A 57,671-nucleotide genomic window follows, 5' to 3' on the forward strand; every position below is an offset into this window, starting at 1 on the left:
ATCGTGGTCGTCCGACCGTGGAAGTTGCCGCTCATCACGACGATGTTTGCCTGCTCAGCGGCAACCTCCTTGACGCGGTAGCCCCAGGCGCGAGCGACCTTGATGCCGGTCTCAACCGCTTCAGCGCCCGTGTTCATGGGCAGCACCATGTCTGTGCCGCACAGTTCAGCGAGCGCGTCGGCAAACGGGCCAAGGGCGTCGTTCTCGAACGCGCGGCTCACGAGCGTGACGCGATCGAGCTGCTCGTGCGCGACGGCGGTGAGCTGCGGGTTGCGGTGCCCGAAGTTGACAGCAGAATACGCGGCGAGACAGTCGAGGTACCGCGTCCCCTCACCATCCGTCACCCAGGCGCCCTCCCCCGCTCCGATGATGACCGGCAGCGGGTGGTAGTTGTGGGCGAGGTGTGTCATCAGCGTCGCAGTTCGAGGGTGCAGCACTTGACGCCGCCACCGCCGAGCAGCAGCTCGGAGAGGTCGACGCCAATCGGGTTGTAGCCCCGCTCACGCAGCTGAGCTTCGAAGCCCGTGGCACGCTTGGCGATCACGACGTTGTAGCCGTCCGAGATCGAGTTGAGGCCGAGGATGCGCGAGTCTTCTTCGCTGACGTGGATCGCGTCGGGGTAGCGCTTCTCGAGGATCGCCCGTGATGCGTCGTCGAAGGCGCTCGGCAGGTAGGCGATGTTCGCGTCGTCGTCGCCCGTGAGCGGGTCGAGAACCGAGATCGCGGTGTCGAGGTGGTAGAAGTTCGGATTCACGAGGTTGAGTGAGATCACCTCGCGGTCGAAGACCGTCGCGACCTCGCGGTGACTCTCGGTGCTGGTGCGGAAGCCGGTGCCCGCGAGGACGGTGTCGCCGACAAGCAGCAGGTCACCCTCGCCTTCGTTGATGTTCTTCGGCGTGACGACGTCGAACCCGTTGTCGCCGAACCAGGTCATGAATGCCGGGCCTTCGGGCTGGCGCTCCGGGTACGTGAACTTGGCCCCGTAGGCGACGCCGTCGATGACGAAGCCGCCGTTTGCCGTGTAGACCATGTCGGGCAGACCCTCGAGCGGGTCGATCAGCTCGATCGTGTGGCCGAGCGACAGGTAGGTCTCGTACAGGGTCTGCCACTGCGCGACGGCGCGTGCCGTGTCTGTCGGGTTCGCCGGCTCCATCCACGGGTTGATCCGATACGACACCGTGAAGTGCTCGGGGCGGCACATCAGGTACGTGCGCGGGTTCGGCGTGCGTTCGCCCGCGGATGCTGTCGCGGATCGTGTGCTGGACAGGGACTCAGTGCTGGTCATAGCGTCTCCAGTGAGTTTTTCAGATGCGGCGGACACTGTCCTCTTGGCCCGGCCGCGATACGCTCGGGCACGCCTCCACCTCAAGTCTGACACCGTCGGCACGCGAATGAGCCCGATCGACTGCAGGATTCGTGCGTTCTCGCCAGCAAATACGCAACTTTCGCCGGTTACACTGGCGCTTATGGACAATATTGACCGTGGAATCATCGATATGCTCCGGCAGAATGCGCGTGCCGGATACGGCGATATCGGGCAGGTCGTGGGACTCTCGGCCTCGGCCGTGAAACGCCGTGTCGACCGCCTTGTCGCAGATGGCGTCATCCGCGGATTCACCGTTCAGGTCGACCCCGCCATCGACGGGCGGCGCACCGAGGCATACGTCGAACTCTTCTGCCGCGGCACCGTGGCACCGGACGAGCTCCGGCAGATGATGAGCCATGTTCCCGAGGTCGTCGAGGCGTGCACGGTGTCGGGCAGCGCCGACGCCATGGTGCACATCAGAGCTCGCAGCATCCCGGCCCTTGAGGACGCCCTCGAGCGTGTGCGCGTGGCTCCGAACGTGGACCACACCCGGTCCTCCATCGTGCTCTCGCGCCTCATCGATCGCCCCATTGACTGAGGGTTCTACGCTAGGAACATGAGCGACCACGGCAACAGGAGACAGCGCCAGCTTCGCGCACGCCTGGGCGAGTCGTTGAAAGGGCTTGCCGGTGGAATGGTGCGCAGCATGGGCGTGCCCACGCAAAGAATCGCACTGCCCGGCAGTGACGACGCCATTTCTCAGCGCTACGCGCGCTCGGTGATTGAGCTGTGCCTCCGCGTCGGCGAAACCATGATCGCCACGGGTGCCTCAGCCGCCGACACCGTTGCCCAGGTTCTTCGGCTCAGCTCAAGCTTCGGCATCAGCGGCGTGCACGTCGACATCCATTTCAGCTCGATCACGGTGTCTGTACATCGCGGTCTCGACGAGGACCCGATCACGGTAATGCGCGTGGTCAAGGTGCGCACGACCGACTACACGCGGCTGCGTGACGTGTACCGGCTGATGGACGAGATCACCTCATCGAATGATCCAGTCGATCCCGATGTCGCCCGGCGGCACCTGAGCGAAATCCTTCAGCAGCCGCATCCGTATCGCCGCTGGATGATGTCACTCGGCAAGGCCGTCCTCGCCGCCGGCGTCGTCGTCATGTACGACGCGAGCTTCGTCGTCATCGTCGCCGCCGCCCTGTCCGCGATCCTCGCCGACATCGTCACGCGACGCCTCGATAAGTGGGGAATCTCCGCGTTCTTCGTGCAGATGGCCGCCGCTGTCGTCATCACCTCGATCGCCGCGCTACTGTACTGGGTTCAGAAGCTCGGGTTCGATTTCATGGCCCAAGTGCAGCCCACCGTCATCGTCATCTCCGGAATCATGCTGCTGTTGTCCGGCATCGGACTGACGGCGGCCGCCCGAGACGCGATCGACGGGTATTACATCACCGCGTCGTCACGCGGCCTCGAGGTGATCATGATGACGCTCGGACTCGCCGTCGGCATCTCGCTGACGATCGGCGTCGCCATTCGGCTGGGCATCCCCATCGACGTCGGAACCTCACTCGGCCGCACGGAGAACATGTGGGCTGGCGTTCTCGGCGCGGCACTCATTGGCGTCGGTTTCACCCTCACCTCCTACGTCCGCCTGATTATCGCGCCGGTCATGGCCGTGCTGGCCGGCGCCGTCTTCGCCGTCTACTTCATCATCCAGCCGCTCCTGGAGGGCCCGGGACTCGCCCCCGGCATCGCCGGCATCGCCGCGGGTGTTCTGAGCTACCTCGTCTATCGCTGGATCATGGTGCCAGAAGCCGCACTCACGATGGCGGCGATCATCGGCCTGATCCCCGGCCTGACTGTGTACCGCGGGCTCTACACGCTTATGGATGGTCCGCAGGGCATTGTCGCCGCACTCGGCGAGCTGTTCACAGCGCTTGCCGTCGGCATCGGCCTCGCGGCGGGCACCACAATCGGCGGACAACTCGCCCGTCGCAGCTTCGGCCTCGACCGGGCGGCCGAGATCTCGCTGCGCCGGTCGCGCCGCGTCAAGTAATGGGGATGCTCGGGGCTGTTGCCCGCATGAGAAAGGAGGCAGGATGCCCCCATCCTGCCTCCACACCGTCCGCGGCAACCGCTTGAAACAAGCGGATCCCCAACCACTGCTCGCGGAGGCTTCCCTCAAACGACGATCGGTGCGATGCAGAGCGATGTCGTGTTCGCAAGCGTACCGTGAAACTGACCCCCAAACGAGGGGGAGTAGTCACCATTGCCCACGCGAGACAGGTGGCACGAGTGTTGCGAGCTCGTCGCGCACCCAGACCGCACCCGTTTCTCGCTTCTCGGCTCGTGTCGCAAACCGATACGCGAACACGCGGACGCGGATCGCGCGCGGTGGCGCCCCGCCAAAGGGGTCGTGACGCAGCAGCCGCAGCGTCGCAGCATCCGCATCAAGCAGCGCCCGAATCAGCCTCTCGAACCACAGGGCGCTCCCACCGCCAAGCGCGAGAAACCACATGAGCCAGTCGAGGCGCAGATGGTACGGGGCGAACTGCCGCGGGCGGCGACGGACATCGCCCGGTTTTCCTTTGAACCCGTACGCATGCCAGTCGCTTTCGCCCGGGTTCTCGGCCAGCGTCCCCTCGATCTCGACCTCTCGCCTCAGCTGTGTCACACTACCGAACGCGCCGTAGGCATTGCCGATGCCGAGTCGGTTGAAGCTCGCATTCATGAGCTGATTGCGCGAGAACAGGTTGCGCACCGCGGGGACGCTCAGCCACGCGCCGACGAGGAACGCCAGCGTCGTCAGCGCAAGCCACCAGAGCGGCGATGCGGATGCTGTCACGGCGGCGCCCGCTTCGGCAGAGCGGGAAGCGGCATCCGTTCCCCCGTCTTCCAGCGGAAGCCCGAACCAGCTCCAGCCTGGCCACCCGTGCCCGACGATCCAGCCGAGCACCGAGTCGCTGACGCCGGAGAACGCGACGACGATCGTCAAAACGTTGAGCCAGGCGAAGTTTCCCGTGAGCACGAGCCACAGTTGCGTCGCGATGATCAGCAGTGTGGCGATGCCGGCGATCGGCTGCGGGGCGAACAGCAGCAGCGGCATGCCGAGCTGCACGAGGTGGTTGCCGAGCGTCTCGGCGCGATGCACAGAGCGGGGCAGCAGGTGGGCCTGCCGGCTGAGCGGGCCGGGCATCGGCTGCGTCTCGTGGTGGAAGGTCATGGCCGTGAGGTCACGCCAGCTGCTGTCGCCACGCATCTTGATAAGCCCGGCGCCGAGTTCGATGCGCACGACGAGCCACCAGAAGAACACCATCACCAGAAGCGGCGGTGCGGTCTGGTTCGAGCCGAGGAATGCGGCGATCACACCGCATTCCAGAAGCAGAGATTCCCAGCCGAAGCCGTAGAAGACCTGTCCGATATTCACGATCGAGAGATAGAGCACCCACAGCAGCGCGAAGGCGATGAGCGGCAACCAGGGCGGTCCGAGTTGAGGCAGACCAAGAACGAGGGATGCCGCGACGGCGACGCCGAGCGCGGCGGTGAGGCGCAGCATCCTGTCGCTGTAACGAAAGGGCCGCAGCCGGAAGATGCTCGGCAGACGCCGTCCAGATGAGCGCGCGATCAGCCGGGGCGCGGGGAGAAGTCCGCGTTCACCGAGAAGCGCGGGAAACTGTGCGATCGCCGACACGAAGGCGATGACGAAGACGGCGGCGATGCCGCGCTGGAGCACCTCGCGCGCGATCGTGTAGTCACCGGCATCGAAGAACGCGAGGATGTCTGTGAAGGACACCGACGGTTCCGCCCCGGCAGCGAATGCTGCCGCAGAGATGACCCCGGGTGCTGTCATGACGACCTCCTGTCGCCAGCACACCACCGTGCGCTGCTGTGCCGCAAGTGCCACGTGCCGGAACACCGGGCAGACGCGGGAGCGCCGTACGACTCATCGTGTCCCGTCAGAGTTCGTTCAAGTGACGCAAATGGCTAGAACTTGAGCCATATTTTGACCATCTGCGCCACCTGAACCAGCACCCAGCGGCGTCTGCCGCGCAGGAGGGACAGAGCGAGCGCAGCCGCCCTCCCGGCACAGCTCAGTGATGTGCCGCGCGGCGGCGGGCCACGATCAGAACTGTCGCGCCGATCGCGATTACCGCTGCAGCCATCACCGACAACACCGCGACCATTCCGCCATCGACTCCCGTGTACGGCAACTCGCCCGAGGCGTCATCTGTGCTGGAATCGGTGTCACCCGACGTGTCGGAGCCCACCTGGTCGCCAACGGAGGGCTGCCCCGAACCGGCATCCGTGTCGTCGCCGGGAGCGTCGCTGCCATCGTCCGAGCCGGTGTCATCACCCGGCTCAGGCCCGCCCGCGCCGTCGTCCGACAGTGCGATGCCGTAGAAGCTCGTCGTCCCCGACACCTCGTTGCCCACAGCGAGCATCGGCAACCCGGTCGGCGAAGCATCGGCAGGAACGAACGCAATGCCTTCGGGGCCCAGATCACCGGCAGCCGACAGCACAGCGTCGGGGTCGTCAGCATCCTCAACCGACACCGAGAAGTCGCGGTTGTTCAGGTACGTGACGAACGTGGAACTCGACGGATTCGTCACGTCATAGACGGCAACGCCCCCGACGCGCTCAAACCCGACGAACGCGTAGGTGCTGCCTTCGATCTCGCCAAGTGCGACGCTCTCGGGTTCAGGGCCCTTGTCATCGCTGCGGCCCTCGAGGTCTGACTCGCTGTGGTTCGAGTTGAAGAACGCGGGGTTCGCCTCTGAGGTGATCTGCTCAAAGCTGTCTCCCGAGTCGAAGACCAGCTCGCCCGAGGTCGTCCAGATCGAGAACGACCGCCCTCCGAACGCATAGAGCTCTTCGTAACACGAGCCGTCATCGGCCAGCCCGAGATCGGTCACAACCGTGAGCCTGCCGAGCTCTGCGTCGTCCGTCATGCCGGCGAGCGGGCTCGACGCGCACACAGGAGCGAAGCCATCCTCACCGAGATCCTCCACCCGGGCCCCATCCTCGAAGTCGCCCCACTCGCGCGAATCGCCCTCGTTCGCCGTGACGAGATACGTATCGCCGCCGACGGTGTATGAGCTGATCCCGTCTGGCATGTATACGCCGCGCAGGCCCTCGTACGTCGCGATATTGACGGTCGATGCATCCTCCGGATCACGGTCAGAGGCATCAAGGCCGAATCCCGCAGCGCCGTGGTCTTTGAACCCGAGAAACCAGATGTCGGTGACGGATGCTGTCGCGAGATCCACGACCGCAACGGCGTTCGCCTCCTGCAGTGCCGCATACGCTGTGCCGCCCGAGACGGCGATGTACTCCGGCTCGAGATTGCGCGAGACGGGGAGGTCGCTCTCGGGCGTCGGGCCGAACACGCGCACGTCATCATCGAGCGCCTTCGACCCACCGGACTCGAAGTCGTGGAAGTCTGCCGTGCGCACAGCATCCTGAGTCGGCGCGGTGATGGAGTCGGGAAGCGCAACGATTCCGATCGAGCCCTCGGGGTCGACGGTGAAGTCGTCAGATGGCTCGCCTTCATTCGCCACAACCGCGTAGCTGCCGTCTGCGCTGATCGTGACCATGTCAGGCAGCGCACCGACCCGCACCGATCCGAGAACCGTTGCGGAGGCACCCGTATTCGCGTCGAAGAACAGCAGGCTTCCGGCATCCGTCTTGCGCTCTGCCTCGAGAGCGATGACTCCGAGGCCGTCGTCGCGAATCGCTATCGAGTTGGCGACGCCGGTGCCACTGATGGAGTACTGATAGGTGGGCGCCGTCGGAGCGCTGACATCGACGACGTCGACGACGGCGTTCTGCGCGTTGACGGTGTAGCTGCGGTCGTCGTAGAAGGCGACGATCTCGGCAGCAGACTGGTCGAAGACGCCGGTTTCGTAGCTTCCGAGAACGCTGAGCGAGAGTGCCGCGTCATCGGACGAGAGCGTGATGGGCTGGGTCGCCGGAGCAGCGGAAGCCGGCGCGGTCGTGAACGCGCCGAGAGCGACGGCGGTGACAGCGACGGATGCCGCGGCAGCGGTGAATCGTGACAGGGGAGATGCGTGTGACGAGAACAACAGGGGAACCTTCCAATGAGGGGGCTCTGCCTGTTTACGGGCGCAAGGTGTCGCGTCGGTGAACCACTGGTTGCGAGACGTGGGCGCGATCGGCGCCGCATCATCGGAGCCGCCGGCACGTCACGCTGGCGCGGAGGTCGAAAGTTCACGCATTCGGAGAAGCTGCGTTCCGCTCGACGTGTCGGTCGCCGACACGCCGCATCCTGCAGGGCAACTCCGAATCCTTGCACATCCGGACGGCCCGAATCGTGGGCCACCCCGACGTGCCCATGAGTGCAGACCCCGGTGAATGGCAGCCCACGTGAGCGCAGACCTCTGCATGGCGGCCGCGTGAACGCACCGACTACGAGAGCGAGACGTCGAGCACGACTTTGCCCTGTGGGCGCCCAGTCTCGACGCGGTCGAATGCCGCAGCAGCATCCACGAGCGGAAACACGGTGTCGACGCGCGCGTCATACCCGTGCGCGGCGATGAGCCTCGGCACCTCGGCGAGGATGTCCCACGCGCCATCGGCTCCCCCGCCAGTCGCGCGGGCACCCAGCTGCGGGGCGTCGAAATCCGCGATCGACACGACCTGTGCAGCATCCGACACGAGTGTGATCAGCTCCGGAAGCGACCCGGAGCCGGCCGTGTCGAGCACGGCGTCCACGTGCTCCGTCAGCGCGTGCACGCGGTCGGCGATCCCCGGACCGTACGCGACGGGCTCGGCACCCAGCGACGTCAGGTACTCATGATTGCGCTCGGATGCTGTGCCAATCACTCGTGCCCCACGCGCCCGCGCCAACTGCACAGCCGCCGCACCGGCTCCTCCGGAAGCGCCCTCAATCACGAGCGTCTGTCCCTCGCGCACGGTCAGGAGACGCAGTGCCCGCTCAGCAGTCTCGGTGACGAGCGGCAGCGCCGCCGCGTTCGTCCAGCCGAGCGCCGGCGGCTTCTGCACCACGTGCTTCAGCACAGCGAACTCGGCGTGCGTGCGGAAGCCCCAACCGAGCACTTCATCGCCGACAGCGACATGGTCGACGCCCTCGCCGACCTCATCGACGATTCCTGCGGCGTCGAACCCGGGAGTGACGGGGAACGTCGCGTCGCCCATCTGACCGTTGCGCTTCTTGACGTCGGCGCGGTTGACACCGGCGGCCCGCACGCGAATCCGCACGCGGCCCTCGCGTGCGTGCGGCTCATCCCGCTGACCGACTCGCATCACGGAACTGTCGCCGAACTCGTCGTAACTCACTGCCAGCATCACGTGCCTCCCCTAGACAGTAGACAGACTCTCGAGAGACCTCTGCTTCCCGAAGATCTCACGCCTCTGCTTCGAGGGTACGGGCGCCAGGTAACGCCTGGCCGAAAATCTGCACAGCATCCGATGCGTGCGCACGCGCCGCCACATAACCGTCCGGGCGGACGAGGTAGAACTCGCCGGCCACGAGCGGCGTCCCCGGTGCGGCACTGAACACGTGCACGTCGCACCCGAGGGAACGTTCGATCTCACGCACTACGCCCGGATTGACGCTGCCGTACTCGTGCACCTGCCAGGTCAGCGATCGCAGGGCGGCGAAGTTGCGTCCCGTCCACGGAAGGCGCCGCCCGATCACCGGATCACGCGTGCCATCCGCGCGCTCGCTTCCGGGCATGCGATATCTCACGCGAAGCTGGGCGAGGTAGCCGAAACCGCGGTTTCCCACCCATGTGTGCGGCACGACGCGGGTGACGGCTGGCCCCAGCACACGCGGGCCGATGCGCCGGATGAGCCGCGGCCCGAGGTCGCGCGAGGTCACGAAGCTGAACAGTTGATCCGTCGTGTCGATCAGGTGGTGTGCCACCGGCATCCGCTCTGATTCATAGCGATCGAGGATGCTGTCATCAGCGCCGCGCTTCACCACGTCGGCGAACGCGAATGCGAGGTTGTGGGCGTCTTGCAGGCCCGTGTTCATGCCCTGGGCACCCACGGGAGAGTGCACGTGGGCGGCGTCACCAGCGAGGAAGACGGGGCCGTCACGGAACCGCTCGGCGACACGGTGATGCACCCGATAGGTGGCGAACCAGGTGTGCGAGTCCCACGAGACGCCGAACGCCGCGCTGATCCGATCGCGGATCGCCGCCTCGAGAGCATCCGGGTCATCGTCGTCGCCCTCTGAGACGAGCGTGATCACGCGGGCGTGGCGCTCGCCCTCCATGGGGAAGGTCAGCAGCAGGTCTCTGTCTGCGGGACGGATGTTGATGGCGTCGTTGTCGAGTCCGCGGACGCCGATCGCGTCGATGACGCAGAAGATTTCGTCGTTCGTTGTGCCCTCGAAGGCGATCCCGCGCGCCTCTCGCACGGCTGAAGACGCGCCATCGGCACCCACGAGATAGCGTGCGGTGATCGTGCGCTCAGCACCGGCGTCGTCCGAGACGCGCACCGCAACTCCCCCGTCGATCACGTCGATCCCGGTGACAGTGGTTCCCCACTCGACGTCTCGCCCGCTGGCGTTCAGCGCGTCGACGAGGATGCGCTCATTGCGACTCTGCTCGAGGATGTACAGCTGCGGAAACGCCGTCTGGCCCAGACCGATCGACCCGAACTCGACGGGGTGGAGCATGCTGTGCCCGTACCCCGGGCGTGCGGCCGGCGCCGTACGTGCTTCCGCCATCACCCTGTCGGCAACGCCGAGCTGATCGTAGATCTCGATCGAGCGCGCCTGCAGCCCGACCGCGCGCGATTCTCGCGTGGGCTCGTGCTTGCTGTCCACGATCACGGCGTCGACATCGAGTCGGGCCAGCCATGCCGCGAGCATGAGACCGGTCGGGCCGGCTCCCACCACCACAACGTCGGTGTCCATGGCTCTACCGTACGCGCTCGTGCTGTGGGCAGCATCCGGTGTCTCGTCTGGCGCCCTGCGGTCGTGTTGCGGCCGGCGAGCTCTCTTGTCACACTGGTCACAGCGATGACGGGAGCCTGTGTGAACGAGCCATTCCACGCGATCGATGCGGATGCAGCGGAGCCCCCATTTGAGCAGCTCCGCGTTCAGCTGATCGATGCTGTCCGCAGCGGCAGCGTCGTCGCGGGCGACAAACTGCCGACCGTGCGCGGGCTCGCCACCGATCTCGGCCTCGCCGCGAACACCGTGGCGAAGGCGTACCGGGCACTCGAAGCCGACGGTCTCATCGAGACCCGGGGGCGCAGCGGCTCCTTCGTCTCAGCTCAGGGCGACGCGACCCAGCAGCGTCTGCAGCGCGCCGCGAGCGAGTATGCGGCGCTGGCCCGCGAGCTCAAGATCGAGCCGAGGGCCGCACTCGACTACGCGCGTGCGGCCCTCGGCATCCGCGATTGATCGGGGCTCTCGGGCAAAGAACGTGGTCCCGCCGTACTCGGTAACCCATGTGCGGTTCCGCCGCCCCCGGTTGCCCACTCGCAAAGCCCGGCGACGCCGCCTACTCGCGCGCTCGCAGATCTTTACGCAGGATCTTCCCCGAACTCGACTTCGGAATCGCCTCGACAAACTCGACGCTGCGAATCTTCTTGTACGGCGCCACCCGCTCGGCGACGTATGACATCACGTCGTCCGCCGTCACCTCGCCCTCGGCCGCCGCCACGACGAACGCCTTGGGGATCTCCTGCCCCTCGTCGTCGTGCACGCCGATCACGGCGACGTCCGCGATGCCCGGATGCCCGAGCAGCAGCGCCTCGAGCTCGGCGGGCGGCACCTGGTAGCCGTGATATTTGATGAGCTCCTTCACGCGATCCACGATGGTGAACCAACCGTCCTCGTGGCACGTGGCGACGTCGCCGGTGTGGAAGAAGCCGTCTTCGTCAATCGCTTCGGCCGTGGCGTCCGCGCGGTTCAGGTAGCCCATCATCACCTGCGGCCCTTTGATCCACAGCTCGCCCGCGGCCGTCACGCCATCGTCACCGAACTCCGTGATCTCGGCCCCGCTTTCGGGGTCAACGAGTTTGCACTCCGTATTCGGCAGCAGCACACCGACCGAGCTCAGCGGAATGTCGTCGCGCATATATGGCACCGCATGCGTCACGGGGCTGGTTTCAGTCAGCCCGTAGCCCTGCATCACCCGGGCATGGATGCGCTCGCCCGCCCGCTCTGCTGTCGCACCGTCGAGCGGGGCAGCACCCGAGAACACCGAGTGCACCGTCGAGATGTCGTAGTCGTCGACGACCGGATGCTTCGCCAGCGCGACAGCGATCGGCGGCGCAATGTAGAGATATGTGCACCCGTGGTTCTGGATGTTGGTCAAGAACTCGACGAGGTCGAACCGGGGCATCGTCACGAGGCTCGCGCGTTGGCGCAGGGCGAGGTTGAGCAGCACCGTCATGCCGTAGATGTGGAAGAACGGCAGCACCGCGAGTACGCGGTCGGTGTCGCGCAGGTCGATGTTCACGCGCGACTGCTCGACGTTGGCGACCAGGTTGCGGTGGCTGAGCTCCACGCCCTTCGGCGTCCCCGTCGTTCCCGACGAATACGGCAGCACGGCGAGGTGCGTGGCCGGGTCGATTGTCACCTCGGGCGGCGTGCGCTTCTCGCTCAGCAGCTCGCGCAGGTTCGGATGCCCCTCGGTACCGTCCAGCACGATCACGTGGTCGTCCGGGATGCTGCAGGCCTCAGCGGCCTCTGCGGCGTGCGGGAGCAGCGGGCTGACCGTGACGATCCAGGTGGCACCAGCATCCTCGATCTGCTTCTGAATCTCGGCCGAGGTGTACATGGAGTTGAACGTCGTCACGGCTGCACCAAGCCTCAGGATGCCGTGGAATACCGTGGCGAAGGCCGGGACGTTCGGGCACAGAAGCCCCACGACAGTGTCGCTGCCGACGTCGCGCGCGGCGAGCGCGCCGGCGAACGCATCGATCTGGGCCTTGAGCGCACCGTAGGTGGTTTCGGCCCCGTTCGACGGGTCGATCAGGGCGATGCGGGTGGCATCGGCGTCGCTCAGGTCGTCGAACAGGTAGTCATAGACGCTGAGGTTGGGAATCTCCACGTCGGGGAACGGGCTGTGGAACACGAGAGTTCTCCTTTGAATCGTCGTGAGTGCTCCGGCACGCCGGAGAGGGTTGCCGTCCATCTTGCCACTCCGGGCCGCGGTCTCCACCATGTGCGCTCCGAGGGGCCCGCCTACCTCCTCAAGCGTGTCCCGCTCAGCATTTGCCTTCAGGAGTCTCCCTCGGGCGCATCCCCCTCAGACAATTGCCCTCACGCACTCCCCCGTTCTTGCCCGAGCGTTCACCCGGCCTGCGCTACATAATTGGATCTGCGCTCCAGAAAAAACTGTGGCGCAGATCCGATTATGTAGCGCACAGGGGAACCGCGAGGGCGCGAGCCCGGAAACGGCAACCCTCACGCGATACGTCCCTCGTCAGTCGCGCGTGCGCCCTGGGGGCTCCTCAGCGCGGTTCAGAAGTTCCCGCGAGTGCAGAACGTCGCCGATGAACAGGTCGTAGACGATCACGCCGATGACACCGCCGATCAGCGGCCCCACGATCGGAACCCAGAAGTAGGCGCTGAACGAGCCTTCGACGGTGCCGGGGAGCGCCACGTCACCCCACCCTGCCATCCACGCGAACAGCCGCGGTCCGAAGTCACGCGCCGGGTTGATCGCGTATCCGGCGTTGGCGCCGAAGGATATGCCGATCGCGGCAACCGCGAGGCCGATCAGCAGCGGCCCGAGGCCGGCCTTCACGGCGGCGTTGCGCATGTCGATGATGGCCGCCACGAACATCACGAGGAAGGCGGTGCCGACGATCTGGTCGGCGAGCGGAATCCACATGTTGCCGTCGAAGTACGGCGCGGGGAACGTCGCGAAGATCGAGAACGAGATGTTGCCGTCCGGATCGGTGCGTGCGACCCCCATGGCCTCGTTGAACGCGTTGATCGCGTCGAAGTACAGCAGGTACACGAGCGCGGCACCGACGAATGCGCCCACCACCTGGGCGACGATGTACGGCACAACCTTCTTCCAGGGGAATCGCCGTCTGACGGCGAAGGCGAGCGTCACCGCGGGGTTGATGTGCGCACCGCTGACGCCGCCGGCCACATAGACACCGAACGCCACGGCGAACGCCCATCCCCACCCGATGAGCAGCCAGTCGCCTGCTCCGAGGAAGAAGCTCGTCGGATCTTCCGTTCGACCCGAACCGGGCAGTCCAGCGACCGCCATCGCCACAACTCCATCGCCGAACGCGATCAGTACGAACGTGCCGAGAAACTCCGCGAGCACCTCCCCCCACGTGCCGTTCAGCCGTTTCAGTCCGCTGCCGTGCCGCAACGCACCGCGCAAGGGCGTGATGTCACTCATGATGAGCCTCCTGGGTATCGACATCGATGTCTCTACGTCCGAGGGTCTCGTTTCGAAACGGGGCTCTCTTTCTGCACAGTACGCTCGGCCAACACGCCGTGCAACAGTTTTATTCGCCCGGTCAGCGCTCAGCCGAATACCGCAGTTCGGGCCGCCCGGCCTGCCCGTAGCGCGGGGCGACGCTCGCGCGCCCGATCTCCGTGAGGTACTCGAGGTAGCGCCGTGCGCTCACGCGTGAAAGACCCGTCAGTTCGGCGATCTCGGCCGCGGATGCTGATTCCTCCTGCTCCGTGAGTGCCTGCGCCACGCGGTCGAGCGTCGCCCTGCCGATCCCCTTGGGCAGCGCCGCCTGCGGCATATTGACGCGGCCGCCATGCATGATCGCGTCGATCGCCGATTGGTCGATGGCCGCGCCCGGCTGCGTGTCGAGCTGCCGCCTGGTGCGTGCGAACTCGGCGAGCGCCTCGCGCAGCATCCCGGCACTGAACGGCTTCACCAGGTACCGGAATGCGCCGCCGAGTTTCGCCCGGCGAACGCTGTCGAGATCACGCGCCGCCGTCACGGCAATGACGTCGATGTCTCGCGTGTCAGCGTCCGCGCGCAGCGTGGCCAGCACGTCCAACCCGCCGATGTCCGGCAGGTACAGATCGAGGATGATGAGGTCCGGCTGCAGCACGCGCGCCCGACGCAGAGCCTGCTCGCCCGAATGCGCACGGCCGACAACGGTGAAGGCGTCGAGCGCCTCGATGAATCGCTCGTGGATGGCCGCGACGGCGAAATCATCATCGACGACGAGAACGGCGAACGGCGTCACGACGCCCCACCGCCGATCGGTGCTCGCGCGGCGACATTGAGAAGCACGGCGGTGAACGTCGACCCCGCCCCCTCTTCGGTGACGAGCGTGACGTCTCCGCCATGCCGCCTGGCGATGCGCCGCACGAGCGCGAGGCCGATCCCGCGGCGTCCGTTCGCCGAGGTCTTCGTCGACACCCCCGTCTCGAAGATTCGCTGCGCCAATCGGTCGGGAATGCCGGGGCCGTCGTCGCTCACCGTCACGATGCAGCCGTCATCGTCACGGATGCTGACGGTCACCGACCCGCCCAGCTCGCACGCGTCCAGGGCGTTCTCGATGAGGTTGCCCACCACCGTCAGCACATCATCACGGGCGTCGGGCTCACCCGAGAGATCACTCAATGCGCTCTCGGGGTCAATGTGCAGAGCGATGGCTCGTTCACGGGCACGCGCGTCGAGTGAGATGAGCAGTGCGCTCACTTCGATGTCCGCGATTCCGGGGTGGGCGCTGTCGCCGTTGAGAGCTCCCCCTCCGTTGGTCCGTTCGATGAGCGCGACGGCTTCGTCTGCGTGCCCCAGCTCGATGAGACCGGAGATCACGTGCAGCTGGTTCGAGAACTCATGTGCTTGCGCGCGGAGACCCTCAGCGAGACTCTGCACGCCTTCGAGCTCGCGCAGCATCTCGTGCAGATGCGTGTGGTCACGCAGGATCAGCACGCTTGCCGTCGGGCCGCTCGGTACGGTGACGCGGTCGCTGTGTGCGATCAGCACGCGGTGACCGGCGAGGATCAAACGCTCATCAGCATCCTCCTCTCCAACGAGGTCGAGAACGGCCGACTCGAGGACGTCACGGGCCGGGCGCCCGACGTAGTGCTCGTCGTCAAGATCGAGAAGGCGTCTCGCCTCGTCGTTGATCAAGGCGATGCGCTGCTCGTCGTCGACGGCGACGATGCCCTCGCGAATGCCATGCAGCATCGCGTCTCGCGTCTCGAGCAGTGCGGCAATCTCGTCGGGTTCGAGCGAGTAGATGCGCCGGCGAATCACCCGCGTGGCCCACGCAGCGCCCAGCACCCCAAGACTCGCCGCGATCGCCAGCACGATGACGAGCTGCAGAGTGTCGGCGACGAGCGCCTCATCAAGCATCGACTCGAGCATGCCGACAGACACCGTGCCGATGACCTCATCTCCATCGAAGACCGGCACCTTGACCCGCCACGATTCCCCGAGCGTCCCCGTCTGCGTGCCCACGTACATCTCTCCCGAGAGCGGAACGGAGGGATCCGTTGACACACGCTTGCCGATGCGGTCTTCGTTGGGGTGCGAATACCGGATGCCGTGGGCATCCGTCACGACGACGTAGGTGACGTTCGATGCCTGCCGAATCACTTCGGCGATCGGCTGGATCGTCGCGGCCGGGTCGTCTGTCTCGTAGGCGTCGAGGATCGCCGGCATCTGCGCGATCGACTCGGCCACGTGCACCATGCGGTTCTTGTACGCCTCGCGGAGCTCATTCTCTTGAAACCAGGACGATGCGATGCCGGCGGTGACGACGGTGACGAGCACGATCGACACTTGCAGCACAAGCAGCTGCACTCGAAGCGACATTGGCCGAGTCATGCCAGCAATTGTGCCATCGACGGGAGACAGCTGGGCACCAGCATCCGTGACCACTATGACCACAATGCACTCAATGACCGGATGCTTCCGGCCACTCGCCTCCTCCCCCTATTGTCGCTGCAACCCCTCCCGCACCGAAGAGGGGCCATCACTCAATGAGGAGGATCACATTCCCATGGCACACAGCCGAAATCGACGCCGATGGGGAATCGGCGCCACAGCGATCACCGCCGCAGCCGCACTCGCCCTCACGGGCTGCTCCGCCGAGGCCGGCGGGGGCGGAGGAGACGCGGCAGACGGTCCGTCGAGCGTCGACATCATCGTGCCCGCTGACCCGGGCGGCGGCTGGGATCAGACCGGCCGCACCATGCAGCAAGTGCTGACGAGCGAGAAGATCGTGAATGACGCTCCCGTCACCAACATCGGCGGGGCCGGAGGCACCGTCGGTCTCGCCTCGCTCGCGACGGAGAAGAACCCGTACACGCTGTTCGTGACGGGACTCGTCATGGTGGGCGCTGTCGAGACGAACGAGTCACCGACGCGCATCGAAGACACCACGCCGATCGCCAAGCTCACAGAAGAAGCGCTCGTCGTCGTGGTTCCCGCCGACTCGAAGTACAAGACACTCGAGGACCTCGTCGAAGACGTGGTGAAGAACAAGAAGGATGTGACCATCACGGGCGGGTCTGCCGGTGGTGCCGACCATATTCTGGCGGGACAGCTGCTCGCAGCAGCCGGAGTCGCACCCGAGGACACCAACTCAACGCTGAACTACATCGCGAACTCCGGCGGGGGCGAAGCCGTGACGATGCTGCTTGGAAACAACGTCTCGGCTGGCATCTCGGGTGTTGCCGAGTTCTCTGAGCACATCGAGTCGGGGAGCCTGCGGGCCCTCGCCGTGTCATCGCCCGAGCGCTCGGAGCTGCTGCCCGACACCCCGACCATCACCGAGGCCGGGTATGACGTCGAGCTCACCAACTGGCGCGGGGTCCTCGCTCCCGGCGACATCTCTGACGATGAGCGCCAGGCCCTGATCGACATCGTCACCGAGATGTACGAGACGGACGTGTGGAAGGACGAGCTCAAGAAGAAGGGCTGGGCCGATGCCTTCATGGCGGGAGATGAGTTCGACGACTTCATCGCCTCAGACATCACGTCCGTCACCGAGACCCTCACCAACATCGGATTGATCTAGCATCATGCCCACGCAGCGTGACGGGGCTCCCGCTTCTGAGCGGGAGCCCCTCCCCGACCCACGTGTCACGGACGGCACCTCCGTCACGAGCGACACGACAGATGGCACCGCGTCAGCGAACGAGGCGGAGTCTGCCGCGACGGCATCCCGCCCCGGCAACTTCGTCGGCGAGATCGTCTTCGCCGTGCTGTGCGTGGCCATCGGCATCTTGGCCCTCGTCGTCGCAAGCCAAATTCACGTGCCCCCGACGGCGAACACGGTCGGCCCCCAGGTCTTTCCGTACATCGTCGGCGGCGTGCTGTCGGTCGTCGGGCTGGCGACGCTCATCGCCGTGTTTTTCGGAGCGCGCGGGGAGGCAGAAGACAGCGAGGATGCTGACGCCACCATGGGCACCGACTGGCTCACCGTCGCAAAACTCGTCGTGTTCTTTCTCGCCCACGCGTTCCTCATCGAATACATCGGCTGGCCGTTCGCCGCTGCACTGCTCTTCTTCGGCGCCGCTTGGGCGCTCGGAGCGACGTCGCTCTGGCGGGCTGCTGTCGCCGGCCTCGCGATGGGCCTCGTGATCGAGCTCGCGTTCGGCGTGGGCCTCGGACTTTCGCTCCCGGCCGGTCCGCTTCTGAATTGGATACCGATCTTCAATGGATAGCATCGACCTTCTGCTGAACGGCTTCGCCACCGCACTTCAGCCCCAGTACCTGCTGTACGCCCTGCTCGGCGTTCTCGTCGGAACGGCAGTCGGCGTCCTCCCCGGCATCGGCCCGGCGATGACCGTTGCGCTGCTGCTCCCCCTCACCTACACGCTCGATCCCACGGCGGCGATGATCGCGTTCGCCGGCATCTATTACGGCGGCATGTATGGCGGGTCGACCACGTCGATCCTGCTTAACACCCCCGGCGAATCCGCGTCGATCGTTACAGCGCTCGAGGGCCATAAGATGGCGAAGCTCGGGCGCGGTGCCGCGGCGCTGGCGACGGCCGCCATCGGCTCGTTCATCGCGGGCACCCTTGCGACGATCGCCCTCACGTTCGTGGCACCGTACCTCGCCGATTGGGCCGTCTCACTGCGACCGAACGACTACTTCGCGCTCATGATCGTCGCCTTCGTCACGGTTGGCGCCCTGCTGGGCTCGTCGCCCTTGCGCGGCATCATCTCACTCATGGGCGGCCTGCTTCTCGGCCTCGTCGGCACCGACGTCACGAGCGGGCAGCAGCGCTTCACGTTTGGCACACCGGTTCTGGCGGACGGCGTCTCCGTCGTCATCGTCGCCGTCGCGCTCTTCGCCGTCGGCGAGACGCTGTACGTCGCATCACGACTGCGCCGCGGGCCGATCTCGATCGTTCCGGTGACCTCCGGCTGGCGTACGTGGATGTCGCGCGACGACTGGAAACGGTCGTGGAAGCCGTGGCTGCGCGGCTCGGCCATCGGGTTCCCGATCGGCACCGTGCCCGCGGGTGGCGCCGACGTCGCGACATTCCTCTCGTACGCGGCGGAACGCAAACTCTCAAAGCGCAAGGACCAATTCGGTAAGGGCGCGATCGAGGGAGTCGCCGGCCCGGAAGCCGCGAACAATGCGGCAGCAGCCGGTGTGCTCGTTCCACTTCTCACGCTCGGTCTGCCCACGACGGCGACCGCGGCGATCATGATCTCGGCACTGCAGACGTACGGCATCCGGCCCGGCCCCCTGCTGTTCGACAGCCAGCCGGCGCTCGTCTGGGCTCTCATCGCGAGCCTGTACATCGGCAACCTTGTGCTCGTCGTGCTGAACCTGCCGCTCGTGGGCATGTGGGTGAAGCTGCTGCAGATCCCGCGGCACTACCTCTATGCGGGCATCCTGGTGTTCGCCGCATTCGGCGCGTACGCGAACAAGTTCAACTACCGCGAGGTCATCATTCTGCTGGTGCTCGGCGTCGCCGGTTTCTTCATGCGCCGGTACGGGTACCCCGTCGCGCCGCTCGTGATCGGCATGATCCTGGGGCCGATGGCCGAGGAGCAGCTGCGCAAGTCGCTCATGATCAGCCAGGGCGATCCGACATATCTCGTGACGAGCCCGTTCGCGATTGGCGCGTACGCGTTCCTGCTCCTCGTGATGATCGCGGGCCTGTGGCTGCGTCATCGCCAGTCAAAGCTCGAGGCTCGTCTCGCGGCCGAAGACCTGGCGACCAGGGAGCGCGAGGCAATCTCGGTTGACGCGCAGGTCACCGAGGGGTCACACCGTTCCGGCCCCCAGGAGGAGTGACCAGGCTCGAGTGAGTCAGGACACATTGGGCGGATGCTGCGTCAGCGGCATCCGCCCTTTTCTGCATCCGCGATTAGAGAGCCCCGCGCACGCGATACCGACCGCATGTGAATGCACGATTGCGCACGACATCGATGATCTCGAGGTCGAGGGCTCGAGGCAGAAGCGGAGCGCCCGCGCCAAGTGTGACAGGCGCATACTGCACCCAGACCTCGTCTAGAAGACCCGCATCGGCGAATTGCCCGGCGAGCTCGCCTCCGCCCATGACCCAGAGGTCTTTACCCGGCACGGCAGCCGTCATCTCGGCGTGCACGGGACGAACATCGCCCTGAACAAAGCGCACATCGGCACCCTCTGTCACTGGAAGAGCCCGGTGTGTGAAGACCCACGTCGGCCGCGTGTAGGGCCATCCGTCGCCGTCTTCTTCAGCGTGAATCGACTCGTACGTCGTCGCGCCCATGGCGATGGCGCCCATGCTGTCGATGAACGCGGGGTACGCCATCGGACCCTCGAGATCGATATCTTGTTTCAGCAGCCAGTCAAGTGAGTTCTCGGGAGTCGCGATAAACCCGTCAAGGCTCGATGCCGTGTAGTAGTGGGTAGCCATGTCGCTGATGCTACGCCCAGCGACCAACGCCTGGGCAGTGTCAGTGTTCGGCTACCCGGGTTCCCTGGTGGAATCGCAGACGCGGCACGCCTGAGCTGAGATCCCAGATTGACGAGTGCCGGCTGTAGACGTCGCCTTCCCGCACAATGGCGTATGTCACGAGCACGTTGTGTGGCGCAAGCTCTCTGAACTGCCATTCAGCGGTCTGCGGCGATTCACCGCGCGTTTCGTCAGCGAGCATGGCGAGAACCTCGTCGCGCGTCCACAGCCGACCCGAGCGCCCGATCTCGGCAAAGTCATCGTGCAGCAGCTGATCTACTCGTTCGTTGTCGCTCCGCGTCTCTGGCGAGAGCAGAGCGATCTCAGCATCCTTCACGCGAGCACAGATGCCTAGTGCGACAGTTCCCATGCCTTCACGATAAAACGGGTTTCCCGAGCGAAGCACCCCCAACCGCGCCTTCGCACGTGGTCGATCAGCCGTTTCCGTTGGAGCAGGTCTCGTCTGCCGCCGTCTGGCCCTTCACGCTGTCGGGCAATTCGACGGGCCCGTCCGTCGCTGGCGGTGACGTCGCACCGTCGTCCGGCGGCGTTGACGCGTCACCATCCGCAGGGGGCTCCGTCGAGTCGCCGTCCTTGGGAACAGCACCGTACTCACCTGTGCCTCCCGTGACGGCCAGGCTGCGGTCGGCCTTCACCGCGTCAAGCAGTGTGGTCGCAGCATCCTGAATGGGTATTTCGCCCTCTTGGCCATTCTGCATCCCAGACCCCGTCGGATACTTCACGAAGGTGATGTTCTCGGTCGGCATTCCCTTGAGCGCAAGCGCGATCGACACCATCGTGTTGGGATTGCTCAGCTCGTTGGAGAGCGTCATGTTGTCGGCGGCGACACGAGCCAGATTGTAGAGCTTGACGGGGTTGGACAGCGTCTCACCCGAGAGTACCTTGCGCATGAGGGCCGACATGTAGACCTGTTGGTTGCTGATGCGGCCGAGGTCAGAACCGTCACCGACGCCATAACGCGTGCGCAGAAACTGCAGTGCCGTCTCGCCCTTCAGCGTGACATCGCCAGCAGGCAGGTCGAGATTGGTCTTGGGGTCGACGATGGGCTCGCTGAGGCACACCTCAACGCCACCGATCGCGTTGGCCATCGCCGTGACCCCGTTGAACTGGATCGCGCCGGCGTAATGAACGGTGAGCCCCGTAAGCTCCTCGACCGTCGCCGCCGTGCAGCCGAGGCCGCCGTGCAGGAGCGTCGTGTTGATCTTCTGAATTCCGGCCGGGGCCTGCTCGCCCTCGGGGATTGTGCCGTCTTTCTCCTGCGGGTACGGACACGCGGGAACATCGACGAAAGTGTCGCGCGGGATTGAGATGGCCGTGGCGTTCGAGTGATCTTCGGAGATGTGCACGAGGATCGTCACGTCATTGAGCTGGCCGGTGAGCAGCTTTGGGTCGCCAAAGCCGTCACCCTGACCTTCACGGCTGTCGCTGCCGACGAGCAGCAGGTTGAACCCGCCCTCGATGGCGTTGACATCGGGCAGCGGTTCGCCCGAATGCCCGGGAAGCGACACCCCGCCCTTGTCGAGACGCCCGAAGATATCGGCAACGCCCCACGCGGCAACGCCGACCACGCTCAGAGCCACGACGGTGACGGTTGCGATGCCTACCTTCAGTGCCGTCCGGAGACCGCTGCGGCGCGTCTGACGACCGTGGCGCACCGGCGCACTCGCCGCACGTCGTTCGCTCATGGCAGCATCCTCCCGCAGTTTTCAGGCATGAAGGGGCACACTACCCGCCCGAGTCTGGGAGAGCCACAGCATCCGCTGGGAGCCTCCTGTTCACGATGCCGAGCGCCGACACCACACCACCGACGATGAGCATGAGCGCGGTGGCCACCATTGCGCGCCGGTAGCCGTCGATATCGAGGGTTCCGCCGATGATGAGGGCGGCGCACGCGACGCTCACCAGACCCGCGACTCGCGACACCGCGTTGTTGACGGCGGAGGCGATGCCGGCTCGCGCCGGTTCGATCGCCCCGAGAATGGTGCTTGTCAGCGGCGCGACGGTGATCGTGAGTCCGAGTCCAAAGATCAGCAGACCCGGAAGCAGCTGCAGCCAATAGTCGATCTCGGGCGTGACGGTCAGCATGAGCGCGAATCCGAGCCCCGCGACGATCGGACCGACACCCATGAAGAACCGCGGCCCGAACCTGCTGGCGAGCGCGCCCATCCGCCCGGACAGCGCGAGCATCACGAGCGTCGGGGGCATAAGCGCAACGCCGGCGAGAGTGGCGGTGAAGCCGGCCACCTGCTGCAGGTAGATCACGATGACGAACGTGCCGAAACTCAGCGCCCCGTACACGAACACCGTCGCCACATTGCCGACCCAGAAATTACGCGCACGGAAGAGCGACAGCGGCAGCATCGGCGAGGCAGCGCGCGCCTGCCAGACGATAAAAGCGACGGATGCTGCGATGCCGAGCACGAGCGGAATCGCCACGGTCGGGCTGGCCCAGCCGAATCGCTGCTGCTCGATGAGGGCGAAGACGAGGCCGCCGAGGCCCACCGCGCCGAGCACGGCGCCCAGGACATCGACGTGCGCCCGGCCTTCGGGGCGCGGCTGACGCGGCATCCGCACCATGAGAGCGAGCGTCACGACGATCGGCAGCACGTTGATGCCAAAGATCAGTCGCCAGCTGACGAGGTCGACGAGGCCGCCGCCGAGAAGCGGTCCGATGATCATCGCTGTACCCGTCCAGGCCGTCCAGACTCCGATCGCGCGGCCGCGCTCATCGTCGCCGAACGTCGAGGTGATGATGGCGAGCGAACTCGGCACCAGAAGCGCCGCCGCACTGCCCTGGAGGGCGCGGGCGACGATCAGCAGCGTTGCCGTGGGCGCGACGGCGCAGATCAGCGAGGTGATGCCGAACCAGATGAGCCCTGCCGTGAGAACGCGGCCGCGGCCGAAGGTGTCAGAAAGCGACCCGGCGAGCAGAATGAACGCGCCGAGCGTGAGCATGTACGCATCGACGACCCATTGCTGCACGGCAAGCCCGCCGCCCAGCTCGGTCTCGATGGCCGGCAAGGCAACGTTGACGATCGACCCGTCGAGGAACGACACGAACGAGGCGAGGATCGCCACAACGAGCACGAGTCTCTTGGCACGCGCGTCGGGCGCGACAGCATCCATGTCTGTGATTATCCGCCACGAGAGGCGTCACGTCGATGCCGCCGCGGCCACGTCGCGTTCAGACGTCACTATTGGCACAATCTGCCCGGTTGAAAGCGTCGATTGTGACACCTGAATGAGGACGCCGGGAGGCACCGCACGTCAGATGACGTCGTTACTCCACGGGTCGAGGTTGCCGAAGCGGTGCGCGGTGATGGAGATCGCCTGCTCGTGCAGGAACGGCAGCATCTCAATGCGACCCGACTGCGTCACGGGCCCCGCATAGATGGCGAGGTCAGGGTCGCCGTCCACCGCGACAGCGAGCGCCCGATGCAGAGCGGTGCGGAGCTCAGCATCCGTGGCGACAATCCGCGCTCGGGGCACGCGCGTCGCCGTCCGAGCATCCTCAGGCGGCTCGGCCATCCGCTGCACCCACTCGGCGTCACTCTCGACTGTGACCGTGATGCCGAGACCGTCGAGAACCCGCAGAACGGGAGTCGGAAGCGCCGCCGCCACGCTCACGGTGATCGCCGACTTGGCGCGGACCCCCGCGACGATCACGCGCAGCAGCTCGCCGATTCCAGCATCCGCTGTGGCACGGATCGCGACAGGCACGGGGCGGTAGCGCAGGATGTTGCGCTCCACGTCGAGGCCCGTGGCATCCGTCACTTCGCCGTATTCGTTAGCCCAGGCGACGGCGTCAGAGAGAGCGCTGCGGCGCAGCACATCGAACTGTTCGTACTCCATCGACGGCTGAGCAGCCTCAATGAGCCGCGTGATGCGCGAGTCGAGTCCGCGCAGGTGCAGCGTCGAGCTGGAGCTGCCGCGTGCCGGTCGCCACGACCCGAGGCCGTACAGGTAGCTGGGCCCGCCGGCCTTCGTGCCCGTGCCGACGGTCGAGCGCTTCCAGCCGCCGAACGGCTGACGCTGCACAATGGCTCCCGTGATGCCGCGATTGACGTAAAGATTGCCGGCCTCAACCGAGCCCAGCCATTCGGCGAGGTCGCCTGGATCCTGCGTGTGCAGGCCCGACGTGAGCCCGTACTCGACGGCGTTGACGTAGCGGATCGCATCGTCGAGAGTGCGCGCGTGCATGATCCCGAGCACCGGCCCGAAGAACTCGGTCAGGTGGAAGTAAGAGCCGGCCCTGACGCCCGTGCGGATGCCGGGGGACCACAGCCGCCCCGAGCGGTCGAGACGCTTCGGCTCGACGAGCCAGCGTTCACCGACGCCGAGTTCCGTCAGCGCGTGCAGCAGCTTCCCGTGCGCGGGCTCGATGATCGGCCCCATCTGCGCACTCGGATCGGAGGGGTAACCGACGCGCAGCGACATCGCGGCATCCACGAGCTGGCGGTGGAACCGCTCAGACTTCGCTGCCGAGCCGACGAGGATGACAAGACTGGATGCTGAGCATTTCTGCCCCGCGTGGCCGAATGCGCTCTTCACGACGTCGGCCGCGGCGAGGTCCATGTCGGCACTCGGGGTCACAATGAGCGCGTTCTTGCCGCTCGTCTCCGCGAGAAGCGGCAGTTCGGGTCGCCACGAGCGGAACAGCTTCGCGGTGTCCCACGCCCCCGTGAGAATGACTCGGTCAACAGCATCGTGCGCGATCAGCTGCCGCCCGAGCTCGCCTTCTTCAATCGACACGTAGGCCAGCAGGTCCCGCGGGACGCCGGCCTCCCACAGCGCCTCGACGAGCACGGCTGCCGTGCGCTCGGCCTGCGGGGCGGGCTTGATGATGACCCCCGCGCCGGAGGCCAGGCCCGCGAGCACGCCGCCCGCCGGGATCGCGAGTGGGAAGTTCCAGGGAGGCGTGACCACGATGAGCCGCGACGGTTCGAACACGGCGCCCTGCACGCGGTCCAGCTGCCGAGCCTGCGCCGCGTAATAGTGGGCGAAGTCGATGGCCTCACTCACCTCGGGGTCGCCCTCGGCAATGGTTTTGCCTGTCTCGGAACCCATCACCTCGAGCAGCCGGTCGCGATGGGCAGCGAGCGCGTCGGCGGCACGTTCGATGACGAGGGCACGATCAGCGCCGGGTGTCGCACCCCACGAGGCGCCGGCGCTGCGCACGGTATCGATGATGCGCTCCAGCTCACCAGCATCCGTCACCGTGTGTGCCTGAACCTCGTCGACGCCGAGGCGCGACTCCTCCATGCGGGCGATGATGCCGCGGCCCCAGTCACGGTTGGCGGGCAGCGCCGGATCGGTGTCTGGCGTGTTGTGAAAGCCGGGCATGCCCGCGTCGCTGCGGGTGACGGCCTCGTAGGTCCCCGTGAACACGCGCGTGGTGTCGAAGGGCCCATGCTGCTCGCCGGAGGGCCGACCAAGACTCAGCACCTGCTGCGTCAGGCCCTCGTCGCCCGGCACGCCAGAAGTGTCTGGCGCCTCGTGATCACCATCGGATGCTGTCAGCTGATCAGCATCCTCGGCGTCGGACGCTCGGTCGCTCATCGTCTGGTCGGCGACGGAGCGAGCACCACGCGGCCTGGCCGCATTGTCGTCGCGCAGGTCAGCGGCGAGCGTCCACTCGCTCTGCCGGTTCTGCGTGCGATTCGGCGCGGGCGTGCCCCGATCGACGTCAAGTTCGTCGAGGGACGTGAGAAAGCGCTCTGTTTCCCGCTGAAGCAGCTGTGGGTTTTCGTGCAGCTCGAAGACGGACGCCATGTAGTTCTCTGACGACGCGTTCTCTTCGAGCCGCCGGATGAGATACGAGATGGCAACGTCGAACTCGTGCGGGTTGACGACGGGTGTGTACAGCAGCAGGTTGCCCACGACGCGGCGCACAGCCTGCGCTTGACCCGTGGCCATGCCCAGAAGCATCTCGAACTCGACAGCATCCGTCACGCCTCTGCTCTGCGCAAGCAGCCAGGCGTATGCGACGTCGAAGAGGTTGTGCCCGGCGACTCCGAGCCGCACAGCGCGCGTGTTCTCGGGCGTCATCGACCACTCGAGCACACGCTTGTAGTTCGCGTCGGTGTCTTGCTTCACCGAGTACGGGGCGGTCGGCCACCCGTGCATCTGCGCGTCGACGTTCTCCATTTCAATGTTCGCGCCCTTCACGAGGCGGATCTTGATGGGGGCACCGCCGGCGTCGCACCGGGTGCGCGCCCACGCCGTGAGCTCCTGAATCGCCGCGAGTGCGTCGGGCAGGTACGCCTGCAGCACGATGCCGGCTTCGAGGCCGCGGAACTCGTCGAGCTCGAGAATTCTCGTGAAGACGGCGATCGTGAGGTCGAGGTCGCGGTACTCCTCCATGTCGAGGTTGATGAATTTGCGGCGGCCGAGCCTGCCAGCTTCTGCCGCCACCCGGTAGAGGGGAATGAGCTTCTCGACCACGTGCTCGACGGCCTCGTCGAACGCCCACATCGACAGCTGCGACACGATCGATGACACCTTGATCGACACGTAGTCAACGTCGTCGCGTTCGAGCAGACGCATGGTTCCATCGAAGCGACGCTGTGCCTCTTTTTCGCCCAACACGGCCTCGCCCAGCAGGTTGAGGTTGAGTCGGGAGCCGTCCTGGCGCAGGTGCGCGATTGCCGGCCCGAGCTTCTCTGGGGTGGCGTCGACGACGAGGTGCCCGACCATGTCGCGGAGCACGCGCCGAGCGATCGGTATCACGACAGCGGGAACCACCGGGCCCAGCACACCGCCGCACGCGATGGCAGCGCGCATGTACCAGGGCAGGAACGCCGGGGCGAGCTTTGCGATTCTCTGCAGGCCGTAGCCGGCGACGAACATGTCCTCGGGCCGCATCACCCCGTCAACGAATCCCACGGTGAACGGCAGCCCGTTCGGATCCTTCAGAACACCGGCCAGTCGCTCCGCCGCCGGGTCCGCCGGGTAGTCCGCACTCTCGCGAATCCAGGTATGCGCCAGCTGAACGGCGTCGTGAGCGAGCTCGCGCCGCTGTGTCTGCGTTGATGCCTGTGCCATGCTCCGACACTATTACGTCAATCTGCGCGGCGAGTTTCGAAACCGCCGCGCGCTCAGGTTCTGGCAAGCATCCGGAATCTCTCGCGCCGCCCGGCACACGCGCTGTCCCAACGGGTCAGCGCCCGGGCCACGCACCCGAGCACAGCTGTCTCTGGTGCCGCACGCCCAGAAATCTGTCCTTTACGGATCTGCTGGCCTGCCGCGGCGATCCAACGGACAAGGTCGTACCGCGCGGACAAGGTGTCACCGCACACCTACGCACATTGTCCGCATCTGCCGACATTGTGGCGCAGCAGCCCACGGGGCGCCCTATTCATTACGCAGCGCGGCGCATGTGCGCGTATATTGGGCAGTTCTGCTTAACGATGAGGGGGCGAGGATGCTGGATATGCGGCGCCTTCGCGTGCTGCACGAACTGAAGCTGCGCGGCACGCTCTCTGCCGTGGCCGATGCGCTCGCCTACAGCCCGTCCGCCGTCTCGCAGCAGCTCGCGCAACTAGAGCGCGAGGCCGGAGTTCCTCTCGTGCAGAAAGCGGGCCGTCGCGTCATCCTCACTCCGCAGGGGGAAGTGCTTGCCGCCCATGCCGCCACGCTTCTGGACGGACTCGAGGCCGCTCAGGCTGCGGTGTCCCAGACCCTCCAGTCGGTCACGGGGACCGTCCGCCTCGCGGTCTTCCAGTCGGCGGCGCACGCGATCATCCCGCGCGCGATCACGCTCGTTGCCGCCCAGCATCCGCAGCTGCGCGTCATCACCGTCGAACGCGAGCCCGACGAGGCGCTCTTCGAGGTCGCCGCCCGCGACTTCGACCTGGTGATCGCCGAGCAGTACCCCGGCCACACCCGCGTGCTCCGCACCGATCTTGATCGGGTGCCGCTCGGTCGCGATGCGATTCGCCTCGCCGTGCCACCGGATGCTGCAATCACGTCGATCGCGACAATCACTGACTTCGCAGCATCCGTTCACTCACGCCCCTGGGTGATGGAGCCGCAGGGCACGGCGTCGCGCAGCTGGGCCCTTCAGCTGTGCCGCGAAGCTGGTTTCGAGCCTGACGTGCGGTTCGAGACCGCCGACCTGATGGCACACATTCGGCTGATCCGCAGCGGCAACGCCGTGGGGCTCCTGCCCGACCTTGTGTGGGCGGGAGAGACTCCGTCCGTGGGCCTGCACGAACTGCCCGGGGCGCCGCAGCGTGAGGTGTTCACATCGGCGCGACCGGCGAACGCCTCGCGCCCCGGGGTCGCCGCTGTGCGCACGGCGCTGGCCGATGCCGTCGCTGAGATCGCGCCCGGCTGACGCCTGCGCCGAGCTTCCGACCGTTTTCCTGATGATTTCCTATGATCAAGCTATGCCCACTTCCGTAGACCTGCGTCCTCTTCACGCAGATCCCGACCGCGGTCAGCTCTCTGCTTTCATGGCCGATGTGAAAGCCGGAGCCTTCGGGAAAGACTCCACAAAGCTCCGCGGGCTCGAGAAGGACTGGCCGATCTCGATCTCGCGCGATCAGATCCTCTCGCTTGAGGGCGACTTCGATCGTCACTTCACCCTCTACTGCCCCCGTGAGTACGAGCGCGACGCCCTCTACCTCTTCACGCCGGACCTCATGGCGCTCCTCATCGACAACGTCGCCGTGTACGACGCGGAGATCGTCGACGATTGGCTGTTCTTCTACAGTTCCAAGCCGTTCTCACCTCGCGATGAGGCGCAGTGGAGGCGCATGTTGGGCATCGTCGATGTCGTCGGCGCAAAGGCCTTCTCCCGCGCGGAGCGCTACACCGACAGCCGTACATCCGAGACCGGGCCGCGGCCGAACGTGGCCCCAGCCGGCAAGCGTCTTTCGGCGCGCGGACGCCTCTTACCGACCGTCATCATCGTCGGAGGCACCGTGCTCATCGGCATCCTCATCGGTTTCCTCTGATCGAGAGGCCACGGCATGCGCTCTGATGTGACTTTCGACCCGCTGATGCGGGAGCCCAGCGTCGACGACATCGACGCCTTCCGCCGCCATGCCGAGAACGGGAGGCATGGCGAACTCGCCAGTGCGGCGCATTCAGGGGCCTCCTCGCGCACGATCGCCCTCATCTCGGCCGCGGCCCTGTGCGTCATCGCCATTCCGGTACTGATCATCGGAAACTGGATCACCTGGATCCTGGTCCCGATCGTGTGCGTGGCCATCTCGTCGGCATCCTGCTCCAGCACCGCCCGCCGCGCCACTCCTACTCGGCTTCGTGGCCCGACTGGCAACGCCTGGCGCAATTCGCCGACGCAAACGGCTGGGGCATGAACATTCGTGCCACGAACCTTCCGTACACAGGACGGCTGTTCCGCACGGGCATGCTCCACACCGCGTGCGAGCGGATCTTCTCGAACGGCCCAGGGTTCTTCGACGTCGCGAACCTCGAGTTCCGCACGTGGCGCATCAAGAGCACAAAGCTGAATCACTGGCACTACGTCGCAATCCGGCTGTCAGCACCCCAGCCGCCGATATATCTCACGGTTCACCCGTCACCGGGCGCCTTCGCACTGCCGTTCACGCAGGGATACACGCCGAATCGAAGGATGACGCTGACTCCCGCAGCGTCCTCTCCGTACGTCGCTCTCAGCCTGCCCGGGGGCGAAGCCGATCCGAACAGGCTCTTTACTCCTGAATTGCGTGGACTGCTGGTCGACTGTGACGGCGCCTATGAGGTTGAGGTCGTCGGCGAGTGGATGTTCCTTTTCCGGGAGGGCCGCTATCCGTGCTTCGCGCCCGAATGGTGGGAGCCGATGCTGCGCGTCATCGATCTCGCGGAGACGAACAGCGCCGCGGCGGCATCCTGATTCGGAACGCGCGATCATCAGCGATCGAGATGCCTCACCCGCGCACGCCGTCGACGATGTCGCTCACGGCTGACGCCGCCTTCAACCCGGCGCCGCTGAGCATCACCACCGTCGTCTCGGCAGCACCGATAACGTGCGATGCCAGCAGCCGCGAGTACGCTGCGCCCGCCACAGCGCTTGTGGGCTCGACGAACATGCCCTGCGCGCAGAGAACATCGAGTGCCGCTGCGATCTCGGATTCTGTGACGGCGAGGGTGGTCCCGCCCGTCATCCGCAGTGCGCCGAGCATCTGCCGCAGACGCATCGGACGCGCAATCGCTGTACCCTCGGCGATCGTGGCAGAGACGGGGCGATCGACCGGCACGTCGACTCCCGCGACAAAGCTGGCATCGAGGGGCGAACAGTTCACCGGTTGCGCGGCGTAGAGCCGCGGCATCCTCTCGATCTGGCCGGCCGCCAGAAGCTCGCTGAAACCAAGGAAACACCCCAGCAGACTGCTGCCCGCTCCCACCGGCATCACGACCGCATCGGGCGCGCGGAAGCCCAGGTATTCCCACAGCTCATAGGCCAGCGTTTTGGTTCCCTGCAGAAAGAACGCCTGCCAGTTGTGGCTCGCGTAAAAGCTGCCGTCGGGGCCCGCATTGTCTGCTCGGCTGATGGCAGCGCTCTGCGATTCTGCGCGCGGCCCCGCGATCAGCTCAACCGCCGCTCCATAGGCGCGTACCTGCGCGATCTTCGCCGGCGAGGTCGATGCGGGTGCGAAGATCGTGGCGGCAAGACCTCCTGCCGCTGCGAATCCAGCAACGGATGACCCTCCGTTGCCGGAGCTGTCTTCGAGAACCGAGCGGATGCCGCGATCGCGCAGATACGACAGCATCACGCTCGTTCCCCGATCTTTGAAGCTGCCCGTCGGGTTCAGCCATTCCACTTTGAACAGCGGCGCGCCGCCGCCGGGCCAGGTGCCCTCGAGCAGCGGGGTCAGTCCCTCACCCAGCGTGATGGGATGCGGGATGCTGACGGGCAGCGCCGCCCGATAGCGCCACAGTGAGCGTGACGACGTGTCAATGTCGTCGCGCCCGAGCCCCGCGCCCGGTTCGATCCACAGGGGGCGACCAGCATCCGATCGCCATCGCGGCTCGTGCAGCGGATAGGTGGTGCCATCAACGGGATCAACGTAGCTGCTCACGCCCCCAGAGTATGCGAGGCACACGCCCAGACGAGCACGCGACGGCCAGTGCGGCTACCATGTGGGCATGGCAGATTCATCGTTTGACATCGTCAGCAAGGTCGACAAGATGGAGGCGGAGAACGCCGTCAACCAGGCCCGCAAAGAAGTCGCGCAGCGCTACGACTTCCGAGGCACCGATCCGTCCGTCGAGTGGTCGGGTGAAAGCATCCTTCTGAAGGCGAACACCGAGGAGCGCGTGAAGGCGATCCTCGACGTCGTGCAGTCAAAGTTCATCAAGCGCGGCATCTCACTCAAGAGCCTCGAAAGCGGCGAGCCGTACCCGAGCGGCAAGGAGTACCGCATCGAGATCGGACTCAAGAATGGCATTGCCAGCGACCAGGCGAAGAAGATCTCGAAAATCATCCGCGATGAGGCACCCAAGAGCGTGAAGAGCCAGATTCAGGGCGACGAGCTGCGCGTGCAGTCGAAGAGCCGCGACGACCTGCAGTCAACCATCTCGCTGCTCAAGAACTCCGACCTCGACATCGACCTGCAGTTCGTCAACATGCGCTGATCACTCGGGGATCGGCCGGGCTTCTCGGTGCTGATCCTCGCCCCGATGTCGGACGGGCATGGTGCACTTCGCTCATGACAACGACACCAGTGACTGAAGCCGAGAACTACGTCGCCCACGCTGCTGAAGAGATCACGACACCGCACAGCGGCGAATGTCTGATCTGCTATGTGCAGCGCATGCTTGAAATGGGTTGCACAGGGTTGCGCTGGGCGACCCGATACCGTGACCTCTGCGCTCCGCGCGCCACACGTTTGGAGGCGACGCTGGGTCGGCGTGGCGGATTCTGCGACTGCGAGATTCTCATGAACGCCGTGGAATGCACACTCTACGACGATCCGAGCACTCCTGAAGTTATTTCTCTGCCGGAATGTCGGGGAGTGCAGCGAGGATCGACACAGCCATGCTCGCTCTGGCGCTGGTCATAGACGTCGAGCTGCGGCGGCCGCTCCCTCTTGTCGCGAGCTCGCGAATCGCCGAGACTGAGTACGAGGGCCGCCATGGGCGCGGCCCCGCCAGGGAGGTACATCGTGTCGAAGATCGTCATTCTCACCGGGGATGCTGCCGAGACCCTCGAGGTCTTCTACCCCTATCACCGCCTGCAGGAAGCCGGATTCGAGGTGCACATCGCTGCGCCGGAGAAGAAGAAGCTGCAGTTCGTCGTCCACAATTTCGTCGATGGATTCGACACCTACACAGAGGGACCCGGGCATCATTGGCCCGCCGACATCGCCTTCGCCGATGTTAACCCCGACGATTACGTCGCTGCTGTCGTCCCCGGCGGTCGCGCACCTGAGTACGTCCGCAACAACCCGGATGCCAAGCGCATCGTGCGGCATTTCATGGAGAAGGACGCTCCGGTGGCTGTCACATGCCACGGTCCGTTGATTCTCGCGGCTGCCGGTGTGCTGAATGGGCGCACGACATCGGCTTACCCCGAGCTCGCCATTGACGTTGAGACTGCGGGCGGTGTCTTTGAAGACGGCGGCGCCGTCGTCGATGGAAACCTCGTGAGCGCTCGCGCCTGGCCCGACAACGGCACATGGATGAAGGCGTTCCTCGAGGTGTTGCCCACCCCATAGTCACACTCGGGCAATGGTGCCCGTGCGGAGATACCGGGCCACGCTGGGTATTTCTCCCCACTGCGCGCCCCTGATCTCCGCCATAGGGTGAGGGGATGAGCACCGTCGGCCACGTCGATCTTCGACCGTTGACCCAGGCACGCCCTTCGTCTGCGGCGGTGCGTGTGTTCCGGTCGCATGTGCGCCAGGGCTTGTTTGGGGACGACGCCAAGGCCCCGACGGTCTCCACACTCGGCGTTGTCGTTGCCTCCATCCTCTTTTCCCTGGAGTTCGTGGCGTCCGCAGTGTTCATCGTCGGCGGGATCGTCGGCTCATCCGGAGATTCCCTGGTCCTCGGCATCGGGCTGGCGAGCGGCTTCCTGGTAGGGGTGCCGTTGTACATCACGCATGTGCGAAACACCTCGCGAGTGTGGAAGACCTGGTTCGTGCTCGCGGCATTTGCACGAGCAAACGGTTGGGGAACGCAACCGCACACCTCGGCCCCCAACTACCCCGGGATGCCGTTTCACACGGGGTATCGTCGGCGAGTTTTCGCGCGCGTCTATCGCAATGAGCCGCGATTCTTCGACGTGGCACACCTGGCATATTTCACGAACTACGGCAAAAGCCGAAAAGAACACACATGGACGTATCTGGCGCTGAAGCTTGATCGACGCATTCCACACCTCGTTGTCGACGGCCTGTCGAACAACGGCATTCTGGGCAGCAATCTTCCGGAGGCCGTGGCCCACAATCAGGTTCTGTCGCTTGAGGGCGACTTCGACAAGTACTTCACGCTGTACTGCCCGCGCGGCTATGAGCGTGACGCCCTGACGATCTTCACTCCCGATCTCATGGCGTTGCTCATTGACAATGTCGAGGCATTCGACGTTGAGATCATCGACGACTGGCTCTTCGTCTATTCCTCACGATTACTGCCGCTCGACGACCCGCAGACGTGGATGAGACTGCTCCGCATCGTCGACACCGTCGGCGCGAAGACAGTATCGCAGACGGCACGGTACAGAGACGATCGCCTGGTGCCGGTGAATACTCCGCCCTTGCAGCGCATGGCGTCAACCCACAACTTTGTCGCCCCACCCGGGCAGCGGCTCCGCACCGGCCGCCACTGGAAGCTCACGGTGGCAGTGACTCTCGGATTCACCCTTCTCTTCGCCATTTTCGCCGCCATCGTCGTGAACGGCGGCTGACGCGAGCACACCTCGCTCTTCAGCCGAGCGCGTGCATCACGTGCTTCACACGCGTGTAGTCCTCCAAGCCGTACATCGAGAGGTCCTTGCCATATCCGGACATCTTGAAGCCGCCGTGCGGCATCTCGGCCGTGAGCAGGATGTGCGTGTTCACCCACACACAGCCGAAGTCGAGGTCACGCGTGAGGCGCATCGCCCGCGCATGGTCGGACGTCCACACGCTGGCGGCAAGGCCGTAGTCGACGTCGTTTGCCAGCATGACAGCATCCGCTTCATCGCTGAACGACTGCACGGTGAGCACGGGCCCGAATGTCTCCTGCTGCACACACGCGTCGTCCTGACGGACGCCGGTGACCACGGTCGGTGCGAAGAAGAATCCGCGTTCGCCCACCCGGCGTCCGCCCGTGGCGATGGTCGCGTGCGCGGGAAGGTCGTCAAGCACGGCCTGCACCTTCGCGAAGTGGTTCACGTTGTTGAGCGGTCCGTAGAGCGCGTCAGCATCCGTTCCCGTCTTCGTCGCCTCCGCGGCGCGCACCAGCTCGGCGACGAAATCGTCGTGCACCGACTCATGCACGAGCACGCGGGTCACTGCCGTGCAGTCCTGCCCCGCATTGAAGTAGCCCGACTCGGCGAGCGCGTCGGCAGTCGAAGCAAGGTCGGCGTCTGCGAAGACCACGGCCGGGGCTTTTCCGCCCAGCTCGAGGTGCGAGCGGTGCAGACGCTTCGACGCGGATGCTGCGACCTGCCGCCCCGCGCGCACGGACCCGGTGATTGAGACGAGGCCGGGCACCGGATGCTCCGCCATCAGCTCGCCGGTCGACGCATCACCCAGCACGACGTTGAGCACGCCGTCCGGCAGCACGCCGCGACTCACCTCGGCCATCACGAGGGTGGACTCAGGAGTGGTGTCGCTCGGTTTGAGCACCGTCGTGTTGCCCGCCGCGATCGCCGGGGCGATCTTCCACACCGCCATCATGAACGGGTAGTTCCACGGTGTCACCTGTGCAACGACGCCGATCGGCTCGCGGCGCACATACGACGTGTGGCCCTCGAAGTACTCGCTCGCCGCAGCACCCTCGAGAACGCGCGCCGCACCCGCGAAATAGCGAATCTGGTCGCACCCGGTGATGACCTCTTCAACGCGGATCGTCTCTTTCGGCTGCCCCGTATTGCGATGCTGAGCCTCAACGATGTCGTCAGCGCGGGCCTCGAGCGCGTCGGCGAACGCCAGCAGTGCAGCCTGACGCTCGCCCGGCGTCGTGCGACCCCACGTGGCAGCCGCCGTTCTCGCGGCGTCGAACGCCGCATCAACGTCTGTCTCGATGGACACCGGAGACACGGCCACGCGCTCCTCGGTGATCGGGCTGACGACATCGATCGCCGAGCTGCCCGATGCATCGACGAAACGTCCGCCGATGAAATTCTTCAGAGGCTGCAGGTTCTGCTGCGACATTCTTCGCTCCTTTGCGATTTTCGGATGCCGTGAGGGGCGCAGCTTGTGGCCGCACCCCTCGTGCCGTCAGGCCGGCATCATCGTGTACTTGGTGTTGAGGTATTCATGGATGCCCTCGAGCCCGCCCTCGCGACCGAGACCCGATTGCTTGACGCCGCCGAACGGCGCCGCGGCGTTCGAGATGACACCCGCGTTGAGCCCGACCATGCCAGATTCAAGGCGCTCGATCAGACGGTGGCCGCGCGCGAGATCCTGCGTGAACGCGTATGAGATGAGGCCGTACTCAACGCCGTTCGCCATCGCGATGGCTTCGTCTTCCGTCGCGAACGGCGCGATTGCAAGCACGGGCCCGAAGATCTCTTCTCTCAGGATCTCGGCTTCGCTCGGAACGCCCGAGACGACGGTTGGTTCGTAAAAACTGCCCTCGCCATCGACGCGCGACCCGCCGTGCAGCAGCGAGGCACCGTGCCCGACGGCATCCTGAACCAGCCGATCTGCCTTGTCGACGGCCGCATCGTTGATGAGCGGACCGATCGTCACGCCGTCCTCCGTGCCGCGACCAATGCGCATGGCCTTCACCTTGTCTGTCACGCGTCGTGCGAACTCCTCGGCCACCGACTCGTGCACGATGAAGCGGTTCGCCGCCGTGCACGCCTGACCGATGTTGCGGAACTTCGCGGCGATCGCGCCGTCAACCGCCTTGTCGAGATCGGCATCCTCGAACACGAGGAACGGCGCGTTTCCACCGAGCTCCATCGAGGTGCGCAGAACATTCGTCGCCGACTTCGCGATGAGATCCTGCCCGACAGGTGTCGACCCGGTGAAGCTGAGCTTGCGCAGCCGTTGGTCGGCGATGATCGCGTCAGAGACCTCACCCGTGCGCTTCGTCGTCACGACGTTGACGACGCCCTTGGGCAGCCCGGCTTCTTCGAGCAGCTTCGCGAAATACAGGGTAGTGAGCGGCGTCAGTGAGGCCGGCTTGACGACGACGGTGCACCCCGCGGCCAGGGCGGGCGCAATCTTGCGTGTCGCCATCGCGAGCGGGAAGTTCCACGGCGTGATCAAAAAGCACGGACCCACCGGATGCTGCGACACGATCGTGCGCCCCGTGCCCTCCGGGTTCGTTCCGTAGCGGCCCGAAATGCGCACAGCCTCCTCGCTGAACCAACGCAGGAACTCCCCACCGTAGGTGACCTCGCCGTTGGACTCGGCGAGCGGTTTACCCATTTCAAGCGTCATGAGCAGGGCGAACTCGTCGCGGCGCTCCTGCATCAGGTCGAACGCATCGCGCAGGATGGTCGAGCGCGTGCGAGCGGGAGTCGCCGCCCACTCGGCCTGGGCTGCAACGGCGGCGTCAAGCGCAGCCGTCCCATCCGCGACTGAGGCGTTGGCGATCTCGACGAGAGTCGCACCCGACGAGGGGTCGGTAACGGCGAATGTCGAGTCGGCGTCACGCCACTCGCCGCCGATGAACAGTCCTGTGGGTACCTTCGCGAGCAGGTCGCTTTCTGAAATCATGGGAATTCTCCTTCTTGTCTGATTGTCGCGCGCGCGGCTGAGCCGGCGCGCAGAGTCGGTGGGCGCGGGTCTTACCGCGCGGGTTGCGGCGCGTCGCGCAGTGCCGTCGCCACGATGTCGATCCCCTCGACGAGCAGTTCCAGCGGGATGGTCAGCGGTGGCAGAAAACGGATCACATTTCCATACGTACCGCAGGTGAGCACGACCACGCCCTGGGTGCGGGCGGATGCGGCAAGGCGTGAGGCGAGGTCCGCGTCGGGCTCGCCTGACTCAGGGTGCACGAGTTCGACGGCGATCATGGCGCCACGTCCGCGCACCTCGCCGATGCGCGAATCGGATGCTGCCAGCTCGCCGAAACGTCGTGTGATGATCTCGCCGATGCGTTCGGCCGCTTCGCACAGCCCGTCGTTCTCGAACGCGTCGATGGCGGCGAGGGCTGCCGCACACGCGACGGGGTTGCCGCCGTAGGTGCCGCCGAGACCGCCGCTGTGCACAGCATCCATGATCTCGGCTCGACCCGTGACAGCCGAGAGCGGCATGCCGCCGGCGATGCCCTTCGCTGTGGTGATGAGGTCGGGGACGACGCCCTCGTGCTCACAGGCAAACATGCGGCCAGTTCGAGCGAAGCCGGTCTGGACCTCGTCGGCAATGAAGACGGCGCCATTCTCCTGTGCCCAGTCGGCGAGCGCGGGCAAGAACCCGGGTTCCGGAACGATGAAGCCGCCCTCGCCGAGGATCGGTTCGATGACGATGGCCGCCAGCTGATCGGTGCCAATCTGCGCCTCCATCCGGCTGATCGCGGCGCGAGCAGCATCCGGTCCGCTCTGCCCTCCGTCGCGCAAAGGATACGAGACGGGTGCGCGGTAGATCTCGGAGGCGAACGGGCCGAAGCCCTTCTTGTACGGCATCGACTTCGCCGTGAGCGCCATCGTGAGGTTCGTGCGCCCGTGATACGCGTGGTCAAAGGCGACGACGGCCTGCCGGCCGGTGTGGGCCCGCGCGATCTTCACGGCGTTCTCCACGGCCTCCGCACCCGAATTGAACAGGGCGCTTCGTTTGGCGTGCTCGCCCGGGGTCAGCCGATTCAGCGCTTCGGCGACCGCAACGTAACCCTCATAGGGAGTCACCATGAAGCAGGTGTGCGTCGAGAGCGCCGCCTGCTCGGCGATGGCCTGCGCGACACGGGGATGCGCGTTACCCACGCCCGTCACCGCGATGCCCGAGCCGAGATCGATGAGCGAGTTGCCGTCGACGTCGACGACGACTCCACCCCCTGCCGCTGCTGCGAACACCGGCATTGTCGTGCTGACCCCCGACGCGACGGCATTCGTCGTGCGCTGCATCAGGTCGATTGAGATCGGGCCAGGGATGCTGGTGACCAGACGCCGTTCCTGCGGGAGCGTGGGTCCACCGGTCACGTGTGCGTGCAAGGCTGCTGCATGCTGCCCCTCTGCGGACCCGCTGTGCTCGGCAATGGTCATGTCGTTCCCCGTTGTTCGCATCTGTGACGCCTCGTTGGCAGCATCTCGTGGTGATTGCGGTGCTTACCAAAAGACCCGCCCTGTTCTCTCATCGTAGGAACCGCCAGTGTCACGGCGGTGTGCCAGTTTGGAGCGTTTAGCGGTAAATACCCGACACAGTGGCACATCGGGATGATTTCGGTCTACGCTGGCTTCACCATGGCCATCACCGTTCATCGCCTTCTGGCGCGCACCGATCTCGGGCTGCGCCTCCTATCGCGGTTGCCCGAGCCGACAGCATCCGAGCTCCATCCCCTCGACCAGCCCCTCACCTGGGTGGCGAGCACCGACCTCGAGGATCCCACACCGTTTCTCACCGCGGGCAACATCGTGCTCACGACCGGACGACAGTTCGCCGATGATCCGGGCGAGGAGGCTGCACGCTACGTGCAGAGGCTCGCGCGTTTCGGAATCCGCGCGATCGGGTTCGGCACGGACGTGATCAGGGGCGTCCCGGCGGAACTCATCGCCGCGTGCGAGCGCGAACGGATGCCGCTGATCGACGTGCCGTACAGCACACCGTTCATCGCCGTCGTGCGCTACATCGCCGACCTCGTCACTGCTCAGGAGCAGGGGCGCAGCGCGTGGGCGGCCGACGCACAGCGCACGATTTCGCTCGCGGCTCTGCGCGACGACGGACTGCGCGCAAGCATCGGGGAACTGGCCCGACTCTTGGAACGCCCCGTCGCGCTGTTCGACGCACGCGGTGACCTCCTGCACGCAACCTCGCGCCCGCTGCACGTCAGCACCGACGCTCGCCGGCTTCTCGACCGGGGCATCCCGGCAGCCATTACGACGGACGAGGGCGTGATGCTGCAGACGATCGGGCGCGGCAGCCAGCTGCGCGGCGTCCTCGCCATTCCCGGCCCTCTCGATCACCCCGCCCAGGGCGTTGTTTCGGGTGTCGTCGCTCTCGCCGCCATGGCGCTCGAGCAGCGCCGTTCCCTCGCCGAAGCATCGCTTGCACTGCGCACCGGCGCGTGGCAGTGCCTGCGAGTCGGCAACGTTGACCTCGCACGACGGCTTGCCGACGGAGCGCTCCCCTCAGATCGCGTCATCGTCGGTATTCTCACGCGGGTTCAGAGCCCGGAGTCCGACTTCCGGCATAACCTCGACGTCGGCCCAACGCCGCAGCCCCATTCGCTCGACGACATACTCGCCGACCCGATGCTCGACGGACTCTTCACCGCATGGGACGACACCCGCATTGCTCTCGTACTTCCCAGCACCGGGCCGGGCGCACTCGCAACCCCCGGCGCTCCTGAGGCACATGCGTTCGCCGAGCACAACGGCATCCGCCTGGGGTTATCGTCAGCCACGGCACTGACCGAGATGCGGCAGGGAGTCATCGAGGCCGAGCTGGCGCTCGCCCGCGCGCCGCGCCAGGTCGGGGTTACTCGTTTCGACGAGGTCACGGATGCCGGCTTCGACGCCGTTCTCGACAACGACGCCACCCGCGCGCTCGCGCAGGCGATGCTGCGCCCCGTCACCGAGTATGACGCCACACACGGCACCGCACTCGTGCCTGCCCTACGCGCGTGGCTCGAGCACAACGGCGCCTGGCACCCCGCAGCATCACGCCTCGGCATCCACCGGCACACCCTGCGCAAACAGATCCAGAAAGTCGAGCAGCTGACCGGTCGTGACCTTTCACAAGCGCGGGCACGCGCAGAACTCACGTTGGCGTCTGACAGCATCCATTTAAGAAACTGATAGGTTTCTTATCTGCGACTTTTGCTCTATATTAGATACCGCTTGGTTTCTAATAGAGGAGCGACATGACCGCAGAATCCACCACCGCACCCCCGACGGAGCGCCTTCCCCGCACCGCTGTCCGCACGCTCGCCGCCGTGATCGTCGGCGGCGCTGCGGCAATTCTCGACTCGACGATCGTGACGATTGCGCTTGATCAGCTCAGCGCCGACCTCCACTCGACACCCGCGACAATTCAGTGGGTCGTCACCGCGTATCTTCTGGCCCTGGCCGCGGCGATTCCACTGAGCGGGTGGGCACAGAGCACGTTCGGAGGCAAGCGCTCGTGGATGGCGACGCTCACGATCTTCGTCGTCTTCTCGGCCGCGTGCGCGTTCGCCTGGAACGACACGAGCCTCATCGCCTTCCGCGCCCTCCAAGGGTTCGGGGCCGGCATGATCTTCCCACTCATGCAGACTCTCGCGGTGCAGGCAATCGGATCGACGAGCAAGAAGCTCATGGCCACAACGGTTGCGGCGATCAGCGTCCCGCTCGCGCTCGGCCCGGTCATCGGACCCGTGCTCGGCGGCATCCTCTTGAACAGCGCGGGCTGGCGCTGGCTCTTCCTCATCAACGTTCCCCTCGTCGCCGTCGGACTCGTCATGGCGTGGCGCATGATCGCGCCGGACACGCCACGTCGGACTGAGACGGCGCGCATCGACGTCATTGGTCTTGCCCTGCTCATTCCCGCGCTCGTCGGCATCGTGCTCGGGCTGTCGAACGTCGCGTCCGCAGGCGGCTTCACCCACGCCGATGTTGTCGTACCACTCGCCTGCGGCATTGTTCTCGCCGCGGCGTTCATCATCTGGGCCCTGCGCCGAGGTCATGACGCCGCCGTCGACATTTCCCTCGTGAAGCTGCGCTCACTCGCTGCATCGTCGGGAGCCCTCTTCACCGCGGGAGCAACGCTGTACGCGGGAATGTTCCTGCTCCCTCTGTATTGGCAGCAAGTGCGCGGCGACAGCGTTTTGACTGCTGCTCTGGTCCTCGTACCTCAGGGCATCGGCGCACTGCTCGCCCGCATTGTGGCCGGGAAGCTCGCTGCCCGCTTCGGCGCCCGCTCACTCACGATCGGCGCGTTTCTGATCACGGCTGTGGCGACCGTTCCGTTCGCTTTCGCCGGACCGGGAACGTCCGGCTGGTGGCTCGGGGGCGCCCTCTTCGTGCGCGGGCTCGGGGTGGGCGCGGTGATCATGGCGCCGATGATGGTCGCATACTCGGATGTGGCACACGATGAAATGCCGCACGCAACAATGCTCACCCGCATCACCCAGCAGATCGGCGCCTCGCTCGGTGTTGCCATCGTCGCCGTCGTACTTCAGACTTCCGCCGCCGCTGACGTGGTCGGCGGATTCCAGATCTCGTTCTGGTGGCTCATCGGCATCACCGTCGTCGCGCTCGTTCCCGCTCTCGCGTTTCGTCGTGAGAGCCTTGATCAACAGGGTTCCGCGACGAAAGGATAGACAGGTGGATGCCGCTAAGACACGCAGACGCGGGGCAGAACTCGAAGCTGCGATTCTGACGGCGGCATGGGACCAGCTCGTCACCGAGGGGTACGCGCGGTTCACCTTCGACGCGATCGCGGATCGTGCTCAGACCAGCAAGCCCGTGCTCTACCGGCGGTGGAGCAATCGCGAAGAGCTGCTGCGTGCAACCGTTCGGCACCGCGGAGCTGCAGCGTCGCCCCAGGTTCCCGACACGGGCAATGTGCGCGACGATCTCATTCAGGCTCTGCGCCGCGCCTCCGGAGCCGAGAACTCCGTGGCCGCGATGCTCACCGCTCTCGTCTCCAGTCACTTCGATGATGTCGGGTTGACGCCGGCCGAGCTGCGCGCCGAGCTGCTCGGCTCACGCAGCTCGTCGATCGAGACGATTCTTGAGCGCGCTGTCGACCGGGGCGAAGTGGATGCTGACATGCTGACGCCTCGCGTCGTCGACCTTCCGTTCACGCTCTTCCGCCATGAGTACGTCATGACGTTCGCTCCGCCCACGGACGCGGCCATCGTCGAGTTCGTCGACGAGATCGTCCTTCCGCTCATCCGGCGCGCATAAGAACGCGCTGCCCACGCAACGCGAGAACCACGAGCACCGAGAGCGCGAGAACCGCTGCGCCATCGAGTGCGTAGATCAGGGAATTGATGAATACGCCGGGGAAGAAAAACTCAAGTTCGCCCTGAACAGCATCCCGGATGAACTCGAAAATCACGATCGCGACATAACCCAGCGCTCCGCCGACGAGCGTCAGAATCAGCACGTCGGAAAGTGCATGAATCCGCGTCACGGGACGAAGTAAAACGATTGCGACAAAAGCTGCGGCGGCGAACATCACACCACGCGTCGCCGGAAGCCAAATGTCTGCGAACACGGTTCCGAAATCTCCACGCGCCAGAACCGGAAGCAGCCACACGACGACCGCTTCCACCAGCGTTGCCGCGACGACCAGCGCCACAAGTATCAACGTGCTCCTCGTAGGAACACCCTCAGACAGCTCACGCGCCTGGTAACGAGCGCGCACAGCGAAGGCGCCGAGTGCCAGCACGAGCGTAAACACGATGGATGTCGAGATCAGGCTGCCGATGTTCAGCCTGAACTCCTCGCCGCCAAGCGACGCGAAGATCTCTGAGATCAACTCGAAGGCGGCAGAGACAACGAAGCCGATACCTCCGGCGACGAGAACCGGCGCGAGACCCTCTGTGAATGGACGAGTGTGCGGAACCGGCTTCAGAAAGGCGAGAGAGACGAATGCCGCAAGCGCGAACAGCAGCATCGGTACGAGTGGAGCGGCGATCATGCCCAGGTTCATACCAAGCGATAACGAGAAGCTCGTGGCTGTGGCGGCCGACAGTGCCGCCGCCGTGAGCATCGTCTCGACGACGGACAGCGCGACCACGCTTCCGCTGGAAATGAGGGCGGTCACGACAGCAGAGGGCGGCGATGGTTGCGACCACAGGTTTTGGTGAGTCATGCGCTCGCGTCTTTCATCTGCCGTGACACCCTCCAGAGACACCCACGACCACCGTTGCCTCCGCCTACCCGATTGTTGTCGACAGTGAGGGGTATCGACTCGTCAAATCCCTGCGGCCCGCCCCACCCGGTTCGAACGGAAATCGTCATGTTCCGGGCGACGATTCGTGTGGCGGAGACGGCGGTGCTGGTGGTGCTGGCGGCTCATTCTGCGCCGGCGGAGACGGCGGTTGTTGATACTGGCCCGGAGGAAACTGGCCGGGCCGGGCCGGATACTGTGGCTGTGTAATTGGGCCAGCGGTGGGGTGTGCAGGGGTGTGATTCTGCGCGCCTGGTTGCTGTAGCCGCTGTTCCTGGGGCACCTGAGGACGCATGAGCGCCCGCTGCCCGCGCCACGCCAACAGCACAAGGATCGCGAGCGCAATAATGGCAAGCAAGTCGATGGCCCGCACAACACTCTCGAAGAAGGTGAAGGGGAAGTAAAAGTCGAGCCCGCTTTGAATCGTCGCCTCGACGATTCCGAAGATGATGTCCAGGACGAGTCCCAGGACCGTAGCAATGGATGCACTGATAACGACATCTGCGATGGTTCGGATTCGCGACAGCGGACGGATGAACGCGAGTATCACGAAAACGGCGGCTGCAAAAACCCCTCCACGGAGGAAGCTCAGACCGACCCACGTGAGAATCTGGACGAAATTGATCCCTCCGAGTGACATCAGAAGACTGACGATGACGGATTCAGCAAGCACGACACCCGCGATGATCAGTGCGCTGAAAATGGTGCTGCTACTGACGGTCGCCCCGACGCCAAGCTCGTGCGCGTGAAAACGCGCCCGCGAGAAGAGCGCACCGCAGCCCACGACGAGCGTGTACACGAACGCCGTGATCACGACGCCTCTGATGTTCAGGGGGAACTGGCCACCGTCCAGCGACTGAATGGTCGCAAATATAACCTGAAACACGAGAAGCACGCCAAATCCGATCCCACAGACAATCAGAAGCGGCACGGCTACCGCCGCCACGGGCCTGTTCAGCGGAATCGGCTTCAGGAAAGCGAGCACAACAAATGCAACGACGGCGAACAAGACGCCAGGGACGAACGTAGACAGCAACGGCCAGAGTGCCGGGCCGAATGCGATCGAGAGCTTGATAACCCCGAGAATCGTGTCAACGAAAGCGAACGCGAGCAGAAGACCCGAGGCGATCAGCGCCGTGCCGATTGTGCCCTGTGGTCCTGCGCCCATCTGCGGTTGAGACTGACCATTCCACTGCGGCTGGAGAGGGTATCCCTGGGGCTCCGCCTGGGGCCAGCGCGGTTGTGAGAATTGGTCAGGGTGGTGAGAAGACGCTTGTCCTGGCTCCCCCTGCTGCGGATTCGTCATGCCGGTCAGGTTAACGCCTCTGTTGCGCAACACCTATGGGCAGAAGTCACCATCGCCGCCCGTACCCGGCGAGCCAACGCCTCAACTCAGAGCGCACACGTTCACGAACTGGTGCCGCCGACAGCGTCACATCGTGCATGGCCCCGTCGATCCGCACGAGCGTGACGTTCTGACCGAGCCGCGGAACCCGCTGTGCAACCTCATCCACGTTGAGCACGATGTCCGTCGTGCGCATCTCTTCAGACCAGGTGCGCGAGATCGTCGATTTCGATGACAGCAGCACCAGCACGGGAATATCGATGGTGAGGCCCGTGGCCACCCGGCGTTGGGCTGTGAAGACCGCCGCGAGCCAAGCGGTGTGCGTCGCGAATCCGCGTTCTGGACGCCACCGAGGGTCGATGTGCCACTCCCCTTCGAATTGGTCAGAGATCGTGCGGGTATAGAAGCCGAAGTCCACCTGTGGCAGTGAGCGGAGCGGAGTGATGCGCGCGCCGATCTCGAGCAGCGGAGTCAGCGCCTCCCGCCCCAGACCGCCGATCTGAAATTCAAGCCATGGACTGTTGAGCACAAGCGCGTGTGCCCGGCCCGGATGGCGGTTGACCCACAGGCTCATGGTGAGTCCGCCCGTCGAGTGAGCCATGATGAACAACCGCCGGTTCGTCGGTCTGCCTTCGCCGTGCCCCATTGCCGTGAGCGCGGCCTCGATGTCTTCGTCGTAGGTGTCGAGATCACTGATATAGCCGGGAGTTTGATGCTCGCGCAGGCTTCGACCGTACTTGCGCAGATCGAGCGCGTGAAACCGAGCACCCGTACTTTCCCAGGCCTCCGCCAGATGACGCTGGAAGAAGTAGTCGACCCAGCCATGGACGTAGAGAACATCGACATCCGAGAGGGGGCGGGCGGATGCTGTCAGGCTCTGCCAGCGCGAGCGCCGCGTGCGCACAAGCGTCGCAACGACCTCTCCCTGAGGATCGGGAGCCAGGGGCAGCGTGGCGCTCTCAAACCGCTCACCCAGGACATCCGGCTCCCACGAGACCATAGTCTCAGCGTAGCGAAGCCGACGGCAGACGCGAGGAGCCCCTCATGGGGGACAGCGCCATTTGGTAAACATGAGTATTCTTCATGTTAGGGGTTCCAGAGGAGCTTCTTCCGCAGAGGTCACACCAACGACGCACTTCCCCTCATGTGTGCGACTACGGTGTGGCCTCTGTCGGCTTTCCCGGAGAAACGGCGCGCATAACCGCGTGACGCAAGAACGCCCGTCGAGAATCATGGACGCCCTGAGGCTCCGCCTTCGAGGCCGTGAAGACGTTGCTCACGGGGGACCATGCCATTGACATCGTGATGACCATGGCCATCACGTCAAACGGCTCGACGCCCGCGATGACAGCTCCGGCCTTCTGCGCGTCAGCGATCGACGAGAGTTTTCCCGCATCCACACGGTCTGCCTCCGGAAGCAGGTGCCCTTCCGGTCGGCACTCGAGCCGAGCCCACGTTGCCAGTCGAACAAGATCGGGGCGTTCAAGGTACTCGTCGTACAGCCGAACAGCCCAGTCGGCGAGATCCTCTGCCGAGATCGGGACGACTTCGAGCATGTGCTGCAGCGACGCCTCGAACACGGCTTCAAACAAGGCTGTCTTGCTGCCGAAATACGAATACAGCTGCGCCTTGTTCGTGGTGGCGGACGCCGCGATTCGGTCAACGCGCGCGCCTGCCACCCCGTAAGCGGCAAACTCGGCGGTCGCAGCGGTCAAGATGCGCTCGCGGGTCGCGCGCCCGCGCTCCGTCATAGGGTCATTCGCCATGCCTCAACATTACCAACTAGTCAGTTTGTACATCAGCGCAAACCCCCTTAGACTTTCCAACCAACTAGTTTGTTACTTCAGGAGGACACGGCATGCGCCAAACGATGGCATATGGATCTCGCGGGTCGTCGACCGTCACCGCACAGCGAATCGAACGCCGCGAGCTGAGACCATCAGACGTCGCCATCGATGTCACGTACTGCGGCGTCTGCCACTCAGATCTCCACGCCCTGCGCGAGCACGCGTCCCGCGGATCGGGTGATCTGCTCGTCCCCGGCCATGAGTTCGTCGGAACAGTCAGCGCGATCGGAGCGGACGTCGCCGAATTCGCGGTCGGGGATCCCGTCGCCGTCGGCAACATCGTCGACTCCTGCGGTGTCTGCGACATGTGCCGAAGCGGACAGGAGAACTTCTGCCGTGAATTCCCCACGACAACCTACGGTGGTCGCGACCGTATCGACGGATCTCCGACGCTTGGCGGCTATGCAGGCGAGTATGTGGCGCACGAAAAGTTCGTCTACCACCGCCCGCCGCACCTCGACCCGGCTGCCGTTGCCCCGCTGATGTGTGCGGGGATCACGGTCTGGGAGCCACTGAGCCAACGGAACGTCGGCCCCGGCAGCACCGTCGGTGTCGTCGGGCTGGGCGGCCTCGGACACCTGGCCGTCAAGCTTGCGCGGGCGCGGGGAGCCTCAGTGATCGTCTTCACCACGACACCGGCTAAGGCTGATGACGCGCGGGCGCTCGGTGCCGATGAGGTCGTCGTCTCCACTGACGCCGAAGCAATGGGCAGGATGCGAGGACGCATCGATCTCATCATCGACACAGTTGCTGTCCAGCATCCGCTTGAGCCATACCTGGATGCTCTTGCACTCGACGGGGCGCTGAGCCTCGTCGGGTACCTCGGCAATGTGAGCGTGAACGTCCTGTCACTGCTCATTGGGCGCAAGAGCCTCACCTCTGCGGGCAGCGGAGGCCGCTCCTACACGCAAGAGCTTCTGGACTTCTGTGGCGAGAACGACATCGTGGCCGATGTTGAAGTGCTCCCGTCATCTCGGGTCAACACGGCACTCGACCGCCTCGGGCGCAACGACGTACGGTATCGGTTCGTCATCGACATGGCGGATCTGGCGTGATCACCGGCGGCCCTGAGGCGTCTTCACCCTCACGCGAGCAGCGCTTCAGCGGCGACACGAGAACTCGGGATTCCCGCCTCGGCCGGTTGCGGATCGATGTCCGCTGTCATCGCAGCCAGCGCCAGCTCGAGTGAGCGCACAACGTCGTCGCGGCATTCTTGCGATTCGACGACGAAGCTGGCAGACCCGACGGCGAGTGCGCTGACTCCGAGGACGCTGTCGCGGCACTGATCGGCGTCGAGCCCTGCCGCGGCGAGCGCATCGAGCAGGTACTGCATATCCTCAGGCGCGACCAGTTGATGGACGCGCCCGGGCGTCATGACCATGTGCAGCAGCCACGGATGCGTGCAGAGAGCACCGAACGCGGTGTGTGCGTAATGGATGAGCAGTTCGCGTGCGCCCTGGCCCTCTGCCGTCACGATCGTCTGTGTTCCGGTGATCAGCCGGGCCATCTCGTCGAGAAGCTCGTCGCGATCGCGGACGTGATGGTAGATCGCCATGGGCGTCAGCCCGAGCCGCTTGGCAAGCTTACGCATGCTGACGCCGTCAAGCCCATCCTCGTCGGCGAGGGCGATCGCAGTATTGACCAACTCCGTCTTCGCAATCATCACTACAAGCAGACACCCGAAACGCGTGTTTGCTGCGGTCGGTGCGCGTTCGTTACCGCACTGTGACCTTGAGCGACCGTACGCTGTATACCCGAGTTCACCCCCGGATTTACGCAAAACTGGTGCGCCGCCACTGCATGGCGTGACCCTCGAATGCGGGGGAACAGTCCCCTCATCACATGAGTAGCGTGCGGATCACGAGAACACTTATGAGGGGTGGCCCATGTCAACTGAACTCGAAACCAATCGCCGAACCCTGATGAAGATGGGCGCCTGGTCGGTCCCCGTGATCGCAGTGGCCGCGGCAACGCCTGCCGCCGCGGCATCCGAAGCGACAATCACGTACACAATCACGGGTACCACCGCAAGATACACAGGCCAGGTCGATGACGATGGGTCTTACATAATATTCATTCAAACGACACTCAGTGTCTTCTCGGGATCGTGGCCGGCTGAGAACCTGCAGCTCCGCGTAGATGCGACCTCAGCGACTGGACCGAGCGGCGGCACATACAACATCTCCGCTGCATCGTGGCCCAACAGTCACACGTTCAAAGGGCTCTACAGGACCAGCCACGATGACCTGCAGGAACTCACATTGACACTGCTCGATGCGGAAGGGAACCTGCTTGCCACGTCTGCGACGGTGACAATCACTCAGCCGTAGGAGGCATAGCTCTGCCTCGGCAATGACATTCCGAATCGAGTTATCTTCCGCGGGAGATCTTCACCATCTCGTCACGCGGCACGACCTTGATACGGGCGCGGTCGTGCGGCTCGCCCAGCGCGATCTCGTGCGCGTCGAGGTTGTGCCAGCCGTCGAGATCCGTGTATTCCACACCGCGTTCGTTGAGCACGTCGACGATCGCCTGCTCGTCAGGGAACTCCGGCGTCCACCAGTTCCCCTGGTCGTTGATGATGTGCGACACCGTCTCCATCGCGTCAGACTTGGTATGCCCGATGAGCCCGATCGGGCCACGCTTGATCCACCCGGTGGCGTAGACCCCGTGCACCTGCTCGTTCGTCGCGCGATCCATCACGCGCCCCTCATGGTTGGGAAGGATTCCGAGCTTCTCGTCAAACGGGATGCCGTCAAGCGGCGATCCGAAGTAACCGATCGCCCGGTACAGCTGGCCGATCGCGATCTCGCGGATCTCACCCGTTCCCTCGACGCCGCCCTCGCCGTCGGGGCGCGTGCGCTCATACCGGAACGCCGCGACATTGCCTTCGCCGTCGTCGACGACCTCGAGCGGCTTCGCGAAGAAGTGCAGGTGCAGTCGTCGCGACGCCTGCCCGGTCTCGCGCTGGCGCCACTTCTGCAGCACGCGGTCGATGACCATGACCTGCTTGTTGCTCGCGATCGCCTCTTTTGACGCCTCGTCGTAGTCGAAGTCTTCGTCGTACAGAATCATGTCGACGTCGTTCATCTCACCGAGCTCGCGCAGCTCAAGCGGCGTGAACTTCACTTGAGCTGGACCGCGGCGTCCGAACACGTGCACGTCCGTGACCTCTGATGCTTGGAGCCGCTCATACACGTTGTCCGGAATCTCCGTCACCAGCAGGTCCTCAGCGTGCTTGGCGAGGATCCGCGAGACATCGAGCGCCACGTTGCCGTTGCCCACAACCGCGACAGACTTCTGATCGAGCGGCCAGTCACGCGGCACGTCCGGGTGTCCGTCGTACCAGTTCACGAAGGCTGCCGCGCCATACGATCCCGCGAGTTCAACACCCGGAATGTCCAGACTGTGATCGCGAATCGCTCCCGTAGCGAAGATCACGGCGTTGTAATGCTTCTTCAGATCGTCGAGCGTCACATCCTCGCCATAGCGCACGTTGCCGAAGATCCGGATGTCACCGCGGTCGAGCACGTCGCGCAGTGCATTGATGATGCCCTTGATGCGCGGGTGATCGGGCGCAACGCCGTAGCGCACGAGCCCGTAAGGCGCGGGCAGCTGCTCGAAGAGGTCAATTGACACCTCGAACTTGCGCTCGGCCTTCAAGAGGATGTCGGACGCGTAGATTCCGGCCGGGCCGGCACCGACCACGGCGAGTCTCAGCTTTGTCACATGATTCCTTTGGTTGGGTACGCTGCGGGTGACGCGGGCGTTTATCTGTCTCTGTCGGCCAGCTTGTGGCCAAACCGGGTGAGGGCGTCGCGCACGGGCCCCTCCGGAAGGTCGTCGAGGGCGGCGATCGCTTCCGCCGCCCACTTCTTTGCCTCGGCACGCGTGCGCTCGGTGACCGGGTGTTCGTAGAGCTGCGTCACGGCCTGGGTGAATGATTCGGATGCCGCGGCGTCGAGGTCGCCTGACTCGGCGTCGATCCGCTGCACGAGGTCTGCGTCAGCAGCATCCGTCTGCGCGCTCTGCCGCAGATAGATCATGGGCAGTGTGGCGACGCCCTGGCGAAGATCCGTTCCGGGCACTTTGCCCGTCTGCTCGGGCTGCGGCGAGAGGTCGATGACGTCGTCGACCAGTTGGAAGGCGACACCGATCTTCTCACCGAATTCACGAAGCGGACGCTGCAGGTCGTCGTCCGCATGTGCGAACAGCGCCCCGGCTCGCGCCGCTGTCGAGATGAGCGACCCGGTCTTGTCAGCGAGCACCTGAATGTAGTGAGTCTCTTCGTCTTCACCGTTCTCAGGGCCAACCGTCTCGTGCAGCTGCCCAAGAACGAGCCGCTCGAAGGTGTCTGCCTGTAGACGAATGGCGCGTTCGCCGAGGTTCGCCATCAACTGGCTCGCGCGGGCGAACAGCAGATCGCCCGTGAGGATCGCCACCGAGTTTCCCCACACGGTGTGCGCGCTCGGCACGCCACGACGCCGGTCCGCGTGATCCATGACGTCGTCGTGGTACAGCGATGCGAGGTGCGTGATCTCGATCGCCTTCGCCGCGTCATACACGTCCTGCGTATTGCCGTCGCCGAGCTGCGCAGCCAGCAGGATCAGCATGGGGCGCACACGCTTGCCGCCGGCGTCAAGCAGGTAGCGGCCCGCAGCATCCGCCACCGAATCGGTGAACTCGAGGTCACCGATCAGCTGCCGTTCGATCTCGACGAGGCCCACGTCGATCTCCGAGACGACACGACGCATCGCCGAGCTCATCATCATGCGCTCGGTCAGGCCCAGCTGCTGCGACAGTCGCGTGTCGCGAGGGGTCGTGCTCACATCCACCCCACTACCCTATCCGTCCCCGTACGCCCTGGCGGCGATACCGGATGCCGCTATGCGCTGGGCTTCTCAGCACGGTGCAGAGCCGCAATGCCCGCCGTCAAGTTGCGGTATGCGACGCGTGACCATCCGGCATCGCGCAGCCACCGCGCCAGTCGCTTCTGATTCGGCCACGCGCGGATCGAATCATTGAGGTACGTGTATGCCTCGGAGTTCGAGCTGATCAGGCGCACGATGATCGGCATGATCTTCGCGATGTAGAGGTTGTACCCGGCTCTGACGAACGAGAACGGCGGCGTCGAGAACTCGCACACGACAAGCCGACCCCCGGGCTTCGTGACTCGCAGCATCTCGGCCAGCGCCTTCTTCGGGTCAGCGACGTTGCGCAGTCCGAAGGAGATGGTGACGGCATCGAACTCGTTGTCGTCGAACGGCAAGTTGGTCGCGTCGGCTTCGACGAAATCGATGTTCGGCAGGTGGCCGAAGCGGCGGCGCCCCTCGGCGATCATGCCGGGCGAGAAGTCGGCCGCGACGACGGTGGCCCCCGTGGCGGCGAGCGCCGCGCTCGAGGTACCCGTGCCAGCTGCGAGGTCGAGGACACGATTGCCGGGTCGCGGGGCGACAGCGCGACGCAGCGCGATGCGCCAGAGACGATCATTTCCAACAGACAGAACATCGTTCGTCAGGTCATAGCGTCCGGCCACCTCGTCGAACATCGCCGACACCTGGGCTGGCTGCTTTTCGAGGTCTGCCTTCTTGCTCATTCCCCCAGTCTAGAGCCCGGACACCGGGGAGCATCCACCGTCCGTTACGACCGAGCGACGGATAAGTGCGACGCCGAAACCTGCTCAAGATGTACGAGATCCGATGCGATGGTGACGAAGTCAAACCCGTCAGCGAGCCTCGCCTTCGCGACCTCACCAGAGGGTGTGTGAATTCCAACTGGGAGGTTCCCGCTCTCCTCCTTCACCCGGCGCAGAGCGTCAGAGAAGACCCCATCGACTGTCGGATCGGTCGAGCTCGCACCCCCGACGGCAATACGCAGATCGCTCGGTCCGATATAGAGCGCGTCGATTCCCGGAACCGCGGCAATCTCAGCCACGTTCTCCAGCGCTTGAGGGGTTTCGATCATCGCAATACAGGCAAGCGAGTCGTTGGCCTCGGCCAAGACATTGCTGACCCTCAGCTGTGCGCGCATCGGCCCGAACGACCGCACGCCAATTGGCGGGTAGTGCGCCGCCGCGGCTGCTTTCACAGCATCCTCTGCCGTGTTGATGAGCGGAACGATCACGCCTGCCGCTCCTGCGTCGAGTGCCTGGCCGATCCATGTAACGTCGTTCGCCGGAACTCGCACCATTCCCACGGTCGGCTTCGGCCCGAGCTGAGCTCCCGCGTCAATCGCCATCAGGGAGTTGAGCCATGCCTTGTAGTCAACGAGACCGTGTTGCGCGTCAACGCAGATGTAGTCGTAGCCCACACGCGCCAGGCGTTCAACGGCGACCTGCGCGTCCATCAGGGACCAGTAGCCGATTAGCTGCTCGCTCCGCCGGAGTCGTGATACGAAGTCCATTGCTTTGTTCATGTGCGCGTTCCTTGTGCCTCTCGTGATTTCTGAGTTCCACTGATGTGAGGAGTGTTTACCTGTTGTAAGGCGGCATGGAGCCCAGAAACGGTGCCGTTGTCTCGTCGAGCGCCTCGACCAGCTGTGGGTCAAGCCGCCCCTTACCGACGAACCCGATGTTTTGTGCAAGCTGCTCGACGCTGGAGCCAGCGAGAAGAATCGATGACACAGTGGGCTTTGACAGCAGCCACCGGAACGACATTTCGACGAGACTCATTCCGGAATCGCTGGCTATTGCTTTCAGCGCCTCGACGGCCTCGAACAGCTCGGGCGTCCAATACCGTCTGCGATACATCTCGGCCAGCCCCGAGGATCCGAACCGCCCGTTCGCCGGCGAGTCGTGCAATGAGTGTCGACCCGTCAGGAGTCCACCGGCAAGCGGGTTGTAGACCATGGTCGCAAGATCGTGAACCTGAGCGTACTCGGCGTACTCTCTTTCAAGTGTTCGCGCGAGCAGGTTGTACAGCTGCTGGGCAACGATGACGCGTGGAGCCCCGACAAGACGCGCCTGCTCAGTGACGTCGGAGATCTGCCATGCCGAGAAATTTGAGACGCCCAGCGCACGGACCTTCCCCGCGGAGTGAAGCTCAGCCACCGTTTGCAGCGTCTCTTCAAGAGGGGTCTCGCGGTCTGGCTGGTGGAGGTACAACACATCAATGTGGTCGCGACTGAGACGCCCGAGGCTGTTCTCGACGCTGTCTGTCAGCGCGTCGCGCGACAGTGGTGGCCGCCCGGCAGCGTCGGAGGTCGGCATTCCGGCCTTCGTCGCGATATAACAACGGTCGCGGTGAGCCGGCAGAATGCGCGATAGCATGCGCTCGCTCTCCCCTCCCGCATAGCCGTTCGCTGTGTCGATGAGGGTCGGGCCCTGTTCCAGCGCTAAATCGACCATGCGGGACGCAACGGATTCGTCCACGGTGTCACCAAATGACATGGTGCCGAGGACCGTTGTCACCTGCGTGATGTTGTCGTGCATTTGGGCTCCTTCTCTGTTCTCAGTCTCGTCACTCATCCGCGGTCATGCGCACAACGTCGGTGGGGGTGCTGACCTGGCGGAACATACTGAGAACCTCACGGGGCTTGATGCCCACCATGGTCGTTGGGTCGAGGGCGGCAGCGCGAAGCGTTCGGGTATACGGATCAACGGGAGACTCGAGAACCCGCTGAGTGCTTCCTTTCTCGACAATGCGGCCCTTCGACATCACGACAACCGACTGGCTGATTTCGCGCACTACACCGAGGTTGTGCGAGATCACGATGAACGTGCTCTGCGTCTCATTCTGCAGATCACGAAGAAGCTGAAGAATCTGCGCTTGGACCGAGACGTCCAGGGCGCTTGTCGCCTCATCGAGCACAATCAGATCCGGCTCGCAGGCGAGAGCACGCGCAATGCCGATGCGCTGACGTTGACCGCCGGAGAATTCGTGTGCGCGGCGTGGCCCAGCTGTTGTCGGCAGGCCTACACGATCGAGATAGTCTCGTGCACGCACACGCCGGTCCGCGCGCGAGAGCCCCCGCTTGCGCATCGCGATCGGCTCAGCGACAAGATCCTCCGCTGTCATTCGGGGATCGAGCGATCCATACGGGTCCTGAAAGACCATCTGAATTCGAGAGCGCATGGGGCGCAGCTGGCGCTCCGTGAGCGGCACAAGGTCACGGCCATCGAGCGAGATCGTGCCCGCAGTCGGTTTTAGCAGGCGCACGATTGACCGCGCAATCGTCGACTTGCCGCAGCCGGACTCTCCGACGATTCCGAGCGTCTTGCCCTGCTCGACGGAGAAGCTGACGTCATCGACGGCGCGGAACGGGCCAGACTTCGTGGGAAACTCGACGACGAGGTTTTTGACGTCGAGAATGCGTGATGTGCTCATCGGTCACCGCCGTTCCATGAACCAAGCCGCGGCACGGCATCAAGAAGCTGTCGTGTGTACTCGACAGCGGGGTTGTCGACGAGTTCGTCTGCTTGCCCTCTGTCGACGAACCGGCCATCCTTCATCACTTTGATCCGATCGGACATGACGCGGGCGACTCCCAGATCGTGGGTGATGAGGAGCAGTGCGAGCTCGGACTCTGCTTGAAGCGTGAGCAGGAGATCGAGAATGCCTGCCTGAACCGTTACGTCGAGCGCGCTCGTCGGCTCATCAGCAATGATGAGTACTGGATCGGCCGCCAGCGCTGATGCAATGAGCACACGCTGCAGCATGCCGCCGGATAGCTGGTGGGGAAACTTACGCAGCTGTTCCGCCGGACTGGGAATCCTCACATGTTCAAGAAGTCGGATGCTCTTCTCCTCGACCTCACGTTTGCTGAGCCTGTCGGATCCGCCTCTGCGCACGGCTCCCCCGAGTTGATGCCCAATGGTATGCGTTGGGCTCAGCGCAGTCATCGGATCCTGCGGAATGAGCGCGACTCGTCGCCCGCGCATCGCCGCCAGTTTTCTGGGATGGGCGAGGACGTCCGTCCCCTCAATTTCAATGGTTCCCGACATGACAGCAAGGTCTTTCGGGAGGAGACCCAGAACGCCCATCGCCGTCGTCGACTTCCCGGAGCCCGATTCGCCGATGATCGTGACGGTTTCACCCTTTTCTAGAGTGAACGACACGTGGTCGACCGCCGTGATGATCCCGCTCGCGGTCATCAGCTCGATTAGAAGCTCTTTAACATGAAGGACGCTCATTTCGATGCCTTCTTCCGTCGTGTGAAGTCGCGGAGGCCATCGCCGAGGAGATTCACCCCGACGACGAGAACTGCAATCACGATGCCGGGCAACGTCACGAGCCACCACGCGCTCGCGATGACGTCTTGGCCGTCGGAGATGATTCGTCCCCACGTGGGGAAGGGTCGCTGCGGTCCAGCACCGAGGAAGCTCAGCGCGCTTTCCAGCAAAACAGCTTGCGCAAGAAGAAGGAGCACAACAACGATCGCCTGTGCGATGACGTTGGGAAGCACGTGCTTCACCAGAATGCCGACCCGTTTGACCCCAAGTACCCTCGCGGCTTCGACGTAGGGCTTCTCTCGCTCGACAATGACGAGCGAACGTGTCAATCGCGCCGGTTCGGGCCAATTGGCTATGGCAATGACAAATGTGATCACGGGCACGCTCGAGCCGAACAGAGCAACAACGAGAAGCAGCATCATGAGAAGTGGGAGAGACAGCTGCGCTTCGATCAGCCGGGAGATGATCCCGTCAACCTTGCCTCCGTAGTATCCGGCGAGCGAGCCGAGGATGATTCCGATGGTTCCGGAAATCACGACGGCGAGAACGCCGATGAGAAGCGAGACTTGTCCGCCGTACATGACCCGCGCGAGCAGATCGCGTCCGAGCTGATCGGTACCGAACAAATGCCCGTCGGTCAGGGGCGGGATCATGCGCTGTGAAAGGCTCTGCTCATTTGCACTGGGGATGGGCAGAACCCGGACAAACACGATCGGAAGAACGACGACCAGCGTCAGCAGCGTTCCCGTCCAGATCTTGACCCGGCTTGCCCGCTCTTTGCGAGCAAAGCCCGCTTTCTTCAGCATTTTCGGCGTGACCGCGCTTGCGCTGCCGAGCGTGAGGCGAGTCATGCTTGCACCTTTCCAAGTCTTACCCGTGAGTCCAGCAGCGGGTACGTCAGGTCGATGATCAATTGCACGAGCACAGCGAGAACTGCAGTGACAACGACCGTTGCCTGAATGAGCGGGTAGTCACGAGTTTCCAGCGCACGGACGACGAGGGAGCCGATGCCGGGCCAGCCAAAGACGACCTCGACAACGACGACGCCGTTGAGCATGCTCGCAAAGCGGGTGCCGAGAGCCGTCACCACCGGTACGGCCGAGTTTCTGAAGCCGTACCCCCAGGTGAGCGCTGTCCCGTTGACGCCTCGTGATCGTGCGATCGTGAAGTACGGTGCCTGCAGGTTCTGAACCATCTCACGCCTGACCATGCGGGAGATCAGTGCAATCTGCAGTGTCGCAATCGTCAGAGCCGGCAGAACGATTCCCGACCACGATCCGAATCCGGACACGGGGAAGATCGGAAGGGCGACGGCGAAGAATGTGATCAGCATTACACCGATCCAGAAGTCGGGCATGGATTGCCCCACAATGGTGACGATATTCGCCGACAGTTCTCGTTTGGTGTCGGCGCGCCTCGCCATCCAGACACCGAGTGGAATCGCGATCACCGCAGTGAGCAAGACCGCCGCGACAGCAAGCGTGATGGTGTTGGGAAGCCTGTCGAACACCACTTGGAGCGCTGGCGCACGGAACGAGTACGACATTCCGATATTCCCCTGTACGAGATCCTTAAGGAAGATCCCATACTGCGTGACGAGTGGCTCGTTCAGTCCCATGCTCTCGCGCACACGATCGAGCTCAGCCGTGCTCGCCAATGGACCCGCGAGCGAGTACGCCGGGTCGCCGGGGGCCATACGCACGAGGACGAACACCGCGGAGATCGTCAGGAATATCGTGAGGAGACTCTGCCCGAGCCGTGAGATCAGGTACCGAAGCATCGTGCGTATCTAGTCCTTGAGGCTGACCGTGGCCAGGTCATACGAGTTGATGGGGGACAACTTGAGGTTCTGCACGCGGCTGCGGCGAGCAAGCAACACCTTCGGGACAAAAGCCCACAACGACGGTGTCAGGTCCCACGCCTTCTGCTGTGCATCGGCGAGAAGCTGGTTGCG

General features: G+C 64.7%; 53 protein-coding genes (2 of these 53 running past the window's edge). 19 read left to right on the forward strand and 34 right to left on the reverse strand.

All coding sequences use genetic code 11. The features are described 5' to 3' along the window. Both rocD and ddaH read right to left on the reverse strand, forming a co-directional pair. On the reverse strand, positions 1-410 hold the beginning of the coding sequence (gene rocD, locus OK352_RS01370) for an ornithine--oxo-acid transaminase (RefSeq protein ID WP_265139594.1). It extends 769 nt beyond the left edge of the window; only the first 410 of its 1,179 coding nucleotides appear in the window; it begins with the start codon at positions 408-410; its stop codon lies beyond the left edge, outside the window. Then, the gene (gene ddaH / locus OK352_RS01375) at positions 410-1,285 is read right to left on the reverse strand and encodes a dimethylargininase (RefSeq protein ID WP_265139595.1); all 876 of its coding nucleotides are present in this window, start codon (positions 1,283-1,285) and stop codon (positions 410-412) included. Before ddaH ends, rocD begins: the two co-directional genes overlap by 1 nt. A 181-nt stretch (positions 1,286-1,466) precedes the next feature. Here ddaH and OK352_RS01380 point away from each other — a divergent pair, with 181 nt between their 5' ends. Beyond that, positions 1,467-1,904, forward strand: coding sequence for an Lrp/AsnC family transcriptional regulator (locus OK352_RS01380; protein ID WP_265139596.1), 438 nt, complete (start codon positions 1,467-1,469; stop codon positions 1,902-1,904). Between the two features lie 18 nt (positions 1,905-1,922). Continuing rightward, a complete protein-coding gene (locus OK352_RS01385) occupies positions 1,923-3,371 on the forward strand; it encodes a threonine/serine exporter family protein (RefSeq protein ID WP_265139597.1) in 1,449 nt (482 codons plus the stop codon). 207 nt (positions 3,372-3,578) lie between these two features. Here OK352_RS01385 and OK352_RS01390 read toward each other — a convergent pair whose 3' ends face one another. The 4 genes from OK352_RS01390 to OK352_RS01405 form a co-directional block, all read right to left on the reverse strand. Further along, positions 3,579-5,165 (reverse strand): lipase maturation factor family protein, encoded by a 1,587-nt coding sequence (locus tag OK352_RS01390; protein ID WP_265139598.1) that lies wholly within the window; start codon positions 5,163-5,165, stop codon positions 3,579-3,581. A 241-nt stretch (positions 5,166-5,406) separates the two neighbouring features. Next, positions 5,407-7,398: a choice-of-anchor I family protein gene (locus OK352_RS01395; RefSeq protein ID WP_265139599.1), complete on the reverse strand. Its 1,992-nt coding sequence runs from the start codon at positions 7,396-7,398 to the stop codon at positions 5,407-5,409. A 343-nt stretch (positions 7,399-7,741) separates the two neighbouring features. Then, entirely contained in the window at positions 7,742-8,641 is a 900-nt protein-coding gene (locus OK352_RS01400; RefSeq protein ID WP_265139600.1) for an NADP-dependent oxidoreductase, read from the reverse strand. A gap of 58 nt (positions 8,642-8,699) precedes the next feature. Continuing rightward, on the reverse strand, positions 8,700-10,220 hold the full coding sequence (locus OK352_RS01405; RefSeq protein ID WP_265139601.1) for an FAD-dependent monooxygenase: 1,521 nt from the start codon (positions 10,218-10,220) through the stop codon (positions 8,700-8,702). Between the two features lie 120 nt (positions 10,221-10,340). On the opposite strand from OK352_RS01405, the gene OK352_RS01410 reads away from it, so the two are divergent. Beyond that, complete coding sequence (locus OK352_RS01410) at positions 10,341-10,712, forward strand: GntR family transcriptional regulator (protein WP_265139602.1); 372 nt, start codon at positions 10,341-10,343, stop codon at positions 10,710-10,712. 100 nt (positions 10,713-10,812) lie between these two features. Here OK352_RS01410 and OK352_RS01415 read toward each other — a convergent pair whose 3' ends face one another. The 4 genes from OK352_RS01415 to OK352_RS01430 all read right to left on the reverse strand — a co-directional run bounded on the left by OK352_RS01415 (position 10,813) and on the right by OK352_RS01430 (position 16,092). Next, complete coding sequence (locus OK352_RS01415; RefSeq protein ID WP_265140248.1) at positions 10,813-12,393, reverse strand: AMP-binding protein; 1,581 nt, start codon at positions 12,391-12,393, stop codon at positions 10,813-10,815. Between the two features lie 351 nt (positions 12,394-12,744). Beyond that, the gene (locus OK352_RS01420; protein WP_265139603.1) at positions 12,745-13,683 is read right to left on the reverse strand and encodes an MIP/aquaporin family protein; all 939 of its coding nucleotides are present in this window, start codon (positions 13,681-13,683) and stop codon (positions 12,745-12,747) included. 121 nt (positions 13,684-13,804) lie between these two features. Next, positions 13,805-14,497, reverse strand: a complete 693-nt coding sequence (locus OK352_RS01425) for a response regulator (protein ID WP_265139604.1) — start codon at positions 14,495-14,497, stop codon at positions 13,805-13,807. After that, a complete protein-coding gene (locus OK352_RS01430) occupies positions 14,494-16,092 on the reverse strand; it encodes an ATP-binding protein (RefSeq protein WP_265139605.1) in 1,599 nt (532 codons plus the stop codon). The genes OK352_RS01425 and OK352_RS01430 overlap by 4 nt, the downstream gene beginning before the upstream one ends. 175 nt (positions 16,093-16,267) lie before the next feature. Here OK352_RS01430 and OK352_RS01435 point away from each other — a divergent pair, with 175 nt between their 5' ends. From OK352_RS01435 to OK352_RS01445, 3 genes are read left to right on the forward strand one after another with little or no spacing between them, the layout of a single operon-like run. Beyond that, positions 16,268-17,287 (forward strand): Bug family tripartite tricarboxylate transporter substrate binding protein, encoded by a 1,020-nt coding sequence (locus OK352_RS01435; protein ID WP_265139606.1) that lies wholly within the window; start codon positions 16,268-16,270, stop codon positions 17,285-17,287. Positions 17,288-17,291: 4 nt separating this feature from the next. Beyond that, positions 17,292-17,936 carry a tripartite tricarboxylate transporter TctB family protein gene (locus OK352_RS01440; RefSeq protein ID WP_265139607.1) on the forward strand — a complete coding sequence of 215 codons (645 nt, stop codon included), beginning with the start codon at positions 17,292-17,294 and terminating at the stop codon, positions 17,934-17,936. Then, positions 17,929-19,527: a tripartite tricarboxylate transporter permease gene (locus OK352_RS01445; protein ID WP_265139608.1), complete on the forward strand. Its 1,599-nt coding sequence runs from the start codon at positions 17,929-17,931 to the stop codon at positions 19,525-19,527. The genes OK352_RS01440 and OK352_RS01445 overlap by 8 nt, the downstream gene beginning before the upstream one ends. A 73-nt stretch (positions 19,528-19,600) precedes the next feature. Here the strand turns inward: OK352_RS01445 and OK352_RS01450 are convergent, their stop codons facing one another. From OK352_RS01450 to OK352_RS01470, 5 genes are all read right to left on the reverse strand, one after another. Then, positions 19,601-20,134, reverse strand: coding sequence for a dihydrofolate reductase family protein (locus tag OK352_RS01450; RefSeq protein ID WP_265139609.1), 534 nt, complete (start codon positions 20,132-20,134; stop codon positions 19,601-19,603). A gap of 40 nt (positions 20,135-20,174) precedes the next feature. Beyond that, complete coding sequence (locus tag OK352_RS01455; RefSeq protein WP_265139610.1) at positions 20,175-20,543, reverse strand: nuclear transport factor 2 family protein; 369 nt, start codon at positions 20,541-20,543, stop codon at positions 20,175-20,177. A gap of 64 nt (positions 20,544-20,607) precedes the next feature. Then, positions 20,608-21,879 carry an LCP family protein gene (locus tag OK352_RS01460; RefSeq protein WP_265139611.1) on the reverse strand — a complete coding sequence of 424 codons (1,272 nt, stop codon included), beginning with the start codon at positions 21,877-21,879 and terminating at the stop codon, positions 20,608-20,610. A gap of 40 nt (positions 21,880-21,919) precedes the next feature. After that, positions 21,920-23,320 (reverse strand): DHA2 family efflux MFS transporter permease subunit, encoded by a 1,401-nt coding sequence (locus OK352_RS01465; protein ID WP_265139612.1) that lies wholly within the window; start codon positions 23,318-23,320, stop codon positions 21,920-21,922. A 141-nt stretch (positions 23,321-23,461) separates the two neighbouring features. Beyond that, entirely contained in the window at positions 23,462-27,238 is a 3,777-nt protein-coding gene (locus OK352_RS01470; RefSeq protein ID WP_265139613.1) for a proline dehydrogenase family protein, read from the reverse strand. 379 nt (positions 27,239-27,617) lie between these two features. On the opposite strand from OK352_RS01470, the gene OK352_RS01475 reads away from it, so the two are divergent. Genes OK352_RS01475 through OK352_RS01490 form a run of 4 tightly spaced genes read left to right on the forward strand, consistent with a single transcriptional unit; the run spans position 27,618 to position 30,056 of the window. Further along, complete coding sequence (locus tag OK352_RS01475; protein WP_265139614.1) at positions 27,618-28,532, forward strand: LysR family transcriptional regulator; 915 nt, start codon at positions 27,618-27,620, stop codon at positions 28,530-28,532. Between the two features lie 52 nt (positions 28,533-28,584). Next, positions 28,585-29,154: a hypothetical protein gene (locus OK352_RS01480; protein WP_265139615.1), complete on the forward strand. Its 570-nt coding sequence runs from the start codon at positions 28,585-28,587 to the stop codon at positions 29,152-29,154. Between the two features lie 15 nt (positions 29,155-29,169). After that, the gene (locus OK352_RS01485; RefSeq protein ID WP_265139616.1) at positions 29,170-29,520 is read left to right on the forward strand and encodes a hypothetical protein; all 351 of its coding nucleotides are present in this window, start codon (positions 29,170-29,172) and stop codon (positions 29,518-29,520) included. Further along, on the forward strand, positions 29,517-30,056 hold the full coding sequence (locus tag OK352_RS01490) for a hypothetical protein (protein WP_265139617.1): 540 nt from the start codon (positions 29,517-29,519) through the stop codon (positions 30,054-30,056). The genes OK352_RS01485 and OK352_RS01490 overlap by 4 nt, the downstream gene beginning before the upstream one ends. A 34-nt stretch (positions 30,057-30,090) precedes the next feature. On the opposite strand, the gene OK352_RS01495 is transcribed toward OK352_RS01490, so the two are convergent. Next, positions 30,091-31,242 carry a threonine synthase gene (locus OK352_RS01495; protein WP_265139618.1) on the reverse strand — a complete coding sequence of 384 codons (1,152 nt, stop codon included), beginning with the start codon at positions 31,240-31,242 and terminating at the stop codon, positions 30,091-30,093. A 67-nt stretch (positions 31,243-31,309) separates the two neighbouring features. On the opposite strand from OK352_RS01495, the gene OK352_RS01500 reads away from it, so the two are divergent. The 4 genes from OK352_RS01500 to OK352_RS01510 all read left to right on the forward strand — a co-directional run bounded on the left by OK352_RS01500 (position 31,310) and on the right by OK352_RS01510 (position 34,070). Beyond that, positions 31,310-31,798: a YajQ family cyclic di-GMP-binding protein gene (locus OK352_RS01500; RefSeq protein WP_265139619.1), complete on the forward strand. Its 489-nt coding sequence runs from the start codon at positions 31,310-31,312 to the stop codon at positions 31,796-31,798. Positions 31,799-31,872: 74 nt separating this feature from the next. Then, the gene (locus tag OK352_RS17670) at positions 31,873-32,226 is read left to right on the forward strand and encodes a DUF2695 domain-containing protein (protein WP_372338069.1); all 354 of its coding nucleotides are present in this window, start codon (positions 31,873-31,875) and stop codon (positions 32,224-32,226) included. A gap of 102 nt (positions 32,227-32,328) precedes the next feature. Continuing rightward, the gene (locus OK352_RS01505; RefSeq protein ID WP_265139620.1) at positions 32,329-32,880 is read left to right on the forward strand and encodes a DJ-1/PfpI family protein; all 552 of its coding nucleotides are present in this window, start codon (positions 32,329-32,331) and stop codon (positions 32,878-32,880) included. Positions 32,881-32,975: 95 nt separating this feature from the next. Further along, positions 32,976-34,070 carry a hypothetical protein gene (locus OK352_RS01510; protein ID WP_265139621.1) on the forward strand — a complete coding sequence of 365 codons (1,095 nt, stop codon included), beginning with the start codon at positions 32,976-32,978 and terminating at the stop codon, positions 34,068-34,070. A 19-nt stretch (positions 34,071-34,089) separates the two neighbouring features. Here OK352_RS01510 and OK352_RS01515 read toward each other — a convergent pair whose 3' ends face one another. The 3 genes from OK352_RS01515 to gabT form a co-directional block, all read right to left on the reverse strand. Next, positions 34,090-35,523, reverse strand: a complete 1,434-nt coding sequence (locus OK352_RS01515; RefSeq protein WP_265139622.1) for an aminobutyraldehyde dehydrogenase — start codon at positions 35,521-35,523, stop codon at positions 34,090-34,092. A gap of 66 nt (positions 35,524-35,589) precedes the next feature. Continuing rightward, positions 35,590-37,041, reverse strand: coding sequence for an NAD-dependent succinate-semialdehyde dehydrogenase (locus OK352_RS01520; protein ID WP_265139623.1), 1,452 nt, complete (start codon positions 37,039-37,041; stop codon positions 35,590-35,592). 71 nt (positions 37,042-37,112) lie between these two features. After that, a complete protein-coding gene (gene gabT, locus OK352_RS01525; protein WP_265139624.1) occupies positions 37,113-38,522 on the reverse strand; it encodes a 4-aminobutyrate--2-oxoglutarate transaminase in 1,410 nt (469 codons plus the stop codon). A gap of 198 nt (positions 38,523-38,720) precedes the next feature. Between gabT and OK352_RS01530 the strand changes: the two genes are divergently transcribed. The 3 genes from OK352_RS01530 to OK352_RS01540 all read left to right on the forward strand — a co-directional run bounded on the left by OK352_RS01530 (position 38,721) and on the right by OK352_RS01540 (position 42,365). Further along, positions 38,721-40,274 carry a PucR family transcriptional regulator gene (locus OK352_RS01530; protein ID WP_265139625.1) on the forward strand — a complete coding sequence of 518 codons (1,554 nt, stop codon included), beginning with the start codon at positions 38,721-38,723 and terminating at the stop codon, positions 40,272-40,274. A gap of 65 nt (positions 40,275-40,339) precedes the next feature. Next, positions 40,340-41,776 (forward strand): DHA2 family efflux MFS transporter permease subunit, encoded by a 1,437-nt coding sequence (locus OK352_RS01535; RefSeq protein WP_265139626.1) that lies wholly within the window; start codon positions 40,340-40,342, stop codon positions 41,774-41,776. A gap of 4 nt (positions 41,777-41,780) precedes the next feature. Beyond that, a complete protein-coding gene (locus OK352_RS01540) occupies positions 41,781-42,365 on the forward strand; it encodes a TetR/AcrR family transcriptional regulator (protein ID WP_265139627.1) in 585 nt (194 codons plus the stop codon). Here OK352_RS01540 and OK352_RS01545 read toward each other — a convergent pair. From OK352_RS01545 to OK352_RS01560, 4 genes are all read right to left on the reverse strand, one after another. After that, positions 42,349-43,278: a hypothetical protein gene (locus tag OK352_RS01545; protein WP_265139628.1), complete on the reverse strand. Its 930-nt coding sequence runs from the start codon at positions 43,276-43,278 to the stop codon at positions 42,349-42,351. The two genes, OK352_RS01540 and OK352_RS01545, sit on opposite strands and share 17 nt — an antisense overlap. A gap of 145 nt (positions 43,279-43,423) precedes the next feature. After that, positions 43,424-44,524, reverse strand: coding sequence for a hypothetical protein (locus OK352_RS01550; RefSeq protein ID WP_265139629.1), 1,101 nt, complete (start codon positions 44,522-44,524; stop codon positions 43,424-43,426). Positions 44,525-44,708: 184 nt separating this feature from the next. Then, positions 44,709-45,701, reverse strand: a complete 993-nt coding sequence (locus tag OK352_RS01555) for an alpha/beta hydrolase (protein ID WP_265139630.1) — start codon at positions 45,699-45,701, stop codon at positions 44,709-44,711. Between the two features lie 154 nt (positions 45,702-45,855). Then, on the reverse strand, positions 45,856-46,467 hold the full coding sequence (locus OK352_RS01560) for a TetR/AcrR family transcriptional regulator (protein ID WP_265139631.1): 612 nt from the start codon (positions 46,465-46,467) through the stop codon (positions 45,856-45,858). Between the two features lie 92 nt (positions 46,468-46,559). Between OK352_RS01560 and OK352_RS01565 the strand changes: the two genes are divergently transcribed. Continuing rightward, the gene (locus tag OK352_RS01565; RefSeq protein WP_265139632.1) at positions 46,560-47,603 is read left to right on the forward strand and encodes an NAD(P)-dependent alcohol dehydrogenase; all 1,044 of its coding nucleotides are present in this window, start codon (positions 46,560-46,562) and stop codon (positions 47,601-47,603) included. Positions 47,604-47,632: 29 nt separating this feature from the next. On the opposite strand, the gene OK352_RS01570 is transcribed toward OK352_RS01565, so the two are convergent. Beyond that, positions 47,633-48,211 (reverse strand): TetR/AcrR family transcriptional regulator, encoded by a 579-nt coding sequence (locus tag OK352_RS01570; protein WP_265139633.1) that lies wholly within the window; start codon positions 48,209-48,211, stop codon positions 47,633-47,635. A 223-nt stretch (positions 48,212-48,434) separates the two neighbouring features. Between OK352_RS01570 and OK352_RS01575 the strand changes: the two genes are divergently transcribed. Further along, positions 48,435-48,878, forward strand: coding sequence for a hypothetical protein (locus OK352_RS01575; RefSeq protein ID WP_265139634.1), 444 nt, complete (start codon positions 48,435-48,437; stop codon positions 48,876-48,878). Positions 48,879-48,918: 40 nt separating this feature from the next. Here the strand turns inward: OK352_RS01575 and OK352_RS01580 are convergent, their stop codons facing one another. From OK352_RS01580 to OK352_RS01625, 10 genes are all read right to left on the reverse strand, one after another. After that, on the reverse strand, positions 48,919-50,277 hold the full coding sequence (locus tag OK352_RS01580) for an FAD-dependent oxidoreductase (protein ID WP_265139635.1): 1,359 nt from the start codon (positions 50,275-50,277) through the stop codon (positions 48,919-48,921). Positions 50,278-50,318: 41 nt separating this feature from the next. Beyond that, positions 50,319-51,320 (reverse strand): polyprenyl synthetase family protein, encoded by a 1,002-nt coding sequence (locus tag OK352_RS01585; protein WP_265140250.1) that lies wholly within the window; start codon positions 51,318-51,320, stop codon positions 50,319-50,321. A 113-nt stretch (positions 51,321-51,433) separates the two neighbouring features. Further along, on the reverse strand, positions 51,434-52,144 hold the full coding sequence (locus OK352_RS01590) for a demethylmenaquinone methyltransferase (RefSeq protein ID WP_265139636.1): 711 nt from the start codon (positions 52,142-52,144) through the stop codon (positions 51,434-51,436). 44 nt (positions 52,145-52,188) lie between these two features. After that, positions 52,189-52,962 carry an HpcH/HpaI aldolase family protein gene (locus tag OK352_RS01595; RefSeq protein ID WP_265139637.1) on the reverse strand — a complete coding sequence of 258 codons (774 nt, stop codon included), beginning with the start codon at positions 52,960-52,962 and terminating at the stop codon, positions 52,189-52,191. A 55-nt stretch (positions 52,963-53,017) separates the two neighbouring features. Continuing rightward, positions 53,018-53,977, reverse strand: a complete 960-nt coding sequence (locus OK352_RS01600) for an aldo/keto reductase (protein WP_265139638.1) — start codon at positions 53,975-53,977, stop codon at positions 53,018-53,020. Positions 53,978-54,005: 28 nt separating this feature from the next. Beyond that, positions 54,006-54,872, reverse strand: a complete 867-nt coding sequence (locus OK352_RS01605; protein ID WP_265139639.1) for an ABC transporter ATP-binding protein — start codon at positions 54,870-54,872, stop codon at positions 54,006-54,008. Next, complete coding sequence (locus tag OK352_RS01610) at positions 54,869-55,678, reverse strand: ABC transporter ATP-binding protein (RefSeq protein ID WP_265139640.1); 810 nt, start codon at positions 55,676-55,678, stop codon at positions 54,869-54,871. Before OK352_RS01610 ends, OK352_RS01605 begins: the two co-directional genes overlap by 4 nt. Then, complete coding sequence (locus OK352_RS01615) at positions 55,675-56,568, reverse strand: ABC transporter permease (protein ID WP_265139641.1); 894 nt, start codon at positions 56,566-56,568, stop codon at positions 55,675-55,677. Before OK352_RS01615 ends, OK352_RS01610 begins: the two co-directional genes overlap by 4 nt. Beyond that, positions 56,565-57,497 (reverse strand): ABC transporter permease, encoded by a 933-nt coding sequence (locus OK352_RS01620; protein ID WP_265139642.1) that lies wholly within the window; start codon positions 57,495-57,497, stop codon positions 56,565-56,567. Before OK352_RS01620 ends, OK352_RS01615 begins: the two co-directional genes overlap by 4 nt. Before the next feature lie 9 nt (positions 57,498-57,506). Continuing rightward, a protein-coding gene (locus OK352_RS01625) for an ABC transporter substrate-binding protein (RefSeq protein ID WP_265139643.1) crosses the window boundary here: on the reverse strand, positions 57,507-57,671 show its end. Its footprint extends 1,452 nt past the window's final position; the window shows 165 of its 1,617 coding nt (coding positions 1,453-1,617); its start codon lies off the right edge, out of view; it ends in the stop codon at positions 57,507-57,509.

It is taken from the genome of Microbacterium sp. MPKO10 (assembly GCF_026107415.2).
Lineage (GTDB): Bacteria > Actinomycetota > Actinomycetes > Actinomycetales > Microbacteriaceae > Paramicrobacterium.

Coding starts and splice junctions, on each gene's coding strand:
- ddaH (WP_265139595.1), bottom strand. CDS start 1,285: ATGACCAGCACTGAGTCCCTGTCCAGCACACGATCCGCGACAGCATCC.
- OK352_RS01380 (WP_265139596.1), top strand. CDS start 1,467: ATGGACAATATTGACCGTGGAATCATCGATATGCTCCGGCAGAATGCG.
- OK352_RS01385 (WP_265139597.1), top strand. CDS start 1,923: ATGAGCGACCACGGCAACAGGAGACAGCGCCAGCTTCGCGCACGCCTG.
- OK352_RS01390 (WP_265139598.1), bottom strand. CDS start 5,165: ATGACAGCACCCGGGGTCATCTCTGCGGCAGCATTCGCTGCCGGGGCG.
- OK352_RS01400 (WP_265139600.1), bottom strand. CDS start 8,641: ATGCTGGCAGTGAGTTACGACGAGTTCGGCGACAGTTCCGTGATGCGA.
- OK352_RS01405 (WP_265139601.1), bottom strand. CDS start 10,220: ATGGACACCGACGTTGTGGTGGTGGGAGCCGGCCCGACCGGTCTCATG.
- OK352_RS01420 (WP_265139603.1), bottom strand. CDS start 13,683: ATGAGTGACATCACGCCCTTGCGCGGTGCGTTGCGGCACGGCAGCGGA.
- OK352_RS01430 (WP_265139605.1), bottom strand. CDS start 16,092: ATGACTCGGCCAATGTCGCTTCGAGTGCAGCTGCTTGTGCTGCAAGTG.
- OK352_RS01435 (WP_265139606.1), top strand. CDS start 16,268: ATGGCACACAGCCGAAATCGACGCCGATGGGGAATCGGCGCCACAGCG.
- OK352_RS01440 (WP_265139607.1), top strand. CDS start 17,292: ATGCCCACGCAGCGTGACGGGGCTCCCGCTTCTGAGCGGGAGCCCCTC.
- OK352_RS01445 (WP_265139608.1), top strand. CDS start 17,929: ATGGATAGCATCGACCTTCTGCTGAACGGCTTCGCCACCGCACTTCAG.
- OK352_RS01450 (WP_265139609.1), bottom strand. CDS start 20,134: ATGGCTACCCACTACTACACGGCATCGAGCCTTGACGGGTTTATCGCG.
- OK352_RS01455 (WP_265139610.1), bottom strand. CDS start 20,543: ATGGGAACTGTCGCACTAGGCATCTGTGCTCGCGTGAAGGATGCTGAG.
- OK352_RS01460 (WP_265139611.1), bottom strand. CDS start 21,879: ATGAGCGAACGACGTGCGGCGAGTGCGCCGGTGCGCCACGGTCGTCAG.
- OK352_RS01465 (WP_265139612.1), bottom strand. CDS start 23,320: ATGGATGCTGTCGCGCCCGACGCGCGTGCCAAGAGACTCGTGCTCGTT.
- OK352_RS01470 (WP_265139613.1), bottom strand. CDS start 27,238: ATGGCACAGGCATCAACGCAGACACAGCGGCGCGAGCTCGCTCACGAC.
- OK352_RS01475 (WP_265139614.1), top strand. CDS start 27,618: ATGCTGGATATGCGGCGCCTTCGCGTGCTGCACGAACTGAAGCTGCGC.
- OK352_RS01480 (WP_265139615.1), top strand. CDS start 28,585: ATGCCCACTTCCGTAGACCTGCGTCCTCTTCACGCAGATCCCGACCGC.
- OK352_RS01485 (WP_265139616.1), top strand. CDS start 29,170: ATGCGCTCTGATGTGACTTTCGACCCGCTGATGCGGGAGCCCAGCGTC.
- OK352_RS01490 (WP_265139617.1), top strand. CDS start 29,517: ATGAACATTCGTGCCACGAACCTTCCGTACACAGGACGGCTGTTCCGC.
- OK352_RS01500 (WP_265139619.1), top strand. CDS start 31,310: ATGGCAGATTCATCGTTTGACATCGTCAGCAAGGTCGACAAGATGGAG.
- OK352_RS17670 (WP_372338069.1), top strand. CDS start 31,873: ATGACAACGACACCAGTGACTGAAGCCGAGAACTACGTCGCCCACGCT.
- OK352_RS01510 (WP_265139621.1), top strand. CDS start 32,976: ATGAGCACCGTCGGCCACGTCGATCTTCGACCGTTGACCCAGGCACGC.
- OK352_RS01515 (WP_265139622.1), bottom strand. CDS start 35,523: ATGTCGCAGCAGAACCTGCAGCCTCTGAAGAATTTCATCGGCGGACGT.
- OK352_RS01520 (WP_265139623.1), bottom strand. CDS start 37,041: ATGATTTCAGAAAGCGACCTGCTCGCGAAGGTACCCACAGGACTGTTC.
- gabT (WP_265139624.1), bottom strand. CDS start 38,522: ATGACCATTGCCGAGCACAGCGGGTCCGCAGAGGGGCAGCATGCAGCA.
- OK352_RS01530 (WP_265139625.1), top strand. CDS start 38,721: ATGGCCATCACCGTTCATCGCCTTCTGGCGCGCACCGATCTCGGGCTG.
- OK352_RS01535 (WP_265139626.1), top strand. CDS start 40,340: ATGACCGCAGAATCCACCACCGCACCCCCGACGGAGCGCCTTCCCCGC.
- OK352_RS01545 (WP_265139628.1), bottom strand. CDS start 43,278: ATGACTCACCAAAACCTGTGGTCGCAACCATCGCCGCCCTCTGCTGTC.
- OK352_RS01550 (WP_265139629.1), bottom strand. CDS start 44,524: ATGGGCGCAGGACCACAGGGCACAATCGGCACGGCGCTGATCGCCTCG.
- OK352_RS01555 (WP_265139630.1), bottom strand. CDS start 45,701: ATGGTCTCGTGGGAGCCGGATGTCCTGGGTGAGCGGTTTGAGAGCGCC.
- OK352_RS01560 (WP_265139631.1), bottom strand. CDS start 46,467: ATGGCGAATGACCCTATGACGGAGCGCGGGCGCGCGACCCGCGAGCGC.
- OK352_RS01565 (WP_265139632.1), top strand. CDS start 46,560: ATGCGCCAAACGATGGCATATGGATCTCGCGGGTCGTCGACCGTCACC.
- OK352_RS01570 (WP_265139633.1), bottom strand. CDS start 48,211: ATGATTGCGAAGACGGAGTTGGTCAATACTGCGATCGCCCTCGCCGAC.
- OK352_RS01575 (WP_265139634.1), top strand. CDS start 48,435: ATGTCAACTGAACTCGAAACCAATCGCCGAACCCTGATGAAGATGGGC.
- OK352_RS01585 (WP_265140250.1), bottom strand. CDS start 51,320: ATGATGATGAGCTCGGCGATGCGTCGTGTCGTCTCGGAGATCGACGTG.
- OK352_RS01590 (WP_265139636.1), bottom strand. CDS start 52,144: ATGAGCAAGAAGGCAGACCTCGAAAAGCAGCCAGCCCAGGTGTCGGCG.
- OK352_RS01595 (WP_265139637.1), bottom strand. CDS start 52,962: ATGAACAAAGCAATGGACTTCGTATCACGACTCCGGCGGAGCGAGCAG.
- OK352_RS01600 (WP_265139638.1), bottom strand. CDS start 53,977: ATGCACGACAACATCACGCAGGTGACAACGGTCCTCGGCACCATGTCA.
- OK352_RS01605 (WP_265139639.1), bottom strand. CDS start 54,872: ATGAGCACATCACGCATTCTCGACGTCAAAAACCTCGTCGTCGAGTTT.
- OK352_RS01610 (WP_265139640.1), bottom strand. CDS start 55,678: ATGAGCGTCCTTCATGTTAAAGAGCTTCTAATCGAGCTGATGACCGCG.
- OK352_RS01615 (WP_265139641.1), bottom strand. CDS start 56,568: ATGACTCGCCTCACGCTCGGCAGCGCAAGCGCGGTCACGCCGAAAATG.
- OK352_RS01620 (WP_265139642.1), bottom strand. CDS start 57,497: ATGCTTCGGTACCTGATCTCACGGCTCGGGCAGAGTCTCCTCACGATA.